Consider the following 55,991-nt stretch of genomic DNA (forward strand, 5'->3'; position numbering starts at 1 on the left):
ATCTCCCCCTGTGAGAGTAGGACGTCGCCAAGCTTACATATGGAGGATTAGCTCAGCTGGGAGAGCATCTGCCTTACAAGCAGAGGGTCGGCGGTTCGATCCCGTCATCCTCCACCATATTTATTGGCCGGTGTAGCTCAATTGGTAGAGCAACTGACTTGTAATCAGTAGGTTGGGGGTTCAAGTCCTCTTGCCGGCACCATTTACTTACCGATGTTGTACGAGCTAACTTGCTCGATCGACTATATGAAGTTGAGCCATTAGCTCAGTTGGTAGAGCATCTGACTTTTAATCAGAGGGTCGAAGGTTCGAGTCCTTCATGGCTCACCATTTCTAGAAGTGAGAAATCGGAAGTCAGATTGAAAGCTTGATTTTTTTGAAGGAATTGCTTAAATCTCTGACATCTATACTTGCGGGTGTGGCGGAATTGGCAGACGCACCAGACTTAGGATCTGGCGCCGCAAGGCGTGGGGGTTCAAGTCCCTTCACCCGCACCATTAAATGCGGAAGTAGTTCAGTGGTAGAATACAACCTTGCCAAGGTTGGGGTCGCGGGTTCGAATCCCGTCTTCCGCTCTATTTCCTACTTTTGCCGGGGTGGCGGAACTGGCAGACGCACAGGACTTAAAATCCTGCGGTAGGTGACTACCGTACCGGTTCGATTCCGGTCCTCGGCACCATTTATATTGCGCCCGTAGCTCAATTGGATAGAGCATCTGACTACGAATCAGAAGGTTGTAGGTTCGACTCCCGCCGGGCGCACCATATTTTACGGGAAGTAGCTCAGCTTGGTAGAGCACTTGGTTTGGGACCAAGGGGTCGCAGGTTCGAATCCTGTCTTCCCGACCATTTCCGATAGTGGGGCCTTAGCTCAGCTGGGAGAGCGCCTGCCTTGCACGCAGGAGGTCAGCGGTTCGATCCCGCTAGGCTCCACCAATATCACATCATAACCATATATTTTATTTTGGCGGCGTAGCTCAGCTGGCTAGAGCGTACGGTTCATACCCGTGAGGTCGTGGGTTCGATCCCCTCCGCCGCTACCATAATATAAAATATTGGGACCTTTAGCTCAGCTGGTTAGAGCAGACGGCTCATAACCGTCCGGTCGTAGGTTCGAGTCCTACAAGGTCCACCATTTTTTCAATATACGGAGGAATACCCAAGTCCGGCTGAAGGGATCGGTCTTGAAAACCGACAGGGGTGTTAAAACCCGCGGGGGTTCGAATCCCTCTTCCTCCTCCATATTTTCTAAATATCGTATAATTGTATAATTTTTATTATCGCGGGGTGGAGCAACGAGCAATACTTCACCGAATAAACGGCGAGTTGTAACGATCGAAATGCTTCTTGATTAACTTCCTGAGATCGGGACAGTCAAAGAAAGACATAGTGCATAAGCAAAATTATATCATTATTACCGTCGCGGGGTGGAGCAGTCCGGTAGCTCGTCGGGCTCATAACCCGAAGGTCGCAGGTTCAAATCCTGTCCCCGCAATCATTGGTCCGGTAGTTCAGTTGGTTAGAATGCCTGCCTGTCACGCAGGAGGTCGCGGGTTCGAGTCCCGTCCGGACCGCCATTTTTATGTTCATTAAATTATTTTCAGATTGTCATATATGGCTCGGTAGCTCAGTCGGTAGAGCAAAGGACTGAAAATCCTTGTGTCGGCGGTTCGATTCCGTCCCGAGCCACCTTTTTTAAAAAAATTCTTTGGCGGTTGTGGCGAAGTGGTTAACGCATCGGATTGTGGTTCCGACATTCGTGGGTTCGATTCCCATCAGTCGCCCCTTTCTAAATGCGGGTGTAGTTTAATGGTAAAACTTCAGCCTTCCAAGCTGATATCGTGGGTTCGATTCCCATCACCCGCTCCAATAATTTTGAATGGGCCTATAGCTCAGCTGGTTAGAGCGCACGCCTGATAAGCGTGAGGTCGATGGTTCGAGTCCATTTAGGCCCACCATTCCGCAGTAGCTCAGTGGTAGAGCATTCGGCTGTTAACCGAACGGTCGTAGGTTCGAGTCCTACCTGCGGAGCCAATCGGGGAAGTACTCAAGAGGCTGAAGAGGCGCCCCTGCTAAGGGTGTAGGTCGCGTAAGCGGCGCGAGGGTTCAAATCCCTCCTTCTCCGCCAGCCGGCCCCTTGGTCAAGCGGTTAAGACACCGCCCTTTCACGGCGGTAACACGGGTTCGAATCCCGTAGGGGTCATATGAAAAAGGATGTATACTCAGTATACATCCTTTTTTCGTATGTTTTGCGATCCTTCCATTAAAAGGAATCAGCGATTTTTCCTGATATTGACCACTTCTTACTACTTGCCTTTCTCTCTTTTTTCATCATTCACATAACCATCTGTACGTTTATACGGCACATTTCCCAATGGGGACTCGATGTGTTCATTATCCAGTGCTTCTTCATATTCCTTTTCCTGTTTGGAAGGATATGCTTTTTTGTTCTTACCGTCAATATCATTGCCCAGAAAGCTTTCGTATTCCTCGGTAAAACCATCGTTTTCATCCTCGTTCTTATATAGTGTATCGTAGGATTCATGGTCGCCTGTATAGTCAGATGGAGTCTCAGAGGTACCAAAACGGGCCACTTCCCCGAAGCTGTCTTCTTTGTCGTTGATTTCATTCCCTTTCCTGCGATTCTCAAAATGATCTCCATGTGAAGGTTCTAAAACCTCCTCTTCCACAGGACGGTCTTTTCCAGGTCTTTGCTCTGGTGCATGGTCTACACAATATAGGCTGGTTGGGACCGCTTCTAATCGTTCAAAACGTATTTCTTTGCCGCATGTTCTGCATGTACCGTAAGAACCATTCTCGATTGCCTCCAGGGCAGAATCAATTTTCTTAATTTCCGCCTCGGCATGGTCATCAATCGCCATGTTTTTTTCACGTTCGAATAATTCTGTTCCCATATCGGCAGGATGGTTATCATATGCAGAGAGTTCGCCGACAGAATCGCTCTGGCTTGTATCCATCAAGGTATCTTCGTCTTGCTTGATCCTATGCTGTAATTGTTCTTTATTATTTAACAATTCTTTTTTTAGAATAGTGATTTGTTCTTTAGTGGCCATAGTTGACACTCCTTATGATTATTTATTATTAGTATTATATATTTATACCCGAATCATTAGAGATGGAAACAAAGCAGATTATTCAACAAAAAGATACCCTTGCCAGCAGGCAAGGGTATGGAAGGAAGCTTATATGAAATAGCTAATAAATAAACCGATGGATAAAAGAAAACCAAAGATTGTATTAGTTTGCGCAGTTGCTTTCATGGCAGGCATCATTTGAGTCGGAATTGTTTTCCCGATAAATCCTTTTGTTGCTTTAATAGCTTTTGGGACACTTAAAAATACCAACAATACCCAGGGTGATACAATTCCCATGGCGGTCAATCCAATTATCCACATATAGGAAACTGTAAACATTCCTCCAAGAAGAGATACAGCCTTTTCCCTGCCTATTAAAATGGCTAACGTTTTTCTGCCATTTTTCTTGTCGCCATCTAAATCCCGGATGTTATTGGAAAGGTTGATTAATCCTACTAGGATACCGATAGGAATAGCAACTAAAATCGATACAGTTGACACATTTCCTGTTTGGATAAAAAAAGAAAGCAAAATGATGAGAAAGCCCATAAAAAGTCCTGCAAAAATTTCTCCAAAAGGTGTTGATGAAATCGGCCAGGGTCCGCCGGTATATAAATAGCCTGTTGCCATACAGATCAAGCCGATAAGAGCCAGCCACCATGAAGATTCCATACATATATATACACCTATCAATGTAGCAATGCCGTATAGAGAGAGGGCAAGTCTTAAAACAATGCTCGGAGACATACCATCTCTCACGATGGCACCTCCAATTCCGATTGATTCTGCATTATCGAGTCCTCGCTTGAAGTCATAATATTCGTTAAACATATTGGTAGCCGCCTGTATAAGCAAGCAGGCAATAAGCATGGCGATGAACAATGGGATATTGATATCACTTGTCTGAATAGCGAGTGCCGTACCAATCAATACCGGGACAAATCCCGCGGTTAATGTATGTGGACGAGTCAGCTGCCATAAAACTCTCCAGTTAGGTTTGTTATCCTGGAGGAGTGGAGCTGAATCTGTATGAATTCGAGTTTGCATTTTTTCTCTCCCCTGAAAATATATTTATATTTCAAAACTATATCGAGAAACTAAATGTGTACGAAACGTTACAGAATAAGTTTAGAAAAACAAAAGGGCGGTGTCAATGCCTTTTTTGGCATAAATAATGGAATTGGCCTATTTCCTGTCGAGTTTTCATTACGAATTAAATATTAGGGAGAAAAGATGGTTGAAATTGTATGCAAGGGGGCCTGAATGATTGACATGAAGTTAAATCGGGGTGTATCTTTAAATAGGTTTGTATAGCTTTTTAAATGGAAAGGATAGGGGGATTTTTCTTGGCAATCTCACATGAAACTGAGCTGATTGAAGGGCTTAAAGCAGCACTGGATGAAGCGAAAAGAAAAAAGCATAAAATCCTGTTCAGTGAAGTTGTAGAAGTTGATAATATCAGCCCCCTTTCATTTTATCAAGTAGGAAGAGAACAATATATAGGTGAACGCTTTTTTTGGCAAGATCCTAACAAAGATATTATCATTGCGGGTTTAGGTAAGGTTGAGAAAATCCAGGTGTCCGCGGCTGATTCACGGTTTATGGAAGTGGAAGCCAGTTGGACTGCTCTTATCGAAAATGCGGTAAAAACGGGCATTCTTGAAAAAGAGGGGACAGGGCCGTTATTGTTTGGAGGCTTTTCTTTTGATCACAATAAAAGCAATTCCCTTCTTTGGGATCAATTTGGGGATAATTTATTCTATATTCCTGCATTCATGTTATCTATTGTGAAGGGACAAGCATATCTAACAACCAACCTTATTTGTTCACCAGAAGACCATGTACAGCTCTTCATAAAAATGATAAATGAACGGGATACATTATTAAGCGGTTCAGTCAATTTTGGAAATGGGCATCATGAAATTATTGAACAAAGAGAAATCGCACCTGAACACTGGAAATATACCGTTGCAAACACGATAGAGGAAATCAAGGGTACGGATTTGAAAAAACTGGTGCTGGCCAGAGAAATGCGGCTTATTTTTAATCATTCAGTCCTTTCAGAGCAAGTGCTGCAGAAACTAGCTGTCGAACAACAAACAAGTTTTGTATTCAGCCTCGAGACTGGCAGTGATTGCTTTATCGGTGCTTCCCCTGAAAGATTAATTAAGAAGACAGGCAATGAAATGTTTTCAACATGCCTGGCAGGATCTATTGCCAGGGGTAAAACCAAGCAAGAGGACGACAGGCTTGGATATGAATTACTGCATGATCAGAAAAACCTTGTCGAACACCAATACGTGGTTTCCATGATTGGAGAGGCAATGAAGTCAGTGTGCAGCTCGGTGAATATTCCCAAAGCACCTGCGCTTATGAAAAACCGGCACATTCAGCATTTATATACACCTGTAAAAGGGATGTGCAATAGGTTTGTATCTATTTTTGAAATGATTGAAAAGCTCCATCCTACGCCAGCACTTGGCGGTTTACCGAAAGAAAAAGCAGTAAGACGGATTCGTGAAGTTGAGCAGCTTGAACGCGGGTTTTATTCAGGACCTATAGGATGGACAGATTCCTACGGGAACGGTGAATTTGCGGTAGCAATCCGTTCGGCATTGTTGCAGGGTAAGGAAGCCTCCCTTTTTGCTGGCTGCGGCATTGTCGAAGATTCAACGCCTGAAGGGGAGTATAACGAAACTTCGATTAAGTTTAAACCGATGTTAAGCGCTCTGGGAGGAAATCTGCATGAATGACAGAGAAGCAATAACCGCATATATCGCATCTTTTGTTGATGAGCTTGCCCGAAACAATATAAAACATGTTGTCGTGAGTCCGGGGTCAAGGTCGACTCCCCTTGCATTGGTGCTTGCTGAACATCCTGATATTACAATTCATTTGAATATTGATGAACGGTCGGCTGCTTTTTTTGCCCTCGGGTTGGCAAAGGCGCTTCATGAACCGGTAGCGATGGTCTGTACATCAGGAACGGCAACAGCCAATTATTATCCCGCAATAATTGAAGCGTATTACTCGAGAGTGCCGCTCCTCGTCTTGACTGCTGACCGGCCTCATGAACTTCGGGATGTGGGTGCACCTCAGGCAATCGACCAAATTCATTTGTACGGTAAGCATGTTAAATGGTTTGTCGAAATGGCGATCCCTGAGCACACGGAGGAAATGATTAGGTATGCGAGAACAATTGGAGCACGGGCATTGGCGACGGCTGCAAAAGAGCCGGCAGGGCCGGTGCATTTGAATTTCCCGCTTCGTGAACCGCTTGTTCCGCTTATGGAGACTGTAAAGAATTATCGAATCAACGAGAAAGCACAATCATCTGCAGCAGCCGTAGAGGGTGGGGAATTAATACTAGCTTCCATGCAGCTGCAAGCGATGGCAGAGACATTATCAGAATCTAAACGGGGCATCATTATTTGCGGAGAATTGAGAAATGATGAAATGAAGACAGCTATTATTTCTTTGGCAGAAAAGCTTTCCTTTCCCATTTTAGCTGATCCTTTATCGCAACTAAGAAGTGGAAGCCCGGGCGGTGAAAATATTATCGACTGTTATGACACATTTCTGCGTGGTGAAAATGCATCCAGGCTGTTCAATCCGGATTTAGTGCTTCGCTTTGGGGCCGTGCCTGTTTCAAAAGCGCTGTTGTTATATTTAAAAAAGCATCGGAATACCAGACATCTTGTAGTGGATGGCGGTGCAGGGTGGAGAGAGCCGGCCGGACTTGTTACAGATATGATTTACAGCAACGAAATCTTTTTTTGCAACAGCATTGGGGAACATATCGAACAAAGAGAAAAAAGTTCGTGGCTGGGCAGATGGCGGCAAGTAAATGACGCCACAAAGAACGCACTTGAATCCATTCGTGATGAAGAAGAGTTAAGTGAAGGCAAATTGTTTATCCTGCTTCAAGACTTAATGCCGAATAAGTCTCATTTATTTGTCGGAAACAGTATGCCAATCAGGGATTTGGATACATTCTTTTTTTCCAACAACAAAGAAATCAGAACGTTCGCCAATCGTGGTGCAAACGGAATTGATGGCGTGGTTTCTACTGCTCTTGGTGTTAGTACTGTTTTAGACAACACGGTGTTAGTCATCGGCGACTTAAGTTTCTTTCATGATATGAATGGGCTGATGGCTGCTAAGCTGCAGCAGACAAACATCACGATTTTGCTAATTAATAACGATGGCGGCGGGATTTTTTCCTTTTTGCCGCAAGCTTCAGAAAAAGATTACTTTGAGACCTTGTTCGGGACTCCGCATGGTCTTGATTTTTCACATGCCGTTGCCCTTTACGGTGGCAAATACACCAAGGTTTGCTCCTGGGATGAATTTAAGGAAGCATTCACGAATTCCTTTGAAATTCAGGGATTAAAGGTCATTGAAGTTCCAACCGCCAGAGAGACAAATGTCTTAAAACATCGAGAATTGTGGAGTTATGTTTCCCAGGAAATAAAGGAAGCATTAAATGAGGAAATAAAATGAAAATTGTCAGCAAGGATGTCGCGTATCATGTTGAAATAAGGGGTGAAGGTGAGCCGTTGCTGCTTTTGCATGGCTTTACCGGAAGCCTCGAAACATGGCATTTTCTTGTTCCTATATTAGGTTCAAGATACAAGCTTATTTTGGTTGATATCATCGGACACGGAAATACCGACTCCCCCATTGACTATAGACGGTATGAGATGGAAAAAGCAGCGGGAGATCTGCAACACATTCTCCACACCCTAGAGATGGAGAAAGTACATATCCTTGGCTATTCCATGGGCGGCAGGCTCGCCTTAAGCTTTGCCTGTTTGTACCCGCAATATGTAAATAAATTAATTCTTGAAAGCGCTTCTCCCGGCCTTTTAACAGAGGAAGAAAGACAAATAAGGCAGAAGATAGATAAAGAGCTCGCTGAGCGAATTATATGTGATGGATTGGCGGAATTCATTGATTACTGGGAAAACATCCCCCTATTTGCTACCCAAAAAAATTTGCCTGGCGAAAAGAAAATGAATATTAAAAGACAACGCCTTTGGAACTCGGAAACAGGCTTAGCTAACAGCCTGATTGGTATGGGTACCGGTTCTCAGCCTTCCTGGTGGGAGAGTCTGCAAAACATTGACTTACCTGTCCTGCTTGTAACCGGTGAATTTGATGAAAAATTTTGCCGGATTGCAGAAAATATGCAAAAATTAATGAAACATGGCGATTGGAAAATAATAAAAGGTACCGGACATGCAATACACGTGGAAGTTGATGAAAAGTTTGGTAAAATAATAAGTGAGTTTTTGTCCCACTAATAAGTTTTACCTTATCGAAAGCATAAAGGAGGAGAAATAATGACAATTGAATGGGCAACTGTTCGTGAGTATGACGAAATTCTTTATCAATCGTACAATGGAATTGCAAGAATTTCTATTAATCGACCTGAGGTACATAATGCATTCACTCCTAAGACGGTTATGGAATTGATCGATGCATTCTCAAGAGCAAGAGATGATTCCACTGTTGGTGTGATTATCTTGACTGGTGAAGGTGAAAGAGCATTCTGTTCTGGCGGTGACCAAAGCGTGCGGGGGCATGGCGGATATGTTGGCGACGACGAGATCCCGCGTTTGAATGTCTTGGATCTGCAACGTTTAATCCGGGTCATTCCTAAACCTGTTGTAGCCATGGTTGCTGGTTACGCCATTGGCGGCGGCCATGTGCTTCATGTTGTCTGCGACTTGACGATTGCAGCTGACAATGCTGTTTTTGGCCAAACCGGACCAAAGGTAGGAAGCTTTGACGCAGGCTACGGTTCAGGCTACCTTGCCCGTATCGTTGGTCATAAGAAAGCCCGTGAAATCTGGTACCTATGCCGTCAATACAGCGCCCAGGAGGCACTTGACATGGGTCTGGTAAATACAGTCGTTCCTTTAGAGCAATTGGAAGAAGAAACGGTTAAATGGTGTGAAGAGATGCTTGAGAAGAGCCCGACCGCTCTCCGATTCTTGAAAGCAGCCATGAATGCTGATACCGATGGACTTGCTGGCATTCAGCAGTTCGCAGGTGATGCAACGCTGCTTTACTATACAACAGAAGAAGCAAAAGAAGGCCGTGACGCATTCAAAGAAAAACGCAAACCCGACTTTGGACAATTCCCGCGCTTTCCTTAAGAAAAGCAGAAGCGCCTTGTAAAAGGAACGTCGACTAAGAGCCGCCATGTCCTGTGGCGAACATCGACGTCAGCGCGTCCTGCGCAAGTCCGACAAGCATAAGAAGAGCAGCTGTATGGGGGCGATTTCCTCCCCATCAGATGCTTGGCTTATGACCTCGAGGCCGACTAAGATCGCCACCTCCTTATGTCTTCGTCGGCACTAGCACGTCCTGTGCATCGAGGCTAGGAGCTGGAGCTGGACATTTAATAAAAGCAGAAGCGCACTTGAGGATATCATTTTATAAACAGCTTGACGGAAAACCCGTCGAGCTGTTTTCTTATCATGACGGAATTGGAATTCTTGCAGAAGGAGAAAGATGAATAATGATGACAGCAGAAAGATTGCCAAATTGGCTGCGAAAAAGAGCGGAGCTATCACCCGACAGAGTTGCTGTGGAATTCGATAACCGCTCATATACATTTGACGAGCTTAACAAAATGGCTGAGGAGACTGCTAGAAAACTTGCCTCAAAAGGAATTCGATATGGAGATATATGTGCAGTTTTAATGCGGAATCATATCGACAGCGTAGTGATGCTTCACGCTCTTTTCTATTTAGGAGTTAAGATTGTCATGCTTAACAACAGGTTGACACCTAATGAATTAACCTGGCAGATCATAGATAGCCAGTCCGAATGGTTCATTTCCGAAGAACATTTTTCTAAGAAGCTCAAGCAGATTGACAAAGGACTTTCAGGAGTAAAAATTCTAAAAAAAGAGGAAATCCGGCTGTTCACTGGAATGGATGAAGCAAGGATACAAGAGGAATTTATTTTGCAGGAGACGGCCACCATCATGTATACATCAGGTACCAGCGGAAACCCAAAGGGTGTGATTCAGACGTTTGGTAACCATTGGTGGAGTGCGATGGGGTCTGTTTTGAATCTTGGACTGACGGAAGAAGATTGCTGGTTTTGCGGAGTGCCAATTTTTCATATAAGCGGGCTATCGATCTTTATGAGAAACGTAATTTATGGAATGAAGGTAATACTTGTCGAGAAGTTCGATGAAACAGAAGTAAATGCAATGATCCAGCAAAAGGGAGTCACCATCATTTCGGTAGTGACGGCGATGTTAAACAGGGTGCTCCTGGATTTAGGGAACAACAGCTACCCCGACAGTTTTCGCTGCATGCTGCTTGGCGGGGGTCCTGCACCAAGACATTTACTTGACGAATGTAAAAGCAAAGGAATCCCTGTATATCAAACCTATGGCATGACAGAGACATCCTCACAGATTGTGACACTTGCCCCTGAGTACAGCATGACGAAAATTGGCTCTGCCGGAAAGCCACTTTTTCCTTCGCAGTTAAAAATTGAAGTAGAGGGCCGCAAAGCAATGCCGGATGAGCCGGGGGAAATCGTGGTATCGGGACCTAATGTTACAATGGGTTATTTAAACAGGGAAGAAGAAACAGAAAAAGCAATAAAGAATGGCTGGCTTTATACTGGTGACATCGGTTATTTGGATAGTGAAGGTTTCTTATATGTTATGGACCGTCGCTCCGACTTGTTCATTTCAGGGGGGGAGAATGTGTATCCTGCCGAAATTGAATCCATTATCAGTCAGCACCCTGCCGTATTTGAAGCGGGGGTTACTTCAACAGATGATGAAAAATGGGGGCAGGTTCCCGTTGCCTTTGTCGTAGTACACGAAGATACAGAGACTGACGAAAAAGAGCTGATTTCGTACTGTAAACAGCATCTGGCTGCTTATAAGGTGCCAGGGCAGATTATATTCTGCAGCTCATTGCCGCGCAACTCATCCAATAAACTGCTAAGACGGGAGCTAAAAAAATCGCTGGGGGCGAGAAAATGAATCTTGTCGCTCTGTTGGAGTTCCTGATAAACCGGTAAATAGGGTTTGAGGTTAATAAACGGCAAGCAATGATAACATATCAGGAGACTTTTCAACGCTAAAAGAGTAAACATTTTATTTGTCAAAACCGACAGGGTTCACCATCTCCAAAAGCGGATTTTCATCTAAAGAAAAGATGCTTTTCACAGCCCGTTTTTAATGAAAATGGGCGATTGCCGATTTTTTTTGCCGAAGACTTTTAGATATAATGATGATATCAGCGACAGAAAGAATTAAAGGCAGGGAGTTGACTTTTACTTGATGAAAAAAGCTTACCTTATTGCAGAAATTCTTTTGGAAAGAGGGATGCCAGTATCTGTTGTGAAAGAGATTACTGATCTGGGCGAGTACGAGATTCAAGTATTACAAAGAAAATGGACGGCAGGCAGCCAGCCTACCGGGTTATAACAGCTATAAGTTTAAGATGAATATTAAAAGAGACCGGAATTAACCCAATGAAGCCATAATATTCATACTCCCCAAGTAAATCATTCCGGTCCATTCCTTATTTTAGCCGCAGATCGTCTCATTGAACCCATTAGAATAGGCTGAATTTCGAAGTTTCTTCAGGAACCAAATTCAATTTACATATGCTTTTTTAAAATATATTTATTAATCGGCCGGCCGATGCTGCCGTACTGAGTGTCCAAATGAAGCACTCCCTGGCCTTTGAGATAATCGAGATATCTCCTCGCGGTAACGCGGGCAATGCCTATTCCATCAGCCACTTCTTCCGCGGACAAGGAGCTGGCCTGGAGGTTCAAAAATTCGATGATTTGGTTAAGCGTCGCTTCATTCAATCCTTTCGGGAGTGCTTCTTTCGTTCGTTGGTCAGCGGAATGGCCCTGATCCTTTTGGAAGATCATCTTATCCAGTTGTGACTGAGAAAGAGGATTATCTTTTTGGACCTGTGTCCTGAAACGATAATACTTTTCCAGTGTTTGCTTGAGCCGTTCGAATTTGAATGGCTTAATTAGATAATCAAATGCACCGTTTTGGATCATCTTTCTTATCGTTTTTTGATCGTTTGCGGCAGAGATAACGATTACATCGACATCAGCTTGCTGTTTTCTGATTTCATAGAGAGTGTCAATTCCATCCTGTACGGGCATGAATATATCGAGAATCACGAGATCAGGGGGACTGTGCATGATCTTCCTTAGTCCTTCCTGGCCATTGGAAGCAACATCCGTCACTTTAAAACCATTGACTCGCTCGATAAACTGTTTGTTCACTTCTTGCACCATTGGATCGTCTTCAATCAGCAGTACGGATATTGATTCCTTAATCACGGGACCCCTCCTTAGATTTTTTCATAGGGAATGCTACATAAAAAGCGGTTCCTTCGCCCGGTTCGGAAGTGACTGAAATTTCCCCGCTGCCTTTTTCAACAATTTGTGAGATCAGGTATAAGCCGATACCTGAACCTTCCGTTCCTTTTGTGGTAAAGCCATATTCGAATATTTGCCGTTCGATGTCATCAGGAACACCGCTTCCATTATCCTCGAGAACAATTTCACACGTTTTTTCATTCTGGTTTATATACAAATAGACTTGCTTTTTATCCCGTTTTATATCTTTTAAAGCAGCAAAAGCGTTTTCAATCAAATTGCCAAGAATGAGAACGAAATCATGGTGGTCCAATGCCTCTGGAAAACGGTCAAGGCTAGTATTTCTGTCAATCAGCAATTCAATCCCCAGCTCCTTTCCGCGTGATACTTTGCTGATAAGCAATCCGGCAATGCTTTCATGATGGATATTCTTGCTTAGAAACCTTGTCAGTTCTTCCTGCTCTTCGGTTATTTGAAAAACATAGGCAAGAGCTTCATCAAGCGTTCCGAGCTGTATCAAGCCTGCAATCGTATGCAATTTGTTCATATGCTCATGATTTTGCACCCTGAGGGCTTCCACGAACATCTTGACTCCGGTAAGCTCTTCAGCAAGCTTGGTAGCATCGGTCCGTTCTTGGAAAATCGCAACCGCCCCTATTGTATTATTTCCAACCTTGATTGGGACCCGGTTGGATACAATGTTGCGGTACTGAACCGAGATCTCCTGATTATAAATCGGCGAAGAACGCTCCAATATCTCTGGAAGCCGGGTATCAGCAATGACCTCACGAATCTTTTTTCCAATTACATCCCCACTGATGTCAAACATCTTCATGGCCTTAGCGTTAAAAACGGTAATGTTTTCGTAATTATCAATCGCAATCACACCCTCATGCATCGCGTTAAATGCTTCAGTCCTCTCCACAAGCATCCGCGATATTTGGTGGGGCTCCAGCTGAAAGGTTTGCTGCTTAATATGCCTGGCCAGAATCCATGAACCGGCAGCTCCAAACAGCAGCGTCAGGAATAATAGCATAAAAATATCTGTTTTTAATTCTGATAGCATTTCCGCAAAAGTGGGCAGGATGCTCCCTACCAAGGCAACGCCTACCTGTTGATTATCATTATTCAATATGGGAACAAAAGCACGTACGGAAATACCGAGATCTCCTTTTGCCTTTGATAAATATTCATGCTCAGCAAAAGCGGCGCTTTCATCCTTGCCGTGTGAAACAGTCCCTAATTTGCTGTACATTGGATGCGAATAGCGGATGCGTTCCTGATTCATGACGACTATATAATCAGCTCCATGAATGATCCGGAGATTTTCTATGATTGGATGTAATGTATGCCACCCTTCCGGTTCTTGCACTAGCTCCTGAGCCTGGGGCAGCTCGGCGATTGTATGGGCAGTGATCATCAAACGCCTGCCCAATTCATCTTCTTTAAGGGAAACGGCCTTGCCGAGCAGAATAATGCCACCGATAAAGATAGAGAAAGCCACGATGCCTAAAGAAAGTAAGGTAATCTTTAATTGGATCGGCATGTGAAAGGATTTGTCCATAATGCTCGCCTCCGTCATTTCTACAATAATTCTACCATGAAAAAAACTCTATGATACAATAGTTTTACGGTTATCCGATTTATGATAAAGGAGAGGGAAGAATGCGTTCCTTTTGGGGATTTTTCATATTGATTTTACTTGGTTTAGGGATAGCATCGGTCATTGTTTTTCATTCATTTTCATCCGAGGAGCAGCTGGTGGAAGATGATGAACAACAAGGGATAAACGATCAAATCATTATTAAGTTCAGCCACGTTGTCGCCGAAAATACCCCAAAAGGATTGGCAGCCCAGCGGTTTGCAAGGCTTGTGGAGGAATATACAGAACACAGAGTGAAGGTAGAGGTATATCCGAACCAGTCCCTTTACAGCGATGGGGAAGAAATCAAGGCACTGCAACGAAATGAAGTGCAATTGATTGCGCCTGCTACCTCGAAAATTACTGAATTGTCGCATAAATGGCAGCTGCTCGACCTCCCATTTATATTCCCAAATGCCGCTGCCTTAAAGGAAGCTCTCACTGGAGAAGTTGGGGTTGAGCTTTTAAAGGCATTGGAGGAACAACAGATTAAGGGCCTTTCCTTTTGGTCCAATAATTTCAAGCAGATTACCAGCAATTCACCAATCCGCCATCCTTCCGATCTTAGTGGGAAAAGCTTCCGCATTATGTCGAGTAAAGTGTTGGAAGAGCAATTCGAACATTTTGGAGCGACAACCTCGATTACGGGTTTTAATGACACGTTCAAAAATCTTGAGAAAAACAGGCAGGACAGCCAGGAAAATACGATTACAAATATCAATTCAAAAAAGCTTTACCAGGTGCAAAAATATATGACAATCAGTGATCATGGCTATTTAGGATATGCGGTCATGGTAAATAAACCATTTTGGGACGATCTACCGGGAGATATCCAAACAGACATACAAAAAGCGATGGATGAAACATCCAATTGGCTCTGGCTGAAATCAGAAGAGATGAATAAGCAGCAAATGCAGGAGATTAAAGCAAAATCCAATATAAAGATATACACCTTATCCGAAAGCGAAAAACGTGAGTGGATGGAGGAAATGACTGTAGTATATGAACAATTCGAGCCGTCGATAGGGAAAGATCTTATGGACAGGATGCAAAAGATCCGGCAAAAATATATTCGGTAAACAATAAAAGGGTAACCAAATGCTGGTTACCCTAAAAAAATTAAATTTCAGGTACAAATGTTTTACAATCTGTTTCTTCACTGTTGGATGCTTCTTTTCCTTTATGGCTGACCACATAAATAGCATCCGCCTGACATTTGTTTCCCGATCCCCAATATTTGCAATTATTGACTTCACAAAGAACATCTTGAGCCATGTGATCCACTCCTTGCGTTGTTTTATGATGGTACAATTATAGGGTGAATCAAAAAGCTGTTGTTCATACTGCGATTCGGTTGTTGAAAAACTGGGAAGGGAACCAAAAAGAGTTGATTGCAGGATACGCATCATTTCTCCTTTTCTAATGCAAGGCAGTTTTTAGTGTCTCTGCGTTCCGGTTCATCAGGCTGAAATAATCCTCACCACTCTTGATATCCTTTTCCGTTAAAACCGATAAATTATGCAGGGTTAACGATTTTGCGCCAATTTGCTTCTGGATGGTTTCTGTTAGCTTGGAGCTTACATTTTGTTCAAAGATCACGTAGCGGATATCATTAGCCTTCGCCGTTTTTATGATTTCTTCGAGCTGCCGTTGGGAAGGTTCGCTTGACGCGGAAAGCCCAGTCAAGCTAATTTGTTCAATGCCGTAGCGTTCTTCCCAGTAGTCATATGCACCATGGGAGACGACGATCTTATTCGTTCTCGGATTTTCTGTAGATTTTTTGAACTTATCATCAAGGTCATTTAGCTGGTTCTCTAATGTATGGTAATTAGTTTCGAAGTATTTTTTTTGTTCTGGCATTTGCTGGATTAATTTATCTGTAATGATTTCGGCGATTTCCTTGGAATAGCCAGGGTCAAGCCATAAATGGGGGTTTACATCACCATGGTGATGCCCGTCATCTTCATGTGTGTCATCATGGCCATCCTCATGCCGAAGTTTGATTTTTTCCCCAACGGCAGTTAAATGGACTCCTTCCTGCTTCAATATTGGTTTAGCTTTCGTAACAAAGCCTTCAAGATTGTGCCCGACATAGAAAAATAGGTCTGAATCAGCCATGTTTACAATATCCTTTTGTGATGGCTCAAAGGAATGCTCATCTGTTCCGGGAGGGTATACCGTTTCTACTTCTACGTATTTGCCGCCGATTTTATCGGTAAAGTCCTTTAGTGGATAAACGGTAGTGAAAACCTGTAATTTATCTTTGTTTTTCTTGCCGTTACTATCTTGAGTATTGCAGCCGGACAGAACAAGAATAAAGCTTAGTGAAAATAAAAGGAGTGCCTGTTTTTTCATAGGTATCCTATACCTCCTGTTGAATTCGGATTGATTCCGATTTGATCCGCATTAATTGGCGGTCATTCTCTTCATGTGAGCCGCGTGACTAACACTAGGAAGAAGCGAAGAGTAACTTCGCAACGAGGTGTCGCAACGTCTCACGGGAACAAAAATAATAAACGTAATGATTACGATTTGATCTTTGTATAATACATGATTGTAGGATTGAAGGCAAGATAAATTTAAAAGTCCGATTAGTTTTTGAATTTTTGCTTTTGCTCCGGTACCGGATCAATGCCGCCGGGATGAAAGGGGTGGCACTTCAAAATCCGCTTAATTGTCAGCCAGCTTCCTTTGACGGGGCCAAATCGTTTGATTGCTTCTAGGCCATAGTGAGAACAAGTGGGATAGAATCGACATGTTGGCGGTGTGAGAGGAGAGATCGCAACCTGATAAAACCGAATGATTCCGATAAGAAGTTTTTTTAGCATGAAGGTTTTCTTCCTTTTCATTTAGAGATTGATGTAGATAATATAGCACATTTTATACAAAAAAGGCATGAAAATGCTGCTGGTATTCGGAACGGAAAGAGGTATATTTAATGAATATCAGCCCAAATAGATGAAGAAAATCGGAATTAGAGGTAGAATAGAAATACTTAATGTTAAGGAGTGAATGTGAATGCCTTCAGTAGAAAGCTTTGAATTAGACCATAACGCTGTTAAAGCACCCTATGTAAGACATTGCGGTGTGCATAAGGTAGGAACAGACGGTGTTGTCAATAAATTCGATATTCGTTTTTGCCAGCCTAATAAACAAGCGATGAAGCCGGATTCAATCCATACGCTAGAACATTTGCTTGCTTTTAATATCCGCAAGCATTCCGAGAAATACGACCATTTTGATATTATCGATATTTCGCCAATGGGCTGCCAGACAGGTTTTTACCTTGTTGTCAGTGGGGAGCCTACGGTTTCGGAAATCATAGATGTCCTCGAAGATACAATGAAGGATGCAATTGAAATTACTGATATTCCAGCTGCTAACGAGAAGCAATGTGGGCAGGCAAAGCTCCATGATCTCGAAGGTGCAAAGAAATTAATGCGCTATTGGCTGGAGCAAAGTAAAGAGGATCTTCACCAGGTATTTGCTTAACCTGTTATAACCAAAAGTTCCTGCCGCCTGCGGCAGGAACTTTTTTAGTTAAAGAAAAAACTTTATCGTTCCTTTTTCGGTTCCTTATCTTCTTCAGGAAGGGGATCGATTGGATCGATCGTGTGTTTATAGCCATAGCCTTTATTTATCGTTAATACTGATAACAGCAGGATTACCAAAACAATCAGGATGCCTATGATGATAATGATCTTCATGGAGTGCCCTCCCTTTTTACTTAATAGTTTATCATTTAATTGTGAACCTCTCTACTTAAATCAATGGGATTTGAAGAGCAGTATGGAGCAAAATTCTGTTCAAAAGCAGGAAATATGTTTTAACTTAGAGGAAAAGGGAAATATATAAACTGAATAGGAGGAAGATACTATGTCAAAAAATTTAGTAGACGTTGTTAATAAGGAAATTGCCAACTTTAGCTTGCTTTACACGAAGCTACATAATTATCATTGGTTCGTGAATGGACCGCACTTCTTTGAACTTCATGTAAAATTGGAAGAGCTGTATAATGAAGCTTCCACAAATATCGATGAGTTGGCTGAAAGGCTTTTGGCAATTGGGGAAAAGCCGGTTGCGACCATTCAGGAATTCATGAAATTGACTACACTTGAAGAAGCTACTGGCAACGAATCCACAGAGGATATGGTGCAAAGCGTCATTAACGATTTCGAGAAAATTTCCAAAGAGATGGAAGAAAGCATTGAACTGGCTGAAAAGGCTGAAGATCAGGTAACAAGCGATATGGTTACCGGAATGAAAAAAAGCCTGAACAAACACGCATGGATGCTCCGTGCCTATCTTGGAAAATAACTTAATCCGTCAAAAGCCCCTGCTGTAAAACAGCAGGGGCTTTTGGCGGATTAAAAAGGAAAGCCCTAAAGAAATGGATACCTTAGGGCTGCTATGTAAAAAGTGAACGAGTTTAATGAATATTACGATGATGAAAAGGGGAAGGTTTTGTTTCTTCCAGACTTTCCTGTGCAAACTTTCCTTTTAAAGATTCGATGATATAAATTCCCATAAGATTATTCAGTTCCTGGTCATCCATTTCATGAAGCAGATCTAAAATTTCCTTGCGATTGAGCTGCTCCAAAACAGCAAAAGCAAGCATATCAATATCTTCTTCGTCACCGGTAAGCTTATTCCTGTACAAATTATAAAGATCTTCAATTAATTTCATACGTCTCACCTCACAATTCCTTACTCATTTTAAATAGGATATGTAAAAACTTAGGTTTGTGTACCGGGTTAGATGACGGTTTGTCGTGTTTTATTTTCCTCGTCATAATATATTATATGTTTTACCCTTTGAAGGATACTTTAATCTGTTATTTTACATTTATACAGAAAAGATTGCCAGTAAAAAGAACTTTTTTGTAAGAAGATTATTCCCCTTTTTTTGGATGCTTTTGGAGTCAACGTATGAAGAAGAGCGGAATGAGGAAAACTATTTTTACCAAACGTTTGAAAAGGGGTTGGACTTTTTGTCTGAAATGAAAAACACCTATTATATATACCTGGCCAACGGACAAATATCCCAGGATCGTGAAAGTTCCGAATGGAATTTTAAAATTGAAGCAACCGATGAAGAAATTACCCAGCTCAGAGAATACTTTGACCAAAATTATTCAACGGAGATTGAAAACTTTTATCGTGCCCATGTCCCATATGTGCAGTATCATTATGACCGCGAAAACGATGCCTATGATGAGACCATTCAAAGAATTTATGGAATGATTTATGAGCTGGGTGACGAGGAAGCGAAAAATCATATCGAGAGCATGGGAATATTACATTCGAAACCTACAACAGATGGCTTCTCGCAATGAGAGGCCATCTGTTGTATTAAAAGATAAGGCGCTTACGTTTTTCTTATTTCGTAATATCCATTTCTTGTGCCGATTGTAGAACTTGTTCGGGAACCTCGATGGATTTGATTGCATTAAAATTGCTGAAAGTGCTGTTTGCTTTCTGGTTAATCGCTATGTCTTCATTTGCTTGCTTTGTGACGATTTCCATTTCATTAATCATCTTAGTCGGATTGTAGGTTTCTTTATCAATATAGTATACATAACTAAGGCTTTTAATGTTCATGCCATCACTGAGTTGCAGGTTTTCTGCAAGCTCAGGGCTTAGATTATTCTGTAATTCCTCCTGTAAAAAGGCTTGGAATTTATCTCCTGAAGCGTGTAGAGTTAAAATATAATGAGAATCATCCATTTCGAATGTAATATCCTTGATAAATTCCTGCATCTTCTTTAATTCCGCTAAAGGATCTGCCTGTTTATTTTGTATTTTTAATAGTTCTGTTGTCATATTTTCCGGAAGTTTGATCCACTTTTTCGAGACAGGATCGAATTGAAAGAAACCATCGTCCGTTAGATAACTCTCTGTTTCCTGGGGCGGCTGCCCCTCGACTGTCATCTTCATTTTTTGATAAAGGCTAAGCGGTTTTTTTACGACATCCATCTGAATATCAGACTTAATAGCAAGCGGCTCGGGCTGATCTTTCAAAGTGATCGATTGGTTTAATTCAGAGGCGAGTGACAGGCTTTCAAGCTTATTGGAAGCTTCAATCGTTTTTTCGTATACTTGTTCCAGAGTAAGTGACTTTTCCTTATCTCCACTTTCGGCAGCAGCTTTCTTATCCGGTGAACTTTTGGCAACAGGCTCTGCTTTCTGATTACAGGCACTTAACAGCAGGATCAAAACAGGAATACATAGAAAGAACTTTTTCATTATCTTGCCCCTCTCACTTTGGAATATATATACAGAATAAATGGTTTTTTTGTTTTATGGTATTAATTTGTACAAAATGGTACTTTTTCTCTATGGATTGGAGCGGGTTATTTTGAAACAATTTGTCGATGCCAATGGAAACAAAGTGGAATTTTCGGCTAATGAGAATGCGTTTGGAGAAGCAAGGCATGTGTTAGTTCTATGCCAGTTGGATAATCAATGGGTGCTGACAAACCATACAAAGCGGGGGCTTGAATTTCCCGGTGGCAAGCAGGAGAAAGGCGAGTCGATCGAAGAGGCAGCGAAGAGAGAGGTTTTTGAGGAAACAGGGGGAGTGACAGGTGAATTAGTATATCTTGGGCAATACCGGGTCGATTCTCCTGAGGAGAGCATCATCAAATCAATCTATTTTGCCAAGCTTGAAGAACTAAAGCCTCAAGATCATTATTTGGAAACAAAGGGTCCTGTTTTGTTGCAGCAGTTACCGGATAATCTGAAAGAGGATAACAGATTTAGTTTTATCATGAAAGATGAGATCCTGCCGCTCAGCTTAAAGGCGCTTACGGCCGTAAAAAAAGGAACATAGGGAGATTCCCCCTTTGTTCAAAGGTAAGAAAGTATAACTTTTTGAACTTAGACTGGTGTCTAACCTTACACCTGCCACCCTCGGGTCATAAGCCAATCAGCTGATGGGGAGAAAACCGCTCCCCATGCATCTGCTTGTCTTATGCCTGTCGGGTGTCTCCTTGGCTAATCAATGCTTTAACTGGAGAACAATTGCTTTGTAAGCCAAGGACCGGTGACGGTTTTTCTTTACTTGTCACTCATTTTTAATCAGTTTCCGTTCAAGTAGCTCCACAAGCTGATACATAATCGTGGCAAACACGGCAATGATCATCAGTGAGAGCATAACGAGGTTGAAATTGAATACCTGGAAACCATAAATAATCATGTACCCCAGTCCTTTTTCTGATACAAGGAATTCTCCGACAATGACCCCTACCCACGAAAGCCCGACATTTACCTTCAAGGTTGATATGATTGTTGGAAACGAAGCTGGCAGGATCGCTTCCTTAAACATTTGCGAGCGGCTTGCGCCAAAGGTCTGCAGTACTTTTAAGTAATTTGGATCGACTTCCCTGAACGAGGTATAGACAACAATTGTGGTAATGATGACTGAGATGATGGCGCCCATTGCGATGATCGAAGTGAGGGTAGGCCCGAGTGCCACGATTAAAATAGGGCCAAGCGCCACTTTTGGCATAGCATTTAAGATGACGAGATAAGGATCCAGAATTTTTGATAAAAGCGGCGACCACCAGAGGGTCGCTGCAAGCATGGTCCCAAGCACGGTCCCAAGGATAAAACCGAGCACGGTTTCAAATACGGTAACACTTAAATGGGAAAATAATGTCCCGTCAGTGATTTTAGTGAGAAATAAATTCCACACTTTTGATGGGGAACTAAAGATGAGCGGGTCAATCCATTCTAATCTAGATGATGTTTCCCATGCTCCAAAAAAAACGATGAAAATCAACAGCTGGCAAAATCGGACCCAGCGTTTTTCTCTTAGTAAGGAGGCCTTGTATTGAGCATGGAGGTTTTTAATGTTCACCGATGGTTTCAAGACTTTCAAGCTCCTTCCATATCGTTTGAAATAAGTCTGAATACAGTGGATGGCTCCTTGCTTCGAACGGGGAAAGTGAACGAAGCTCACCGGGAACTGGAAACGCCTTGTGGATCCTTCCCGGTTTCGCTGCAAACAAATAAATCCTGTCACTCATCGCAATCGACTCGCCAATATCATGTGTGACGAGTACGGCTGTTTTCCCGAATACCTTCAGCGTCTCGGAAACCAGGTCTTCAAGTTTCAGCTTGGTCTGGTAGTCAAGCGCCGAAAAAGGTTCATCCAATAATAATATTTTCGGATTGACAGCGAGAGTCCTTGCTAATGCGGCCCGTTGCCTCATTCCACCCGAAAGCTGTTTCGGAAACTGTTTTTCGATATCTTCCAGGCCGAAATCCTTCAGCAGCTTCAGTGCCTTGCTTTTGGATTCAGGATCATCCTGTTTTAACAGTTTTAATCCAAGCGTGATATTTTCTTCGATTGTCTTCCATGGAAATAGATAATCCTGCTGCAGCATATAGCCGATGAAGAAATCTTTATCTCCATGAATCGGTTTATTATCCAACTGGATGTTCCCTGAGGTGGGCGGGAAAAGCCCGGCGATAATCGAAAGCAGGGTCGTTTTCCCGCAGCCGCTCGGACCGAGGAAGGAAACAAATTCCCCTTCCTCAATATCGAGGCTGATATTATCCAAAGCTTCAGTTGCCGACTTTTCTGAAAAATAGGTATGGTGAATATTCTTTATCGATAAAAAACTCATGATAAAGCCTCCCTTATTTAGAGACCTTTTCGGCAAATTCGGTATTTACCAATTTGTTGTAGTCGATGCGCCCTGGCAGCTCCCCGGCTTCGTCCATGATGTCCTGGAGGTTATCCCATTCTTTTTGATCAAGGATTGGGTCTGTTGCAAAGGAGCCCTGGCTTTTATATCGGTCGATTACCGTCTCGATTGTTTCAAGGTCCGTATCTTCGAAAAATGGTTGGATTACTTTGGCTGTTTCTTCTGCACTTTGTTTTTGAACCCAATCCTGGGCTTTTTTCACTGCTCGTGTAAACTTTTCTACCGTTTCCTTGTTCTTTTCCATATAGCTTTGTTTTGTCATAAAGGTGGTGTAAGGAACGTGCCCTGATTCAGTCCCAAATGAAGCTACAATATGCCCTTTGCCTTCTTTTTCAAACACACTTGCTGTTGGTTCAAACAGCTGGACAAAGTCGCCGGTACCGGAAGCAAAAGCAGTAGAGACATTAGCATAGTCAATATTCTGGATAAGCTTCAAATCACCATGCGGATCGATTCCATGCTTTTTCAAAACAAATTCACCGACCATTTGCGGCATACCGCCTTTGCGCTGTCCAAGGAAAGTAGTGCCCTTCAACATATTCCAATCAAAGTTTTCAATCTTTTTTCTGGAAACAAGGAAGGTCCCATCAGTCTGGGTCAGTTGAGCGAAGTTGATGACGGGGTCTTTAGAACCTTGCGCGGCGACATAAATCGAAGTTTCTGAACCTACAAGCGCTACGTCGGCCCCATTTGATAGCAGTGCCGTCATCGTCTTGTCACCGCCTGCTGTTGTCTTAAGGTCAACATCCAACCCCTCTTCCTTAAAGAATCCTTTCTCAAGCGCCACATATTGCGGTGCATAGAAAATCGAACGTGTTACCTCAGCAACCCGCACCTTTTGCATCTCTTCCTTGCCGCATGCTGCGAGGGGAATGATCAGAAGGCAGGTTAGTAAAAAAAAGGCACCGGTTTTTACCCATTTTTTCATGGAAATCCTCCTCAGTATTCATTTTTGATGTATGTGTTGCAGGCCTAACATATCGTATTCGCTATTTAAAAATGTGTGAATGCCCATGGAACATTTTTCAAGTTGAAGTACACAGACTTACCTAAGATAAAAAACATCCGGGCATTTTGAACCGTTCATCCGGGATAAATAGATATATTTGTTTTACAATAAAAGAAAATGCGGTGAAAGGAGAGTTTGGCATGAAGGACGGCACCATCATCGAGAAGCGACGTTTTCCGTCACCTCACCCGGGGATCCACCTATATTCGATCACATATCTTTCACAAGGACTGAAGGTAAAGGGACTGCTTGCAGAGCCTGTTGAAGGCGATGTCCTTGACGGGTTTCTATATTTACGGGGAGGCATAAAAAATGTCGGCAAGGTTCGCCCTGCGAGGATCGTTCAATTTGCGGCCCAGGGATTTATCGTATTCGCGCCTTTTTACCGGGGAAACCAGGGTGGTGAAGGGGATGAGGACTTTGCAGGCGAAGACAGGCACGATGCGATTGCTGCCTATACCTTGCTGGAAAACCACCAAAGGGTCAAATCTGATTCCATCCATGTCTTCGGGTTTTCACGGGGTGGAGTCATGGCTCTGTGGACCGCGATAAACTGTAAAAATGCTGCATCTGTTGTCACCTGGGGAGGAGTCTCTGACATGTTCCTGACATACGTGGAAAGAGAAGACCTAAGAAGGATGATGAAGCGCGTAATCGGAGGAACCCCTAAAAAGTATCCAGAAGAATATGAATATCGCACCCCGTTATTCGAGGCCGACGAATTAGAGGCGCCAATCCTGATCATCCATGGAGTAAAGGACGATAATGTCTCGGTTGAACATGCCTATAGGCTGGAAAAGATACTGAAATCTAAGGATAAGCCGGTAGAGAGCTGGTATTTTGCTGACTTTACCCACTACTTTCCTCCCGCAATAAATCGAAAAGTGGTGGAAGATTTAACACAGTGGATGAAACAGCAAGGGGAAAGATGATACTATAAAGATATCTTATTAAGGAGGCAAGGATTATGGGGATGCCTTTAGAATTAAATACGATGATTGTAACCAAGGGCCGCGAAAAGAGGAAAGAAGAGAATGTTTTTACCTTGACCAAGGATGGCTACCGACTGTACCCGCTGGATATTCCACTGGATGTACGCAAAACGATCCAAAGTGAAACCAACGGGACGGCAACGATTCAAAAGGTGGAGTGGTCGGGCGGCCAGACAGTCATTACATACAAGCTTGTATCGTTGAATTCGACGAACTAAGTAATTACCAGCGGCAGGAATAAGGAAGAAATTGAAAAGTTTCTTCCCTCTTAACACATATCTTGGTCATCTCTCTTTTGATGAAGAAGGCGAATATACTATTCAAATTGACGATGAAAAAGTGGATGTGGATGTTAAGACGAAATAAAAAAAGCCCAAAATCCGAACTTCGGATTTTGGGCTTTCAGAGTTCAAGATTATGCGTTCGGTCCGCCAAGCTCTTCAATTTCGCTTGGAATGTTAGAGAATTTCTTGAAGTTGGCAAGGAACTTGGCTGCAAGATCGTTAGCTTTCGCTTTGTATGCAGCTGTATCTTCCCATGTCTTGCTTGGCTGCAGCACCACATCCGGTACACCTGGCACATGAAGAGGAATTTCCAGGCCAAAGATATCGTCCGTGATCGTTTCCACATTTGATAATTCGCCTTCCAGTGCTGCTTGAATCATTGCCCGTGTATAGGCGAGTTTCATACGGCTTCCAACTCCGTATTCTCCGCCAGTCCAGCCTGTATTGACAAGGTACACCTTCGCACCATGCTGGTCGATTTTTTCCCCGAGCATCTCTGCATAGCGATTTGCAGGGAGCGGCAGGAATGGAGAACCAAAGCATGTAGAGAAAGTAGCTTCGGGAGACGTAACCCCGCGCTCTGTGCCAGCGAGCTTACTGGTGTAACCGCTCAGGAAATGGTACATCGCCTGCTCTTTTGAAAGCTTGCTGATTGGAGGCAGTACGCCAAAAGCATCGGCCGTCAAAAAGATAATTGTATTTGGATGTCCTGCAATGCTTGGATCGACGATGTTATCGATTGCCTGGATTTGATAGGCAGCACGAGTATTCTCGGTTAACGAATTATCATCATAATTAGCGATTCTTGTGTCTTCATCTATCATTACATTTTCAAGCACAGCTCCAAAGCGGATTGCATCGAAAATCTGCGGTTCTTTTTCACGGGATAAGTTGATGCATTTTGCATAGCAGCCGCCTTCGATATTGAATACACCGTAAGAAGACCAGCCGTGTTCATCGTCACCGATTAATTTACGGTTAGGGTCTGCAGATAAAGTGGTTTTGCCAGTTCCAGATAAACCGAAGAATAAGGCAACATCACCTTCCCTGCCTACATTTGCAGAGCAGTGCATCGGCAAGATTCCTTGCTCGGGAAGAAGGTAATTGATGATCGAAAAGATCGATTTTTTCATTTCCCCGGCATATTCAGTACCGCCTATTAAAACAGTGCGGCGTTCGAAAGAAACAATGATGAATGTTTCCGATTTTGTACCGTCAATCGTCGGATCAGCTTTGAAATCCGGGGCTGAAATCACTGTGAATTCAGCCTTATGGCCTCTAAGTTCTTCTTCGTTCGGTCTAATGAATAATTGGTGGGCAAACAAATTGTGCCATGCATATTCGTTAATGATTTGAATTGGCAGGCGGTATTTCTCATCAGCACCGGCAAATCCGTTAAATACAAAGATATCTTCTTTTGCTTTTAAATGATTGATAACCTTATCATATAGGTTTGTGAAAACTTCTTCAGAAATAGGCTGGTTCACCGCGCCCCAATCAATTTTGTCCTTTACGGAAGATTCCTCAACTATATATTTATCTTTGGGGGATCGGCCAGTGTACTTGCCAGTTTCTGCTTTGACTGCCCCTGTTGATGTTAGTACGCCTTCTTTTCGCTTCAATATATTCTCCACTAATTGTGGAACAGAGAGTTGTACATTTACGTTGCTTCCAGCCAATAATCCGTGCAGCTCATTTGAAATGTCAACAGAATTCATATATGTGATACCTTCCTTTATTAAATTTAATTGAATACGATTAGTATAACACATTGATTCAATTAGTCTATACTATTAAAAATAAAATTGTGAATGTTTATCTAACAGTAAAGTGATTTATCCTTTCTAAAAGGGACATGAGATACTGGGGAGAAAAGATAAAACAGTTGGAAGAGGTTGTTAAATGATTGGGAGCAGGAAAAACTAATTGACTTTTTTCGTTATTTTGTTATGATTTTACCTTGTACGGATTCTCTTATCCCGAGTTGGCGGAGGGGACAGGCCCTATGAAACCCGGCAACCTGCCAAAAGAAACCCGTCCGTAAGAAATCGATTGCGGACAAAAGGGATTTTTTCCTTTTAAGGATATGTTTTTGGCGCTGGTGCTAACCTGATGCAAGGCTTTCAAACCCTTGAACGATAAGAGTGAAAGGATAGATGTCAGACAACAAACCTTTCCTCTTTGATTTGGAAAGGTTTTTTGTATACAGTATGTAAAGGAATGGTACATTGGATAGTGTCGTAACTGACTATTCTTTGCTGCATCTATGATCGAAACTTGTAAGGGAATGGGCTCCGTCAAAAATCTTGGTAAAGGAAATGAATCGTCCATCATGCATGGGAAGGTTGGAAACGGCCTGCTGACGTTCATTTATTTCTGTAGCCTAAATCATACTATTTCTAAGGAGGAAATAAGATGTCAAAGAAACGTCGTCTATTTACTTCTGAGTCTGTAACTGAAGGTCATCCGGATAAAATTTGTGACCAGATTTCAGATTCAATTTTAGATGCAATTCTTGCGAAAGATGCAAATGCACGTGTTGCATGCGAAACTTCAGTAACAACAGGCCTTGTGCTTGTAGCGGGAGAAATCACTACTTCTACGTATGTAGACATTCCGAAGATTGTCCGTGAAACAATTGCCGATATCGGCTACACACGTGCAAAATACGGATTTGATGCACAAACCTGCGCTGTATTGACCTCTATCGATGAGCAATCAGCAGATATTGCAATGGGTGTCGACCAGGCGCTCGAAGCACGTGAAGGCCAAATGACCGATGAAGAAATCGAAGCAATCGGAGCGGGGGACCAGGGGTTAATGTTTGGTTTTGCCTGCAACGAAACCAAAGAGCTTATGCCGCTTCCGATTTCATTGGCCCATAAGATTTCACGTCGTCTAGCAGAAGTACGCAAAGAGGAAATCCTTCCTTATCTGCGTCCTGACGGAAAAACACAGGTAACTGTTGAGTATGATGAGAATGATAAGCCAATTCGCATCGATACCATCGTCATTTCCACACAGCACCACGCGGAAATCAGCCTGGAGCAGATCCAGCGCAATTTAAAAGAGCATGTCATCAACCCTGTAGTTCCTGCTGAATTAATTGATGAAAACACAAAGTATTTCATCAACCCGACTGGACGCTTTGTTATCGGCGGTCCGCAAGGTGATGCAGGATTGACAGGCCGTAAGATTATCGTTGACACGTATGGCGGCTATGCACGCCACGGCGGAGGTGCGTTCTCCGGTAAGGATCCGACAAAAGTAGACCGTTCTGCAGCATATGCAGCACGCTATGTGGCTAAAAACATTGTGGCAGCCGGCCTTGCAGATAAAGTGGAAGTCCAGCTTGCTTATGCAATCGGGGTTGCCCAGCCTGTGTCCATTTCCGTTGATACTTTTGGAACGGGAACAGTAAGTGAGGATGTTCTTGTTGAACTGGTTCGCAGTAATTTTGACCTTCGCCCTGCCGGTATCATTAACATGCTGAATCTTCGCCGTCCAATCTACAAGCAAACAGCTGCATACGGACATTTTGGCCGCAGTGACATCGAATTACCATGGGAACGGACAGATAAGGTTGATGCATTGAAAGCACAAGCAGTAAAATAAAGAAGGGCATAGCTATTAAGCTATTTCCAAAAAGTTTATCTGTCGATAATATGAATATAAAATCAAGAAAGAGGACTTACAGCTCATGTAAATCCTCTTTCTTTTATCTTCCATTTTAATAAAGAGCGAAAACGATTATTTTCATTGATGTTACTCATAATAACTATGTTACGGCAAATTGAAAAACATTTATTTGATTTGCTCAGCTTGCTTATAGAATTGCCCTTTCTCGGCATATTCTCGGCAAATTCGTTCCATGTCTTTCTTGTCTTCATCGGTTAACTCACGAACGACTTTTGCGGGCCGGCCAAAGGCAAGGGTGTTGGGAGGAATCACTTTCCCCTGGGAGACAAGGCTGCCTGCACCAATAAATGCCCCTTCACCGATTTCAGCATTATCAAGAATGATCGAGCCCATGCCGATTAATGCCCCTTTTCTGATTTTACAGCTATGCAGGATGACCTGATGGCCGACACTGACTTCGTCTTCAAGAATCAGCGGGTTGTTCGGGCTTTGATGCAATACACTATTGTCCTGGATATTCACTTTATTTCCAATGATGGCTGGGGCGACATCGCCGCGGATGATCGAATTGAACCACAGGCTTGAATATTCGCCGATCTTCACATCACCTGTAACAACGGCATTGTCTGCGATATACGCACTTTCAGCAATCTGAGGTGACTTGTCTTTATAAGGATACATAATCATTTTGAAATCAAATCCTTTCCGAAGTATGTGACTTTCCGGTATTATTTCTAGTATAGCGGTTCGTTGAAATACTTTTTGGCTAGTAAACACTACTCTTATTTTATCGGGAATATAAAACGGTGTAAAATACCTTGCTGCAATGTTAATCCACCACCAGCAAGTTTGGCATCTGAAGAAAGTAAAGGAGGAGTTCCTATGTGGAAATGGGAGGCAGAGGGCAATGCAAAAGCCGTCATTATCATGATTCATGGTGCGATGGAGCACCACGGCCGTTACAAGTGGCTATCCCAGATGTGGCGGTCGGCCGGATACCATGTAATTATGGGAGACCTTCCGGGACAGGGAATGACTACCCGAGCTTTCAGGGGGCATATTGAATCCTTTGATGATTATTTACATGAAGTCAGGCGCTGGATTGACGAAGCCTATCATTTATCGCTGCCGGTATTTTTATTTGGGCATAGCATGGGTGGTCTTATCGCAATCCGGCTTCTGCAAGAAGAAGATTTGGATATAGCGGGAGTCATTCTTTCTTCTCCTTGCTTAGGGCTTGTCACACAGCCGTCGAAGTTGTTGAATGCCCTGTCCCACGGCTTTAATATCGCCTTTCCAAAGTTTAAAATCGATGCGGGACTCATCCCCGAAATCGCAACAAGAAACCTCGACGTGCGTGAAGAAGATTTGAATGATAGCCTGTATGTGACGAAGGTATCGGTCAGATGGTATCGCGAGCTTGTCCATGCGATGAAACAGGCCTTTGAGGATATTCCCCAATTTCAGGATGTACCGCTGCTGGTAATGCAGGGCGGCGATGACCGGATTGTGAGCAAAAAGCCTGTGAGGGAATGGTTCAATTATAATTTGTGCAGTGAAAAGCAGTATAAAGAATGGCCGCATCTATATCATGAAATCTTTAATGAGCCTGAAAGAGACGATGTATTTCAGTATGCATTAGGGTTTGTTGAAAATCGATTGAAGGCGCTAGGATATATCATTTAAGTGAGGTGTAATGAATGTCAGTTCCGACAAACCCTTTGGCATTGATGAAAAATGTCTATCGGGATATATTTCCGATTGTGCATGAAGAACTTATGTTATGGACGAAAAGAGCGGAAACTATACCTGATCAGGAGTTAAGGAAACAGGCGATGGACAGTATTTCTTCCAAAACGTTCCATTGTGAGGGAGGTTCAATCCTGGCATTGGTCGCTGAGGAAAAGAGAGCGGATGCGATTCGTTTTATTGTTGCCTATCAAACAATCAGTGATTACCTAGATAATTTATGCGACAGAAGTACTTCACTCGATCCGGAAGATTTTAAAGCACTGCATGAATCAATGCATCATTCACTCGATATTGATGCTGTGCAAACTAATTATTACCGTTACCGTGCTGAACAGGATGATGGAGGATATTTGCGTGATTTAGTGGGCACCTGCCAGTCCGTCTTACAGAAGATATCCAATTATCCAGTCATCTTACCCTATCTAAAAGAACTGTGTTCCTATTATTGTGATTTGCAAGTTCATAAACATGTAACGGTAGATGAAAGAATTCCGCGGCTTCAATCGTGGTTTGACACCTACAAAGAAAAACTGCCGACAATGTCATGGTATGAATTCTCGGCATGTTCAGGTTCTACGCTCGGAATTTTCTGTCTCGTTTCCTACAGCTTAAGGGAGGATTTCGAGGCTAATTATGCGGACATAATACGAGAAGGATATTTTCCCTACATACAAGGCCTCCATATTTTACTGGATTATCTGATTGACCAGGAGGAAGATAAGGACGGCGGGGATTTGAACTTCTGCTTTTATTACAAAAATGATGAAGAGCTATTTGAACGTTTTTCTCATTTTGTTAAAAAATCTGACCAGTATGCAAGGAAGCTGCCGCATAAGCGTTTCCATCAATTAATCCACAGGGGGCTGTTAGGGCTGTATTTGTCGGATGATAAAGTGAAAACGCAGAAAGGCGTGAAATTATTGGCGAAAAGGTTGATCCGTTTCGGCGGTTTCGAATCGATCTTTTTCTATTTTAACGGTAGGGCTTACCGGAATCTGAAGAAGAGGAAGCCTGGTGGATTATCTTTATCAGGAGTTAAGTAATGGGATTTTGCATGCGTATTGTCACTGGTTTATTTGTAACGTCGCTACTTTTTAATATTGTTACCAAATCTTCATCTTGGCGCAGCTAAGTTTCGTAAAGGCCGCATTTCATTTTTTCCGGATGGACATTGAATATAATGAATAAAAAAGGAGTCTGCTTTCACGTTTGGAAAGCAGACTCTTTTTGAATTATCGTTTTTTCGATAGCAATAATAAAAGGGGGATGATTTACCTGGTTCATTTAAACTTCCATTGCCTGCTTGCTGTAATGTTTTCCCTGCCAGCTATTTCGTCTTTTTAATTCGGCATCAATCGCATTGAGAACTTCCCATTTATTAACGCTCCACATTGGTCCAACCATAAGCTCGATAGGGCCATCTCCGGTAATTCTATGGATGATCATTTCAGGCGGAATGATTTCAAGCTGGTCGCATACAAGGGATATATAATCTTCAAAGGACAAGAATGAAAGCAGCCCTTTTTCGTATTGTTTCACCATTGGAGTCCCTTTTAGAAGATGCAGGAGATGTATTTTAATCCCCTGGACATCAAGCTTGGCGACCTGACTTGCCGTTTCCATCATCATTTCATAAGATTCGAGCGGCAGCCCGTTAATGATATGGGAGCAGACGCGGATGCCTTTGCTTCGGAGTTTATTTACCCCTTCCACATAACACTCGAAATCATGGGCCCGATTAATCAGCATCGCCGTTCTTTCGTGAACAGTCTGCAAGCCAAGCTCGACCCATAAATACGTACGCTGATTCAGTTCTGCAAGATACTCGACAACATCATCAGGAAGGCAGTCGGGACGGGTTGCAATCGATAGTCCGATAACTCCTTCCTGTTTTAAGACCGTTTCATATTTCTCCTTGAGTTCTGCAAGCGGAGCATGTGTATTGGTGAAAGCCTGAAAATAGGCCATATACTTGCCGTCTTTCCACTTCTGGTGCATTTTGCCGCTGATTTTTTTAAATTGTGTCTCCAAGTCTTCAGCCCTGTTGCCGGCAAAGTCCCCAGAACCGGCCGCGCTGCAAAACGTACAGCCACCGTGGGCAACCGTACCGTCACGGTTAGGGCAGTCAAAACCGCCGTCAAGGGCAACTTTAAAAACTTTATGTCCAAACTCGTGGCGCAGATGATAATTCCAGGTATGATATCGTTTATCATCGTTGGCATATATAAACGGGTTTGTCTGATTCAAATCAGAAACCTCCTTTTAGAGCTATTGGCAGTAAATCTTCAGCCTGCAATTACACAAGATAAACCGTATTTTATCATGAAAGCAGGGCTTCCTCCAAATGTATTTATTACTGGAGAGATTTGGTCTGGTGTGTATCTGATATTCTACACGTAATTAGACAAAACTAAATAAGATGATGGATATCATCTATACTTGGCTACGGAAGGAGAGGATTCTATTGGCAACAAGACAGTCGGTTGAGAATTGCATCCAGCAGTGCGAAGATGCTCTCCGTACCGCACTTGATCAGTACAGGGAAGCATCGACCCAGGAGCATGTGAATGACATGGAATTTACAAACTCACAACAAGAGATAGAAAACGCGATTAATACGGTTGAAACGATATCCAACAGCGCCAACCCCCAGCAAAGAGAGCAGCTAATTAGAATGTTGCTTCAGCTCCAACAAATGCAGAATAACTTGACTTTCCTAAACCGCTGAGAACAAAATCAACAGTTACTGATCCGGATATCGCATACAGAATCGATATTTGGATCGGTTTTTTAATAATTAGAATCCACCTAATCTTATCAAAAGTTTAGTATTATAAGGATGAAAGAAAAAGTATTTCAGGCAAATATGCTTAAAGAAAAAAATTGTTTTGATGCTAAATAACATAAAAAAGGGCACTTTTCTTTCCGAGACTGCATATATAAATGAAAACCTGACGATAATCTTAACGAACCGCTATTGCTTTTATGAATAAAATTTACTAGAATACCTATATATAATTAAATATTTGCAAAAATGATGATGACAAGGAGCAGTAACGATTAGAGCCTGTATAGAGAGTTGGCGGGGGTGCAAGCCAACCGGGATTGATCGTGAACTCGCCTTTGAGTTTCAGGCATGAAGCAAAGTAATGCTTGACGCAGTGTCCACGTTACGGATAATGAGCAGGGCGATATAACAGTCGCCAATTTGGGTGGTACCGCGGGAAGGAATACATAATCCTCTCGTCCCTTTTTTGGGATGAGGGGTTTTTTATTGTTGAAAGCTTTGTCGATATGAACTAGTGTCTAGCTACAGCGCCCAGCTGCTTGTGGCCATAAGCCATCCCGCTCTGGAAATCAGGATTTCCCCCAGCGGCGTGTCTTATGCCTGTCGCGGTTGAACAGGCTGCTTTTGCTTTTCTAGGAATTAGGAGGAAAAGGTTATGAGTTTCAATCATTGGAAAATTGAGAAAAAGTGGCAAAAATATTGGGAAGATCATAAGTTGTTCAAAACGAATGAGGATAGCGATAAAAGCAAATTTTATGCGCTTGATATGTTTCCGTACCCATCAGGTGCAGGCCTGCATGTTGGGCATCCGGAAGGCTATACGGCAAGCGATATTTTGTCCCGCATGAAGCGGATGCAAGGCTATAAAGTGCTTCATCCGATGGGCTGGGATGCGTTCGGTCTGCCGGCAGAGCAATATGCTCTGGACACAGGAAATGACCCGGCTGAATTCACAGAGAAGAATATCAATACGTTCAGGCGCCAGATTAAATCCCTCGGTTTCTCTTATGATTGGGACCGTGAAGTCAATACGACCGATCCGGACTACTATAAGTGGACGCAATGGATTTTCTTGAAACTTTATGAAAAGGGACTCGCTTATATCGATGAAGTACCTGTAAATTGGTGCCCCGCGCTTGGAACCGTGTTAGCAAACGAAGAAGTCATTGACGGAAAAAGTGAGCGCGGCGGCCACCCTGTTGAACGCCGTCCGATGAAGCAATGGATGCTTAAGATCACGGCGTATGCAGATCGTTTAATCGATGACCTGGAAGAGGTTGATTGGCCAGAAAATATTAAAGACATGCAAAGAAACTGGATCGGGCGTTCTGCAGGCGCTGAAGTAACGTTTGCAATCGATGGGCATGATGACACATTTACTGTCTTCACTACCCGCCCGGACACATTATTCGGCGCGACATATGCCGTCCTTTCACCTGAACATCCTTTTGTCGATAAAATTACAACTTCCGCTCAAAAAGAAGCGGTTGAGGCTTATATCGATGAAGTAAAAAATAAAAGCGATCTTGAAAGAACGGACTTAGCGAAGGATAAAACCGGCGCATTTACTGGAGCATACGCGGTCAATCCGGTAAACGGCGAAAAAATGCCAATCTGGATTGCGGATTACGTGCTAATGAGTTATGGAACAGGTGCAATCATGGCAGTTCCAGCCCACGATGAGCGTGACTATGAATTTGCACAAAAATTCGGCCTTAAGATCAGAGAAGTTGTTGCGGGCGGTAACATTGAAGAGGAAGCTTACGCGGGCGACGGCAAGCACGTTAATTCTGATTTCCTTGATGGAATGGGTAAAGAAGAAGCAATTAAAACAATGATTGAGTGGGTAGCTGAAAAAGGCATCGGCCAAAAGAAAATCACGTATCGCCTGCGCGATTGGCTCTTCAGCCGCCAGCGTTACTGGGGTGAGCCAATTCCAATCGTTCACTGGGAAGATGGCAGTGTCGAAACCGTAAGTGAAGCAGAACTTCCCGTGCTTCTGCCAAAGACGACGGAAATCAAACCGTCCGGCACAGGGGAATCTCCACTTGCAAACATCACTGACTGGGTGAACGTAACAGACGAAAACGGCCGCAAAGGGCGCCGTGAGACAAATACAATGCCGCAATGGGCAGGCAGCAGCTGGTACTTCCTGCGTTACATTGATCCGAAAAACGAGGAGACAATTGCCGATTTTGAAAAGTTAAAAGAATGGCTCCCAGCCGACATCTATATCGGCGGAGCGGAGCATGCAGTGCTTCATTTATTGTATGCACGCTTCTGGCATAAATTTTTATTCGATATGGGTGTGGTACCTACGAAAGAGCCGTTCCAAAAGCTCTTTAACCAGGGGATGATCCTTGGGGAAAATAACGAAAAAATGAGCAAGTCAAAAGGCAATGTTGTAAACCCCGATCAAGTGGTCACCAGTCATGGAGCCGATACTCTTCGCATGTATGAAATGTTCATGGGGCCTTTAGATGCTTCCATCGCTTGGTCCGAAAACGGTCTGGATGGCTCCCGCCGCTTCCTTGACCGCGTATGGCGCCTGCTTGTGGACGATGATGGTTCGCTTTCTTCGAGGATTGTCGACCATGATGACAGCGGCAAGCTGGAAAAAGTGTATCACCAGACCGTTAAAAAGGTTACAGAGAACTATGAAGACCTGAAGTTTAATACAGCCATTTCACAGCTAATGGTATTCATTAATGATGCGTATAAAGCGGATACGCTTCCTAAGGCGTACATCGAAGGCTTCACGAAGATGCTGTCTCCGGTAGCGCCTCATATAACCGAAGAGATCTGGGAAAAGCTTGGACACACGGAGAGCATTACGTACGAAACATGGCCGGCTTATGATGAAGCAAAGCTTATCGATAATGAAGTGGAAATCGTTCTTCAAGTCAATGGCAAGGTCAAGACGAAATTAATGGTGCCGACTGATATTACAAAAGAAAAGCTGGAAGAAATTGCGATGGGTGATGACACGATCAAAGAACAAATTGACGGTAAAACCGTCCGAAAGGTCATTGCAGTACCCGGCAAGCTAGTCAACATCGTTGCTAACTAACATAGACATACTTCTTGATACACCACTAATATGAGTGGTGTATTTTTTGTGCGACGGGCAGCCGCACTTTATGCAGTCCTCTACACTGAATGAATCGTTAATGGTTGGAGTACGATACCAAAGGAAGGAATGGGAGGAAGATTGATGATAGAACAAAATAAAAACAAAGAACTGAATATAAGGCTATCGGTAATTCTGCAGTTCGCTTTAAATACAGCCTTGGTTTTACTTGCGGCTACCTTATGTGTATTACTTGGAAAAGAAATCATCTATTTCATTCGATTTTCTATTTTTGAACCAGGGGTTGAGGTTCATTACAAGCTGCTTGAAAGGATTTTGATTTTCTTTTTGTATTTCGAATTCATCGCTATGATCGTAAAATATTTTCAGGAGAATTATCACTTCCCGATGCGCTACTTTCTGTATATTGGCATAACGGCAATGATCCGTCTTATTATTGTATATCATGATAATCCAGTCCATACCCTTTTGTATACCTGCGCCGTTCTCGTGTTAGTTATCAGTTTCTATATTATGAATTCTGCAACAGCACGAAAGGGAAAATTATAGTTACACACACCGGTAAAAAGTAAAAGAGTTTGGTTGGAGCGGCTCTTATTGGTATAATGAAAGGACTATAATGTAAAATATGAGGTGCCAATATGGAAGAGTTAAAAACCATTACTACGGATGAATTAGAGGAAAAGCTTGAGGCAGGGGAAGAGCTAGAATTAGTGGATGTTCGCGAAGATGATGAAGTCCAACATGGAATGATTGAAGGGGCAAAGCACATCCGCATGAGCGAAATTCCCGAAAATCTTGAATACTTTGATAAAGACAAGGAATACATTTTCATCTGCCGATCCGGAGGGAGAAGCCAGAACGTCTGTTATTACCTTCAGGATCAAGGTTATAAAGTGCGCAATATGGCCGGCGGCATGATGAACTGGAACGGTGAAGTGATTGTAAAGTAACTGTATAAAATTTATAAAAACAGGCAACCCTGTTCCTAAAAAGGGCAGGGGAAAGCCATGATACAAGTAAAGCTGTTTGATTATGAGCATGAAAAAGACTTAGAGGAAGAAATGAATTTGTTTCTTGAAGATATCCGTGATAATCAGATTGTCGATATCAAATATAATATTGCGGCAACCGCTGAGGAAGAAGAGGAGCAAATTTACTGTTTCAGTGCGATGGTTGTTTATAAAAAGTAAGCCCTTTATCGGGTTCCATCAAGGGAACATTTCAATACTTGCGATTGAAATGTTTTTCTTTTATTTAATAATGGAGGTTGGCTTTTAAATGAAGGTTGTCAATAATATCACAGATCTAATCGGGGAAACACCAGTCGTCCGGCTCAACAAGTTGGTCCCTGAACATGCAGCAGAGGTTTATGTAAAACTTGAAATGTTTAATCCTTCAGGAAGTGTAAAGGATCGTGCTGCCAATCATATGATCCGGGTTGCCGAGGTAGAGGGATTACTTAAACCGGGAGATACGATCATTGAGCCGACCAGCGGCAATACGGGAATTGGTTTAGCCATGACTGCCGCGGCAAAGGGCTATCGTGCGATTTTGGTTATGCCCGACAATATGACAAAAGAGAGAATCAATATTTTAAAAGCATATGGTGCGGAGGTTGTATTGACGCCAAGCGAAAATAAGATGCCTGGATCCATCGAAAAAGCATTGGAGTTGCAACGTGAAATTCCCGGAAGTTTCATCCCGCAGCAATTTGAAAACGAGGCAAATTCTGATATTCACCGGAGTACAACAGCACTTGAGATCTTCGACCAAATGGACGGCCGGCTTGATGCTTTTGTAGCCACTGCCGGTACAGGAGGAACCATTACCGGCACTGGGGAGACTTTAAAAGACAAGATTCCTGGTTTATATATTGCAGTTGTTGAACCTGCGGGATCTCCCGTATTATCGGGAGGTAAACCAGGTGCCCATAAACTGGTTGGTACAAGCCCCGGATTTGTCCCGAATATATTAAATACAGAAATATACGATGAAATCATTCAAATAGCCGATGAAGAAGCAGTCGATACATTTAAAAGATTGGCAAGCGAGGAAGGAATATTTGTCGGACCTTCTGCGGGTGCTGCGGTATTCGCGGCCATCCAGGTTGCAAAACGGTTAGGTAAAGGCAAAAGAGTCCTTTGTATTGCACCAGACACAGGGGAGCGTTATTTGAGTATGAATTTATAAGTAATTCCGTTCAGTGATGGTGCATATTCAAGGGATGAATTAATAGATTTAGCATTGCGAGTAATAAACGGTGTTTTAGAAGGGAAACCTGAGGATTTAGTCGTGACGACACACCTATGCCGTGGAAACTATCAATCAACTTGGGCGTTTGAAGGAAGTTATTCACTTATCGCGCCAACATTACTAGCAAAAGAAAAAGCAGATGGATTCTTCTTAGAATATGATGATGAACGTTCAGGAGATTTTAAACCGTTAGAATATATTCCGAGTGGCGGTGCGCAAGTCGTCCTAGGTATCGTAACATCGAAAAGTGGTGAAATAGAAGACAAAGAAACAATCAAAGCACGCATTAAAGAAGCGTCACAATATGTGCCGCTAGAACAATTGTGTTTAAGCGCACAATGTGGATTCGCTTCAACTCACCATGGTAATATGGTAATAAGCTAACGGAAGAACAACAATGGGGCAAACTGAAATTTATCGTCGATGTAGCAAAAGAAGTTTGGGGATAACCAACCTATTAAGTTAATAAAAAAGAGCAAAGCTTATCCAAAGCTTTGCTCTTTTTTGCGCTTGGCAGCGCCTCGTTTGATAAGTGACAAAATATACGCTAATTTTTTATTTCTTACTGGTATAAGTAGCAGCATTTAAGCCGGCCAGCCGGCCAGTTACAAGAGCAGACGTAATATTATAACCTCCTGTATAGCCGTGGATATCGAGGATTTCGCCGCAAAAATATAAACCGTTCATGAATTTGGAGCCCATTTCCCTTGGATGGATTTCCTTGATCGAAACGCCTCCTCCGGTTACGAACGCTTTCTCAAGCGGTTGGGTTCCATTGACGGTGAATTGGAAGTCCTTGCAAAGCTCTGCAAATCTGCGGAATTTATCGTGGGAGACAGCGCCCCCTTGTTCCTGGAGATCAATGCCGCTTTTTTCAAGAAGAAAATGAAGAAAACGTTCGGGTAGCAGTCCTTTGAAAATATTTTTTACCGCTTTCTTTGGTTCAGCTTTAACTTCTCTTATAACTTGCTGAAAAAGTTCTTCCTTATTTTGATCAGGCAGGGCATCGAGTTTCATTGACACATGGGAAAGTCCCCACTTTTTCATCGCTTTCACAACGAATTGGCTGCATCGTAACACTGCAGGCCCTGAAATCCCAAAATGGGTGAAAATCATGTCCATTTTGTGAGTGATTAACGGCTTTCCTTTTGGACTCAGTACACTTAAGGAAGCATCCCTAAGTGAAAGCCCCTGTAATGTTTTTTGCTTGATGAATGGTTCATCGCTTAATAACGGGACTTCGGTAGGGAACAGGTCAGTAATAGTGTGACCCGCTTTTTTTGCCCAAGCATAGCCGTCACCGGTGGACCCCGTATGCGGCACAGATTTGCCGCCGACTGCCACTACAACCGCTTTGGTCTCGAAATATTGGCCATCCTTCAGCCGTACTGCTGCCGTTTCTCCGTTTTCGTATATCACTTCTGCAACAGGGGAGTTTGTAAAAACGGTAACTTTTAGATCCTTCATACGGTCAATCAACGCATCAACCACGCTTTGCGCTTTATTGTTTACAGGAAACATCCGGCCATGATCTTCTTCTTTCAAAGCAACGCCAAGTTTTTCAAAAAATGAAATGATATCCTCATTATTGAATTCCGAAAAGGCACTGTATAAAAAACGCCCATTTCCGGGAATGTGTGTAATGATTTCATCAATGGAGAGCCGGTTCGTTACATTACACCGCCCGCCTCCTGATATGGCGAGCTTTCTGCCGAGCTTTTCACCTTTATCTATTAGAAGTACCCTTGCTCCTTTTTCTCCTGCAGCGATCGCTGCCATCAATCCCGATGGACCGCCGCCGACTACAATTACATCATACTTCACCTACATCACCGCTTTTATGTCTTATTTTCAGTATCCTCATTATATAGCAATTGCCCATAAAGAAAAAATGCAGACCTAAAACATTATAATCGTAAAGTAAAAATCTCCCCTGAATCTATACTAAAGTTCTATAATAGCTTACCGATATTAATAGTAATAAAAAAAAGTTTGGGAGATTCTGATATGATGCTTACTTTTTTCAAATCCTCGATAAGAACCAAGTTAATCATTTCCTTTACCGTAATTTTGCTTATTCCGAGTCTGACAATTGGTTGGACCTCTTACACCACTTCAAAAGAAAAAGTTGCGGAACAAATGACGTTGTCTGCCAGTGAGACGGTAAAGCTTTTAAGTTCAAATCTTGATCGATTCATTGAACCTGAGATGCAAAATATTGATTATCTTGCAGAGAAAATTACAGGAAGTACATATAACAAACAAGATATTCTGCGTACTGATACTTTAAATCCTTTCGTCTCGAAGCATCCCGAGATTTCGACCATGTTCGTCGGGTCAACCGGTGGAGTGTTTATCAATTCTCCCCAATCAAAAATGCCTAATGGCTATGATCCAAGAGAAAGGCCCTGGTATACGGCAGCCATGAGGGACAAAGGTAAGGTGATTATTACAAGCCCATATGTATCAAAAACTACCGGGGATTTTGTTGTAGGAATTGCAAAGGTCATAAAAGATGGTTCAGGAGTATTGGGGTGCGAAGTTAAACTAGAAACATTATCTGAGATTACCAAACAAGTCAGTATCGGAAAAGAAGGATACCCATTTATCTTGGATAAAGAAAGCAAAGCAATTGTTCATCCTACCATAAAACCTTCCGAAGAAGTAAAGACGGACTGGTCAGGGAAAATGTTCGAGGCTGGATCAGGAAAATTTGATTACAATGACGGCGATGAACCTAAAAAGTTGGTATTTCAGACTAACGAGATAACAGGGTGGAAACTGGGCGGAACCATGTTCGCCAATGAAGTGGAAAAAGAAGCAGAGCCCATTTTTAATAAAACAATTCTCGTACTTGGGATTGCTCTGTTCCTTGGTGGATTATTAGTCTACTTCATTACGATCTCTATCACCCGCCCTCTCAAACGGTTAGTCTATATTTCTGAAAAAACAGGACAAGGTGATTTAACTGAAAAAGTTGACATTCATTCAAAGGATGAATTAGGCCAACTGGGAGCCAGTTTCAGTAAAATGTCTGAATCGTTGCGTTCCCTATTGTTAGAGGTAAGGCAATCGGCCGACCAACTGTCCGATTCCTCAGCGGAACTTAGAGAAAGTGCAGACCAGACTGGACAAGCATCAGAGCAAATTGCCTCCACGATTCTAAATATGGCGGAAGGTACGGATAAGCAGGTGGAAAACGCGAATAAAGGGTCAGAATTAGTTAATGAGCTTTCTGACGGAATTCAACAGGTAGCTGTTAGTGCGCAGAATGTTTCCGTTTCAGCTCAACATACATTAACAAGGGCTTCCGGGGGAGAGCGGACGATCCAGGAATCTGTCAAGCAAATGAACTCTATTAGTCACTCTGTAAACGCTTCAGCAACTTCAGTAAAAGAGTTAGGGAAATATTCGGGCGAAATTGGTAAGATTGTAGAAGTGATTACTGCAATTGCAGCACAGACCAATTTACTGGCTTTAAACGCGGCGATTGAGGCAGCGAGAGCTGGGGAGAATGGTAAGGGGTTCGCAATCGTAGCTGATGAAGTCCGCAAACTGGCAGAACAATCAGCTGATTCAGCAAAGCAAATTGGTGTTTTGGTTGCTTCTATTCAGAAAGAGACAGGCAATGCTATCCAGTCAATGGAAATAACCACAAAAGAAGTAACAGAAGGCATCGGTGTTGTTCATACAGCCGGGGAATCTTTTCATGAGATTCAGCATTCCATTAGTGGAGTGGCAGAGCAAGTTGAGCAGGTTTCCGCTGCGGTTCAACAAATGGCGGCCGGAACAGAACAGGTCGTGGGCTCTATTGAAACGATAGCGAATATCGCTAAAGAGGCAGCCTTCGGAACTCAGAACGTGTCTGCGGCGACAGAGGAACAATTAGCATCCATGGAGGAAATTGGTGCTTCGGCATCCTCCTTATCTCATATGGCTGAAGAACTGCAGGCTCTAATCAGCCGATTTAAAATATAAAAAAATATTGCCACATCCTCAGAAGATGTGGCAATGCTAATATTAGCTACACTATAAAGGTATGGTTAAATCGTTTGCTGCGCCTGCCATCACTTTTTGATTTTTTAAACCATAAAGCATATTAAGAAGGCGATCAAGCTGCTGGCTTGCATCAATAACTTGGGAAGAAGACCTTCCGTGGCTTCTTTCCAAAAGCAGCATTTCTTCTCGTTTTTGTTCAATTTGGCAACATAATATTTCGTATAAGTCCCACATGGTATTTTCTCCTTGTCTATATAATGTTCGTCTTCATCGTTAGATCAAATTTCCTATATCTTCTATATCGGTCAAATTTCCCATTTGTTGCATCGATTCCTCGTTTTTTATGTGAAAATTTTACTGTTTACTCAGCTTGCCTAATTGTCAGCTGCAAAAATCCAGTAATATTTTCTTGTTTGGATGAGGGAGTTTTGCTACACTTCTTGAGGATACCATACGGAATTATGGTAAGATAAAAAGCGTGTAAACGTAACTGAATATAGGCAGGAAGGGATTGTATGTCATCTAAGCTTCTCAGAGGGACCTTTATCTTGACCCTTGGAATGGTCTTGTCTAAAGTTCTCGGTTTATTATATGTAATACCTTTTGATGAAATGGTAGGACCAAAAGGGGCCTATCTTTATCAATTTGCTTATGTTCCATATACATTGTTTATCAGCCTTGCAACTGGAGGCTTGCCATTAGCTGTTTCCAAATTTGTATCGAAATATAATGCTTTGGGTGAATATGCAGTTGGGCAAAAACTGTTTAAATCTGGTTTAAAGATTATGCTTGCAAGCGGCTTTCTTGCTTTCTTATTATTATATATTAGTGCTCCTGCAATTGCCGGCGTTGTTCCGGTAACCAAAGAGCAGAGTGTTTCAACTGATGATATTACCACTGTGATCAGGGCAGTCAGCTTTGCCTTGATCCTTGTACCTTTTATGAGCCTGATCCGCGGCTACTTCCAGGGCCATCAGTCCATGGGGCCAACCGCTGTGTCGCAGGTAGTGGAACAATTAGTGCGGATTATCGTTTTGTTAGGCGGGATCTTTGTCGTATTGAAAGTCATGGATGGAAGCTTAGTGACCGCGATCAGTGTGGCGACATTCGCAGCAACAGTCGGGGCTGTCGGCGGTCTGGCAGTGCTGTTACTCTACTGGAAAAGGCGGAAGCCTTATTTAGACCAATTGCTGCTCGAGGATAGAGGTACGCTTGATTATTCATTAAAGGATATTTACAAAGAAATCCTAATCTCCTCGATCCCCTTCATTTTTGTCGGAATAGCGATGCCGTTATTTCAGGTTGTTGATACGTTAACCTTTACTCGGGCAATGGTATCGATAGGATTGGATGCTGTTTCAGAAAATGCACTGGGACTTTTAAATGTACAAGTCCAAAAGCTTGTCATTATCCCAATGACACTCGCAACAGCGTTTTCCATGAGCATTGTCCCGTCAATAACAAAAGCATTTGTGGAAGATAAAATGGAAAACTTTAGCGCTCAGTTAAACCAGGCTTTTCAGATCCTCTTGTTTTTAACGATTCCTGCTGTTGCAGGCATGTCATTGCTGGCGAAACCGGTTTATTCTGCTTTTTATGGTTATGATCCATCAGGAGTAGATTCATTAGGGATAAGCATTCTGCAAACCTATGCACCCACAGCGATCTTTTTTACATTATTCTCGGTGACGGCAGCAGTCCTGCAGGGGATCAACCAGCAAAAATTCACAGTACTCAGTCTTTTGGTAGGGATTTTAATTAAGCTGAGCTTAAATATCCCGCTGATTAAAATGTTTGAAACAGAAGGTTCAATCTATGCCACTACGCTTGGTTATTTAGCTGCCTGTTTGATCAACATGTATGTCATTACTTACTTTACCGGGTACCGGTACAAGCTTGTGATCAGAAGGACGCTGTTAATGTTTGTGTTTACGGTCATCATGATGATTGTCGTTTTTGGAGTCGAATCCGTGCTCACTCTTGGGTTGAATCCAGAAGCAAGGTTCCAGGCGGTTCTGATTACCGCTGTATGCGCGATTGCAGGCGCAGCCGTGTACTTTATCCTTTCACTCAAATCCCAACTTGCTCAAAAGTTATTTGGGAATCGGATTGAAAGACTTCAAAAAAAATTGAAATTAAAAGCGTAAAGGATATACTAGGGAAAGCGATAAAAAAGACCTTGCCTGTTTTTTAAGCAGCAAGGTTTTTTCTTCAGGAGGATGCTATGAGAATCGATAAGTTATTGGCCAATACAGGCTATGGAAGCAGAAAGGAAGTAAAAAAGCTGCTGAAGTCAGGCGCCGTAATCGTAAACGAAACGGTAATCAAGGATGCGAAGGAGCATGTTGATCCAGAACGGGATATGGTGACCGTAAATGGAACCCCGGTCGAATACCGGGAATTTATTTATTTGATGATGAACAAACCTCAGAGTGTCCTCTCGGCGACGGAAGATAGCCATCAGGAAACGGTGATTGATATCCTCGAGCCTGAGGACGCCGTTTTCGAACCGTTTCCTGTAGGGCGTCTGGATAAGGATACCGTAGGATTATTGCTGCTGACTAATGATGGACAGCTGTCCCATCAATTGCTGTCACCGAAAAAACACGTGCCAAAAACGTATTTCGCCGTGATTGATGGCGAAGTGGGTGATGAGGACATTATTGCTTTTGAAAATGGTGTAACACTGGATGACGGCTACGAGACAAAACCGGGTGTGCTAAAGATCCTTAAATCAGGAATTCGCTCTGACATTGAGCTTACGATTACAGAGGGGAAGTTTCATCAGGTAAAGCGGATGTTTGAAGCTGTAGGAAAGCGAGTCGTTTACTTAAAGCGGATCTCGATGGGAAGCCTTGAGCTTGATGAAGAATTGGAGCTTGGCCAGTACCGTGAATTAACGGATGAAGAAGTTAATGACCTGAAGTCAGGATATACGAAAGAAAAAAAATGAGGCAGGCCCTTTGGTCTGCCTCATTTCATTTAAAAAACAACGTATAAGGTGGTAGTATATTCATGTTTATCAGTTTTACGATGACATCTTTACTCTTTTGCTCGTGGTTGTCCAAATACCTCGGCTCGGGCTTTTTACTAATTCGTTATAAGCTAACACATTTAAATCGCGCTGTATCGTCCGAGGAGTGATGCCAAATTCTTCTACAAGCTCTTGAGTAGAAACCGTACCGTTATTGCTAATGAACATATAAACGGATTTAATACGGGTTAACATGCGATTTGTTGAAGGTTTCAAAAAATCACTCCTATTCATTTTTACATGATTTTAAAAACGAATTGAAAACAACCGATAAATAGGAAGCATCTCAGCAACCTATATGTACTTGCTATACCACCTCAGGACTCCTTTGAAACAAGTTGTAAAAAGTAAGCTGTCATCTGCTATTATTGTACTCCTTTAGCGCATAAAATTCTAGGATAAACAACCGAATTAACAAAACATTGAAATATTTACATGCTTGTTATATTTCCGGGAATTAAGCAGGAGGAAAAAGTTTATATAGTAAAGAAATGTCGGCTTCTTTATACTTTTCTTGTTCTTACTCTTATGTAAAAAACGAGAAATTATGCAGGGGGACGAAAAATTTCGTTCCAAGAAATCAAAATTAAACAGCAGCTCCCTAGCCGTCCAGGCAGCCAAGTTAATGGAAAGTTCATAATTAGATCCTTCCGATTACTTGGAATTTTGAAGATATCGAATCAATCAATATTTCACTTTTCAGATTTATGATCGATTATTGAAATTTAAGAGCTATCAGCCAAATTTATGATCGATGGCCAGTTTTCCTATAGATAAATGATGTGTGTGTAGGGAGAAGTTCATGCGTGGCTACCAAGATACTTTGCTGGATTTCCCCTTTTTAAGTTATATGAGCGATTAGAGAAATTTAAGAGCGATTATCAGAATTTAAGAGCCATTATCGAAATTTATGAGCGATGGCAGGCATTTAAGAGCTATCATTGGGAATTATATGCCAAACATCGTTTTAAACGGAGAAAGTTTTCTTCAAAATAGTCCCCTAAATAGAGCCTATTTCTGTATAAAGCAGGAATAGGTTTTTTTATAGAGAATTTTCTAATTGGAACTTTTTTTGGCTAGCGCGTCGTATATAAGATGGAGGTGTTTTATGGTGCTATTGGATGTTTCTATAAAACTAGCAGGTTATGAAGCCGAAAAGTCTGTGATTAGCGATATTGCATTTGAATTAAATCCAGGGGAGTTAATTGGTGTAATCGGACCGAATGGGGCCGGTAAAAGCACAACCATTAAAACGTTGCTGGGTTTAATTGAACATTGGAAGGGAAAGGTTTTCTTCCAGGATGGAGCAAGTTATACCTACATACCAGAACGACCGATTTTTTATGATGAACTAACGCTCCAGGAGCACATTGATTTCATTGCGGCAGTTGAAGAAGTGGATTCAGAGATTTTACAGGAAAGGTCATCCTATTATTTGAAAAACTTCCGGATGGATCAGCATATTCACGAATTGCCGGCTACCTATTCAAAGGGAATGCAGCAAAAGGCAATGCTTATATTGGCGTTAATCACAAGTCCTGATATCTATATCATTGATGAGCCTTTTATCGGGCTTGATCCTGACGCGATGAAACTGCTGTTAACGACAATTGAACGGGAGAAAGAACGGGGAGCGGGCATTTTGATGTCCACACATGTACTTGATACAGCCGAAAGAGTATGTGACCGCTTTTTGCTAATTATCGGAGGAGAGCTTAAAGCTGGTGGAACATTAGAAGAAATCAGAGTTTCTAGCGGAAGGCCGGAAGGGACACTCTATGACTGCTATCATGCAATCAATGGTTACATAAATGAATAGCTTTCACTTCAGCAGTCTGTTTTCGATTATGGAACTTCAGCCCAACCATACTGATTGTTGTTGCTGCATTTCTGATTGTAACATCAATATTTCTATATTTTCCGAGAACAATTAGAATGTCTCATATCGATGATGAATTAGAAATTGAGGGCCAGGAACGGGTCAAATATATCAATCTGATCTTTATGTTGTCCAAGGAAGTTGAAAAACCTAAAATTATCACAAGAAAGAAACCGCTGCTCTTCCGGAACTCGATGAAGATTTTCAAGAGGCGTACACCGGGAAATGGGTTTCTGGAATTGTTTATCAAGGTTTTCTTCCGTAATGGAAGCTTTATTTTCAGTTATTATCAACTGCTTTCTGTAACCCTATTGGCCGTTTTTCTGCTACCGTCGCTATGGTTGAAAGTTCCCGTATTTGCAGGGTTTATCATAATGATGTCGATCTGGCTGTCCAATATTTACGACAAAGTGCTGCTCACCCATCCTTTTACAAAAAAATATGAGGGTAGAGAAGCATATTTGAAAGCAAAACATCATGCTGTTATGATTTTCTTGATTCCTGCTGTGTTAACTGCAGGGGTAGCTTTGTTAATAGTATTATTTTTGTTTTAATTTTATTAATGTTTAGGAGAGTTGATCATGTTAACATTATTCCAATACAACTGGGATGTAAGAGAAGATTGGTTCGATTGGTGCAAAAGGATCCCGGCTGAAGAACTGCTGTGTAAAGGATGATGAGGAAGGCCTATGCAACAAATTTCCCCGCCTATGGAAGCTATACGGTGAGAACCCATTAGAATAGTAAAACCTTGCCTCGAGGTGTTTACATCAAAAAAAATATAGCTGATTCCCCTTAGCGTAGGAGGATTCAGCTTTTGTTTTCCTTTTATCTCCTTAAAATGGTTTTTATGTTAAATGGACATCTGGATTTTCTGGACAGTGGGATAAGGTAAAAAACATATCATCCTTAAAAACCAAACAGCATAGATAACAGTTTTTTCTTTTTTGTTTTTGGCATTGCTTTGGATTGGTCAAAAACCAATAAGTCTGCAGGACGGCTTTTCTTCTTTTCCTCCTGATTCTTTTCTAAAGCTTCTAAACGTGCATTCAACAATTTTACTTCCTGTTGCAATTCCTCAATTTCCCGCCGATGCTGCAAAATTTGATAAGAAGCGACGTCATCCGCTTTGGTATCCAATCTTTTTTCCAACTCGCTAACCTGTACTTCCAGCTTTTCGAGACCGGATTCGTTGATATGGTCCTTCACTGTTCCTTTGCGGACTTTTTCATTAGTAATTACGATATCCTGCAGGACCATTCCGCTGCATAGCTTCTCCTGTATTTGTTTTAATAGCTCAATATCTTCTTCTGAAAACAAATAGTGGCCAAGATCATTGCGCTCCATATCCAGCTGAAGTTCTTTTATCCAGCGTTTTATGGTGCTTGGCGAAACGTCCAATAATTTCGAAACAGTACTTGTATTCATTTTCCTCACCTCTTAAATTCACACATTCTCTTTTTCCTTTTTATTTCCTTTATAAATGACAAAACAAGTGGCCATTCGGCAAAGAAAGTGAATTTTACTGTTTTTTTCAGAAGAAATCGACTTTTTTTGAACTTGATGCAGAGGACAATGGGCCGGAAACCAAGCAAAGAACCGGAGCATTTTATGCGTCGGCATCACTTATGCTTCTCATGTGAGTGAGCGAAGAAGCAACCTTCGACATACAAGATGGCCGCTAAACACAGGTGGCAGATTTACTTTTCTGATGATAAAGCCTTTTTAGTCAGGCTTACATCATGCTGAAGGAGCTGATTCAAGTTGTATGCAGGATATAATCCCTCTTGATACATATAATTAAAGATCCGTTCATGGGTTTTAATGGCCGAGATAAATTTCTTCTAAGCATGAAATAAAGGGAAGTAGTGATAAAATAGAAATAGCTTATCTAAAGAATAGGAGTTGTCGTTCGTGACCGAAATCAATTGGCAAGAAGAAATAGAAAATCGGAAGGAATCTTTATTAAAGGATACACAGGCCCTTCTCCGGATTAAAAGTGTGCTTGATGAGGAGAACACAGCTGATAATGCTCCGCTAGGCATAGGGGTCAAGGCAGCGCTTGATTTCATGCTTCAATTGGGTGAAAAAGACGGCTTTACAGTGAAGAATGTCGATAACCTTGCCGGACATCTGGAAATGGGGCAGGGGGACGAGCTGTTGGGCATCCTTTGCCATGTCGATGTTGTTCCGGAGGGAGACGGCTGGAGTTCGGACCCTTATGCTGCCGAAATCAGGGATGGTAAGATATTTGCCCGCGGCGCGATTGATGATAAGGGGCCGACCATGGCAGCGTATTATGCGATGAAAACCGTCAAGGAGCTGGGGCTTCCATTACATAAGCGCATCCGTATGATCATCGGTACTGACGAGGAATCAGATTGGCGATGTGTGGAGCGTTACTTCGAAACAGAAGAAATGCCGGCTCTTGGATTTGCACCTGATGCGGATTTCCCGATCATCTATGCGGAAAAAGGAATCTGGGATTTTACGATCAAACAAATCGATGAAGCGGCCCACGCATCCGAGGCTGAGCTGGATGTAGTCGAGTTTTCATCAGGCAGAAGACCGAACATGGTACCGGATTATGCAATTGCCCGTGTCCATGCAAAGGCGAGACAGGTAGAAATCGCAGAGCAGTTCAAGCTGTTCAAGCAAAAGCATTCCCTGAATGGAAAAGCAACTCTGGAACAGGATCAAGTCATTCTTGAGCTTGAAGGAGCTTCGGCCCACGGGTCTCTGCCAGACAGCGGAATAAACGCGGGTTTATATTTGTCTGCGTTTTTATCTGGGCTCGATGTTTCGGAACAAGCAAAACATTACTTTACTTTCGTACATGATTCCTTATTCGGTGATTCCCGCGGCAGCAAGCTAGGCATTGCTTATGCGGATGATATTAGCAGCGATTTGACGCTCAATGCAGGAATTTTCAATTACTCTAACGAAAAAGGCGGAAGTGTCAGCTTCTCTATGCGGTACCCGGTTACATACAAATGGGAGGAAGGCAAGAAAGCTTTTGAGCATACGTTGAAAAAGCTAGGCTTCAATGTGTTGTCACACTCCAATTCTGAACCCCACCATGTGAAGAGGGATAGCTTTCTGATTCAAACACTTCAAAAGGTTTATGAAGAGGAAACAGGAACAAAGGCTGACTTGCTGGCGATTGGGGGCGGTACTTATGCAAGATCGCTCAAAGAAGGGGTGGCATTCGGGCCCTTATTCCCTGGCAACGAGGATATCGCTCACCAAAAAGATGAATATATTGTGATAGATGACATGTTGAAGACAGCTGCAATCTATGCCCGTGCCATCTATGAATTGGCAAAATAAATAAACCAGGGAGAGGGATTTGCTATGGAAAAAGTGATTTTAAACGGTAAGATTACTTTGAAAACAGACATAAAAGTTGATTTTGAAGACCGCGGCTATCAATTTGGCGATGGAATTTACGAAGTAATCCGGGTCTATAACGGGCAGCTGTTTACAAGTAAGGAACATTTAAACCGCCTAATGGCCAGTGCAAAAAGCATTTCGTTGGCCATCCCTTTCACGGCCGGAGAGATCGAAGGACATCTGCAACAGCTGATTCAGGAAAATCAACTGGAAAACGGGATGATCTATATGCAATTTACAAGAGGGGTGTCGCCACGGAATCATGCCTTCCCGGCACCTGCAATCGATTCTGTGTATGTAGCCTATACGAAACCAATCCTTCATTCTTCGGAAAATGCCACTGCAGGTGTTAAAACCATTTTAACAGAAGATATCCGCTGGCTTCGCTGTGACATAAAAAGCTTGAACCTGCTTGGGAATATCCTTGCGAAACAAAAGGCGGCAGATGCAGGCTGCTTCGAAGCTTTGCAGCACCGTGACGGGATAGTGACTGAAGGCAGCTCATCCAATGTTTCAATCGTCATCAATGGAAAAGTGAAAACACACCCGGCTACGAACCTGATTCTTAATGGAATTTCAAGACAGGTAATGCTCGGGCTTTGTAAGGATAATGGAATTCCTTTTTCGGAGCAAACCTATACCACGGAAGAACTCCTGCAAGCAGATGAAGTCTTCTTGTCCAGCACAACTGCGGAAATCCTTCCGGTTATTGAAATTGATGGCAAAGCTGTCGGGAACGGCACTCCCGGTCCATTTACAAGGAAGCTTCAGAAATTATTTCAGGATGAAGTAGCAAAACAATGCGGCTCGAAGCAACAGTTACATTTATAAATGAGATTAATGTCCCTGCAGAATCCATCAGCAGGGTTTTTTTCTGAAAAGAATAAAGATGGAAAGATATGTTTATGATAAAATGAATAAAGGAAAAAAAGGAAGGTATAAATATGAATTCGAATACTCACTTTTTCTTTGCCTTGACATTGCCCGATGAAACGAAAGAATATATTTATGAGATTACGGAGCAAATCAGGACGGAGTTCCCGTTCAAAAAATGGCTTCATAAAGAGGATTATCATATCACCCTTGCTTTTCTTGGAAACGCACCTGACGATCTGAAAAAGAAATCGATACAGCTTGTTGAGGAAGCCTTGTCAGAGGAAGGTTCTTTCCCGCTTACGCTTTTTCAGATTGGTACGTTTGGCAGCAAGGATTTCCCAAAAATCCTTTGGAGTGGTACAGCGGTTCAGGAACGGCTGTTTGAAATACAGAGAAATGTGTACAATGCTTGCCTGGAAGCTGGTTTCTCGTTGGATAAAAAACTGTTTAAGCCGCATATTACCATAGCGAGAAAATACATAGGCGAACGGCCTTTTTCGATTGAAGAACTTCAGGAGAAGGCAGGCCTCGCATCAAGAGGCCATTCCTTCACTGCATCAGCGGTGACGCTTTATCAAACGCATATCGGATCTTCTCCGTCATATGAAGCGATCTTTACAACACCGTTAAAGTAAATGGGTTATCGTCTTTTAGTAACGAAATCTGAATTTCAGCAACGGAAATTCAAATTTAACAACAAATCAAAAAGCCGGCTGAGTATCGACCGGGAGATAACTGTGCTGAATCTAGATAAAAGAGACGGGTAGTGATCACGATGGGACAGCTAATTAAATTGCAGGATTATATTTCGAGGTATGAACAGGATATATATCGTTATCCGATGCAGTTTGTTCGCCTGAAGAATCAGCAATGGGAGAAGTTGAAGGCGGCCTACCTTGCGGGGGAAATGGAACAGGAGTTTTCCCATAAGAAAGCCAAAAGTCCGGAAAAAGAATGGTTGACGGATGCCAACTCCGGCTTTGTCGAAAAGGTAAAAGGGGTTTTTAAACGCGGTGAAAAAAAGGATGAAAACTTTGCAGAAGAAAAACCTGTTTCTACAGAAGAGAAAAATCTGTTTTCCCTTCAAAATGGGTCGCTTGTAAATAGCGTTGATGAACTAAAACAAACCTTTTTGAATCAGTTGCTCCGCTTTCAGATGAAGTGGGCAAGCTCGACGATTCACGAGAAATCATACATTGATCAGTCATTCTTCCTGGATGAGAAGCTTCGATTCTTTCTGCAGCGTTTTCCCGATACCTTTCTATTATTATATAAACCTGTTTTTTTGTTAAAAAATGCTCCGGTCGAGGTTGATATCCTTTTGATCAGCCCAACAGATGCCTGGTGTATTACCTTTCTCGAAGCCGAAGAGGACGCGGCTTTTATCGGCTCCAATGAAAGATTCTGGCTGAAAAGACATCATTCGCGTGAAGATAAGAAGCTATTAAACCCCATGCTTGCCGTAGACAGGATGGAAAAAATAGCAGCACAGCTTTTCTCAATATATGACGTGAGCTTGCCGATAAAAAAGGTAATCCTTTCGAGGAACGGATATATCGATTACCCTCTCGCCCCTTATGGTGTGATGCTTCTCGACAAGCGCACGTTCCCCGAATGGTTCCAAAAAATGCGAAATCTGTCTGCACCTATAAAGCATCAGCAGTTAAAAGCGGCCCAGGCAATGCTTGATTATTGCCAAACGACTTCGAGCAGACGATTGGAGTGGGATGTGGATGAGGATGTTACAGAAGAAGGAAACAGGTTTTGATGCTGCCTTATTAAAGCGGGCAGGTATTGCGAAAGATTTATACTTTATTATCAATCCTGCTGCCCAGAATAATCGCAGCCTCAAGATTTGGAAGAAAGTCGAAACAAGGCTTCTCGCTGAAAACATTGCTTATCAAGCATTTCATACGCAAGATAAAGGCCATGCAAAACAAATTACAATTGATATTCTCTCGAAAACAGACAGGGAAACAACAATTATAGCAGTGGGAGGTGACGGGACACTGCATGAAGTCATTAATGGGGCAGCAGGCTATCCTCACGGCATTATTGCATGCATCCCGGCTGGTTCGGGGAATGATTATGTACGCGGAATCCAGCAGACAAACAGCCAAAAGGATGCACTCTCGCTGATTTTAAGCCAGTCCGAAAAGAGAATCAGCAAAGTCGATATTGGCTATTTGGAGACGCAAGAAACGAAGGGTTTTTTTATCAACAGTTTTGGAATCGGGATCGATGCCGAAATTACATACGATGTGAATCATTCCGCCTCGAAGAAATGGTTTAACTTTTTTAAGATAGGAAAACTGGTGTACATTTATTCTTTCCTGAAGAAGCTGTTTACCTACAGACGGACAGATATGACTGTGACGATTGATGGAAGAAAGCATATATTCAGGAAGGTTTGGTTCATCGTCGTCTCCAATCAATCCTATTTCGGCGGCGGGATCAAGATTTCCCCGCGTTCCGAGTATGAAGACGGCCGGTTCAATTTGATAGCTGTCCATGATATCCCGCATATCAAACTCTTATTTGTCTTTTTGACTGTCTTATGGGGCGGCCATCTGCGTCTCAAAAATGTGTCATCCTTTTTAGGAAGAGAAATGGAGATTACTTCTGACAAGCCGGTGAGGATCCAGGCTGACGGAGAGATTGTCGGTAATTCGAAAGTGTACGCTGCAATTGCACCTTATAAGATGAGGATCCTTTCGAAGGAGCCCTAGCAGATGAATCCGGAAATCAAGCACACCGGTGAGTTGAAATCGCATTTGGCGAGTAAAAGTGATAGGATGGGTTATGTGGGTTTTTCCTATTAGAAAATCGTGATATTACTTGACTAAGAAACGGCTATTCAACTAAAATTTAATAAGATAGCTGTTGTAAAATCGTCAATGGCTGTCTTTTTTATTTGATGCGAAGAAATTGAAGGTGACACTTTTGGAACATTTATTAGGTCAGGAGTGGGAAATAGTTCCCGCTGGAGGAGCTACCGGAGAAGCCTTCATTGCCCTTAAAGATAAAGAGCAGAAACTTTTTCTGAAACGGAATACATCCCCCTTTTTGGCGGTTTTGTCAGCCGAAGGAATCGTCCCTAAGCTTGTATGGACAAAGCGCCTTGAAAATGGGGATGTAATCACTGCACAGCATTGGTTAAATGGAAGAGAGCTTTCCCATCAGGAGATGAATGAAGAGCAGGTTGCAAAGCTGCTCCAGAAAATTCATAAATCCGAGCCATTGCTGTCTATGCTGAAAAGATTGGGAAAGTCTCCTTTAAGGCCCGAAAGTATATTGACACAAATAGAAACAAGCCTTGACCAGGATGTTGTTAAGATCCCGGCAGTAAATCAGGCCGTCGCCTTTTTACAAAATCATATACTGCTGGTTGAATGTGATGAACTGGTTGTCTGCCATGGCGATGTGAATCACAATAACTGGCTGATATCAGACGAAGAAGCATTGTTCCTGATCGACTGGGATGGTGCTATCATCGCCGATCCAGCCATCGATCTTGGCGTTTTGCTGCATTCCTATATACCAAAAAAGGATTGGCGCGCATGGCTGGGCCGGTATGGCCGGACCCTTGATGCCGGGCTGGAAATGCGGATGAAATGGCATGTGATTGCCCAGGCGCTGTCTTCGATCCAATGGCATAAAGACAAAAATCGTTTAGAGGAAATGGACCGCCTTGTTCAACATATTCATTCAATCCTTCAAGACGATCAGGAAAGCTGATCGATATCATCGACCCATCCGGACAGCTGGTTTTTATGAGCCGTGATATGTGCATCCAAACTAGATGCATTGATTCCATCCTGGCTATATCGATAGATTTCTTCCAAAACTGTTTTTACATTATGATTAATTTCAGTATTAACCATTAACGATTTTACCAGCCGTTCCACCTGCTCGCATTCTGAAATAGATCCGTAAGCGTCACTTTGTTGATTGCTTAATATATCTTTTAATAAAGAAACTTGATCCTGGTGAGAAAGCGGCATTTGCGCACACCCTTTCTTAAGAATGATTACTGTCTTTTTTATAGTGTGATTAGTGGACACATTTATACTCCCAATTGTAATAAAAACCGTCAGCACTTATCATGCGGCGGTTTTTTTGATGGAACCATTGCCTGTAAGAAAGTCCGGATTCA

The 55,991-nt window shown here is 42.5% G+C and carries 54 protein-coding genes, 21 tRNA genes, 1 pseudogene, 1 riboswitch and 1 other annotated feature; of the genes and pseudogenes, 55 read left to right on the top strand and 21 right to left on the bottom strand.

Annotation, left to right across the window (positions count from 1 at the left end):
* The first annotated feature begins 41 nt into the window (after positions 1-41).
* From ELQ35_RS02680 to ELQ35_RS02780, 21 genes are all read left to right on the top strand, one after another.
* Positions 42-117 (top strand) — tRNA-Val (locus tag ELQ35_RS02680).
* 9 nt (positions 118-126) lie between these two features.
* Positions 127-202, top strand: a tRNA-Thr gene (locus ELQ35_RS02685).
* A 52-nt stretch (positions 203-254) separates the two neighbouring features.
* Positions 255-330 (top strand) — tRNA-Lys (locus ELQ35_RS02690).
* 82 nt (positions 331-412) lie between these two features.
* A tRNA-Leu gene (locus tag ELQ35_RS02695) sits at positions 413-497 on the top strand.
* A gap of 6 nt (positions 498-503) precedes the next feature.
* Positions 504-575, top strand: a tRNA-Gly gene (locus ELQ35_RS02700).
* Positions 576-590: 15 nt separating this feature from the next.
* A tRNA-Leu gene (locus ELQ35_RS02705) sits at positions 591-679 on the top strand.
* A gap of 8 nt (positions 680-687) precedes the next feature.
* A tRNA-Arg gene (locus ELQ35_RS02710) sits at positions 688-764 on the top strand.
* A gap of 7 nt (positions 765-771) precedes the next feature.
* Positions 772-848, top strand: a tRNA-Pro gene (locus tag ELQ35_RS02715).
* Positions 849-859: 11 nt separating this feature from the next.
* Positions 860-935, top strand: a tRNA-Ala gene (locus ELQ35_RS02720).
* Between the two features lie 30 nt (positions 936-965).
* A tRNA-Met gene (locus ELQ35_RS02725) sits at positions 966-1,042 on the top strand.
* 15 nt (positions 1,043-1,057) lie between these two features.
* Positions 1,058-1,134 (top strand) — tRNA-Ile (locus ELQ35_RS02730).
* Positions 1,135-1,148: 14 nt separating this feature from the next.
* Positions 1,149-1,241, top strand: a tRNA-Ser gene (locus ELQ35_RS02735).
* A 179-nt stretch (positions 1,242-1,420) separates the two neighbouring features.
* Positions 1,421-1,494: transfer RNA gene (locus ELQ35_RS02740), tRNA-Met, on the top strand.
* A gap of 5 nt (positions 1,495-1,499) precedes the next feature.
* A tRNA-Asp gene (locus ELQ35_RS02745) sits at positions 1,500-1,576 on the top strand.
* Positions 1,577-1,615: 39 nt separating this feature from the next.
* Positions 1,616-1,688: transfer RNA gene (locus ELQ35_RS02750), tRNA-Phe, on the top strand.
* Between the two features lie 22 nt (positions 1,689-1,710).
* Positions 1,711-1,783: transfer RNA gene (locus ELQ35_RS02755), tRNA-His, on the top strand.
* 11 nt (positions 1,784-1,794) lie between these two features.
* Positions 1,795-1,868, top strand: a tRNA-Gly gene (locus ELQ35_RS02760).
* A 12-nt stretch (positions 1,869-1,880) separates the two neighbouring features.
* Positions 1,881-1,957, top strand: a tRNA-Ile gene (locus ELQ35_RS02765).
* A 1-nt stretch (position 1,958) separates the two neighbouring features.
* A tRNA-Asn gene (locus ELQ35_RS02770) sits at positions 1,959-2,033 on the top strand.
* Between the two features lie 3 nt (positions 2,034-2,036).
* Positions 2,037-2,127 (top strand) — tRNA-Ser (locus ELQ35_RS02775).
* A 3-nt stretch (positions 2,128-2,130) separates the two neighbouring features.
* A tRNA-Glu gene (locus ELQ35_RS02780) sits at positions 2,131-2,202 on the top strand.
* Between the two features lie 103 nt (positions 2,203-2,305).
* On the opposite strand, the gene ELQ35_RS02785 is transcribed toward ELQ35_RS02780, so the two are convergent.
* The gene (locus ELQ35_RS02785) at positions 2,306-3,073 is read right to left on the bottom strand and encodes a TraR/DksA C4-type zinc finger protein (protein WP_126863318.1); all 768 of its coding nucleotides are present in this window, start codon (positions 3,071-3,073) and stop codon (positions 2,306-2,308) included.
* A gap of 129 nt (positions 3,074-3,202) precedes the next feature.
* Complete coding sequence (locus ELQ35_RS02790; protein WP_126863319.1) at positions 3,203-4,141, bottom strand: 1,4-dihydroxy-2-naphthoate polyprenyltransferase; 939 nt, start codon at positions 4,139-4,141, stop codon at positions 3,203-3,205.
* A 299-nt stretch (positions 4,142-4,440) separates the two neighbouring features.
* On the opposite strand from ELQ35_RS02790, the gene ELQ35_RS02795 reads away from it, so the two are divergent.
* From ELQ35_RS02795 to ELQ35_RS22495, 6 genes are all read left to right on the top strand, one after another.
* Positions 4,441-5,847, top strand: a complete 1,407-nt coding sequence (locus tag ELQ35_RS02795) for an isochorismate synthase (RefSeq protein WP_246025948.1) — start codon at positions 4,441-4,443, stop codon at positions 5,845-5,847.
* Positions 5,840-7,597: a 2-succinyl-5-enolpyruvyl-6-hydroxy-3-cyclohexene-1-carboxylic-acid synthase gene (gene menD / locus ELQ35_RS02800; RefSeq protein ID WP_126863321.1), complete on the top strand. Its 1,758-nt coding sequence runs from the start codon at positions 5,840-5,842 to the stop codon at positions 7,595-7,597. The genes ELQ35_RS02795 and menD overlap by 8 nt, the downstream gene beginning before the upstream one ends.
* Positions 7,594-8,400 (top strand): 2-succinyl-6-hydroxy-2,4-cyclohexadiene-1-carboxylate synthase, encoded by an 807-nt coding sequence (menH, locus tag ELQ35_RS02805; RefSeq protein WP_126863322.1) that lies wholly within the window; start codon positions 7,594-7,596, stop codon positions 8,398-8,400. The genes menD and menH overlap by 4 nt, the downstream gene beginning before the upstream one ends.
* Positions 8,401-8,439: 39 nt before the next feature.
* Entirely contained in the window at positions 8,440-9,258 is an 819-nt protein-coding gene (menB, locus tag ELQ35_RS02810; RefSeq protein ID WP_126863323.1) for a 1,4-dihydroxy-2-naphthoyl-CoA synthase, read from the top strand.
* Between the two features lie 368 nt (positions 9,259-9,626).
* Positions 9,627-11,117, top strand: coding sequence for an o-succinylbenzoate--CoA ligase (locus ELQ35_RS02815; RefSeq protein ID WP_126863394.1), 1,491 nt, complete (start codon positions 9,627-9,629; stop codon positions 11,115-11,117).
* 300 nt (positions 11,118-11,417) lie between these two features.
* Positions 11,418-11,564, top strand: coding sequence for a hypothetical protein (locus ELQ35_RS22495; protein WP_185861639.1), 147 nt, complete (start codon positions 11,418-11,420; stop codon positions 11,562-11,564).
* A gap of 176 nt (positions 11,565-11,740) precedes the next feature.
* Here the strand turns inward: ELQ35_RS22495 and ELQ35_RS02820 are convergent, their stop codons facing one another.
* Together ELQ35_RS02820 and ELQ35_RS02825 are read right to left on the bottom strand one after the other, a co-directional pair.
* Positions 11,741-12,448, bottom strand: a complete 708-nt coding sequence (locus ELQ35_RS02820; protein WP_126863324.1) for a response regulator — start codon at positions 12,446-12,448, stop codon at positions 11,741-11,743.
* Positions 12,441-14,051 carry an ATP-binding protein gene (locus ELQ35_RS02825; protein WP_126863325.1) on the bottom strand — a complete coding sequence of 537 codons (1,611 nt, stop codon included), beginning with the start codon at positions 14,049-14,051 and terminating at the stop codon, positions 12,441-12,443. Before ELQ35_RS02825 ends, ELQ35_RS02820 begins: the two co-directional genes overlap by 8 nt.
* 101 nt (positions 14,052-14,152) lie before the next feature.
* On the opposite strand from ELQ35_RS02825, the gene ELQ35_RS02830 reads away from it, so the two are divergent.
* The gene (locus ELQ35_RS02830; protein WP_185861640.1) at positions 14,153-15,208 is read left to right on the top strand and encodes a DctP family TRAP transporter solute-binding subunit; all 1,056 of its coding nucleotides are present in this window, start codon (positions 14,153-14,155) and stop codon (positions 15,206-15,208) included.
* A 40-nt stretch (positions 15,209-15,248) separates the two neighbouring features.
* Here ELQ35_RS02830 and ELQ35_RS02835 read toward each other — a convergent pair whose 3' ends face one another.
* From ELQ35_RS02835 to yidD, 3 genes are all read right to left on the bottom strand, one after another.
* Positions 15,249-15,404 (bottom strand): DUF1540 domain-containing protein, encoded by a 156-nt coding sequence (locus ELQ35_RS02835; protein ID WP_126863326.1) that lies wholly within the window; start codon positions 15,402-15,404, stop codon positions 15,249-15,251.
* Positions 15,405-15,548: 144 nt separating this feature from the next.
* Positions 15,549-16,484 (bottom strand): metal ABC transporter solute-binding protein, Zn/Mn family, encoded by a 936-nt coding sequence (locus ELQ35_RS02840; protein ID WP_126863327.1) that lies wholly within the window; start codon positions 16,482-16,484, stop codon positions 15,549-15,551.
* A gap of 236 nt (positions 16,485-16,720) precedes the next feature.
* Complete coding sequence (yidD, locus tag ELQ35_RS02845) at positions 16,721-16,957, bottom strand: membrane protein insertion efficiency factor YidD (RefSeq protein WP_126863328.1); 237 nt, start codon at positions 16,955-16,957, stop codon at positions 16,721-16,723.
* A gap of 190 nt (positions 16,958-17,147) precedes the next feature.
* Between yidD and ELQ35_RS02850 the strand changes: the two genes are divergently transcribed.
* On the top strand, positions 17,148-17,621 hold the full coding sequence (locus tag ELQ35_RS02850) for an S-ribosylhomocysteine lyase (RefSeq protein WP_126863329.1): 474 nt from the start codon (positions 17,148-17,150) through the stop codon (positions 17,619-17,621).
* Positions 17,622-17,683: 62 nt separating this feature from the next.
* Here the strand turns inward: ELQ35_RS02850 and ytzI are convergent, their stop codons facing one another.
* Positions 17,684-17,836, bottom strand: coding sequence for a YtzI protein (gene ytzI / locus ELQ35_RS02855; RefSeq protein WP_126863330.1), 153 nt, complete (start codon positions 17,834-17,836; stop codon positions 17,684-17,686).
* Positions 17,837-18,005: 169 nt separating this feature from the next.
* Here ytzI and ELQ35_RS02860 point away from each other — a divergent pair, with 169 nt between their 5' ends.
* A complete protein-coding gene (locus ELQ35_RS02860) occupies positions 18,006-18,446 on the top strand; it encodes a Dps family protein (protein WP_126863331.1) in 441 nt (146 codons plus the stop codon).
* A 112-nt stretch (positions 18,447-18,558) separates the two neighbouring features.
* Here the strand turns inward: ELQ35_RS02860 and ELQ35_RS02865 are convergent, their stop codons facing one another.
* Positions 18,559-18,816, bottom strand: coding sequence for a DUF6154 family protein (locus tag ELQ35_RS02865; protein ID WP_126863332.1), 258 nt, complete (start codon positions 18,814-18,816; stop codon positions 18,559-18,561).
* 313 nt (positions 18,817-19,129) lie between these two features.
* Here ELQ35_RS02865 and ELQ35_RS02870 point away from each other — a divergent pair, with 313 nt between their 5' ends.
* Positions 19,130-19,465, top strand: coding sequence for a hydrolase (locus ELQ35_RS02870; protein ID WP_185861642.1), 336 nt, complete (start codon positions 19,130-19,132; stop codon positions 19,463-19,465).
* Positions 19,466-19,508: 43 nt separating this feature from the next.
* Here ELQ35_RS02870 and ELQ35_RS02875 read toward each other — a convergent pair whose 3' ends face one another.
* Positions 19,509-20,375, bottom strand: coding sequence for a DUF6612 family protein (locus tag ELQ35_RS02875; RefSeq protein WP_126863334.1), 867 nt, complete (start codon positions 20,373-20,375; stop codon positions 19,509-19,511).
* A 112-nt stretch (positions 20,376-20,487) separates the two neighbouring features.
* Here ELQ35_RS02875 and ytkD point away from each other — a divergent pair, with 112 nt between their 5' ends.
* On the top strand, positions 20,488-20,961 hold the full coding sequence (gene ytkD / locus ELQ35_RS02880) for an RNA deprotection pyrophosphohydrolase (protein ID WP_126863335.1): 474 nt from the start codon (positions 20,488-20,490) through the stop codon (positions 20,959-20,961).
* 234 nt (positions 20,962-21,195) lie between these two features.
* Here the strand turns inward: ytkD and ELQ35_RS02885 are convergent, their stop codons facing one another.
* From ELQ35_RS02885 to ELQ35_RS02895, 3 genes are read right to left on the bottom strand one after another with little or no spacing between them, the layout of a single operon-like run.
* Positions 21,196-22,002, bottom strand: a complete 807-nt coding sequence (locus ELQ35_RS02885; protein WP_126863336.1) for an ABC transporter permease — start codon at positions 22,000-22,002, stop codon at positions 21,196-21,198.
* Entirely contained in the window at positions 21,980-22,762 is a 783-nt protein-coding gene (locus ELQ35_RS02890; protein WP_126863337.1) for an ABC transporter ATP-binding protein, read from the bottom strand. The genes ELQ35_RS02885 and ELQ35_RS02890 overlap by 23 nt, the downstream gene beginning before the upstream one ends.
* Positions 22,763-22,775: 13 nt before the next feature.
* Entirely contained in the window at positions 22,776-23,771 is a 996-nt protein-coding gene (locus ELQ35_RS02895; protein ID WP_126863338.1) for an ABC transporter substrate-binding protein, read from the bottom strand.
* 221 nt (positions 23,772-23,992) lie between these two features.
* Between ELQ35_RS02895 and ELQ35_RS02900 the strand changes: the two genes are divergently transcribed.
* Both ELQ35_RS02900 and ELQ35_RS02905 read left to right on the top strand, forming a co-directional pair.
* A complete protein-coding gene (locus ELQ35_RS02900; RefSeq protein WP_126863339.1) occupies positions 23,993-24,784 on the top strand; it encodes an alpha/beta hydrolase family protein in 792 nt (263 codons plus the stop codon).
* A gap of 35 nt (positions 24,785-24,819) precedes the next feature.
* Entirely contained in the window at positions 24,820-25,062 is a 243-nt protein-coding gene (locus ELQ35_RS02905; protein ID WP_126863340.1) for a DUF2584 domain-containing protein, read from the top strand.
* 197 nt (positions 25,063-25,259) lie between these two features.
* Here ELQ35_RS02905 and pckA read toward each other — a convergent pair whose 3' ends face one another.
* Complete coding sequence (gene pckA, locus ELQ35_RS02910) at positions 25,260-26,846, bottom strand: phosphoenolpyruvate carboxykinase (ATP) (protein ID WP_126863341.1); 1,587 nt, start codon at positions 26,844-26,846, stop codon at positions 25,260-25,262.
* A gap of 253 nt (positions 26,847-27,099) precedes the next feature.
* Positions 27,100-27,273: riboswitch (SAM riboswitch) on the top strand.
* Between the two features lie 270 nt (positions 27,274-27,543).
* Between pckA and metK the strand changes: the two genes are divergently transcribed.
* Positions 27,544-28,743 (top strand): methionine adenosyltransferase, encoded by a 1,200-nt coding sequence (gene metK, locus ELQ35_RS02915; protein ID WP_126863342.1) that lies wholly within the window; start codon positions 27,544-27,546, stop codon positions 28,741-28,743.
* Positions 28,744-28,932: 189 nt separating this feature from the next.
* Here metK and ELQ35_RS02920 read toward each other — a convergent pair whose 3' ends face one another.
* The gene (locus ELQ35_RS02920; protein ID WP_126863396.1) at positions 28,933-29,451 is read right to left on the bottom strand and encodes a gamma carbonic anhydrase; all 519 of its coding nucleotides are present in this window, start codon (positions 29,449-29,451) and stop codon (positions 28,933-28,935) included.
* Positions 29,452-29,649: 198 nt separating this feature from the next.
* Between ELQ35_RS02920 and ELQ35_RS02925 the strand changes: the two genes are divergently transcribed.
* Together ELQ35_RS02925 and ELQ35_RS02930 are read left to right on the top strand one after the other, a co-directional pair.
* Positions 29,650-30,453, top strand: a complete 804-nt coding sequence (locus ELQ35_RS02925) for an alpha/beta hydrolase (protein WP_126863343.1) — start codon at positions 29,650-29,652, stop codon at positions 30,451-30,453.
* 14 nt (positions 30,454-30,467) lie between these two features.
* Entirely contained in the window at positions 30,468-31,562 is a 1,095-nt protein-coding gene (locus ELQ35_RS02930) for a tetraprenyl-beta-curcumene synthase family protein (RefSeq protein ID WP_126863344.1), read from the top strand.
* A 241-nt stretch (positions 31,563-31,803) separates the two neighbouring features.
* On the opposite strand, the gene mnmL is transcribed toward ELQ35_RS02930, so the two are convergent.
* Positions 31,804-32,766 carry a tRNA modification radical SAM protein MnmL/YtqA gene (gene mnmL, locus ELQ35_RS02935; protein ID WP_126863345.1) on the bottom strand — a complete coding sequence of 321 codons (963 nt, stop codon included), beginning with the start codon at positions 32,764-32,766 and terminating at the stop codon, positions 31,804-31,806.
* 217 nt (positions 32,767-32,983) lie between these two features.
* Between mnmL and ELQ35_RS02940 the strand changes: the two genes are divergently transcribed.
* From ELQ35_RS02940 to ELQ35_RS02970, 7 genes and pseudogenes are all read left to right on the top strand, one after another.
* A complete protein-coding gene (locus ELQ35_RS02940) occupies positions 32,984-33,247 on the top strand; it encodes a YtzC family protein (RefSeq protein ID WP_126863346.1) in 264 nt (87 codons plus the stop codon).
* Between the two features lie 303 nt (positions 33,248-33,550).
* Positions 33,551-33,773: a binding site (T-box leader), on the top strand.
* Positions 33,774-33,962: 189 nt separating this feature from the next.
* Positions 33,963-36,377, top strand: a complete 2,415-nt coding sequence (gene leuS, locus ELQ35_RS02945) for a leucine--tRNA ligase (protein WP_126863347.1) — start codon at positions 33,963-33,965, stop codon at positions 36,375-36,377.
* Positions 36,378-36,521: 144 nt separating this feature from the next.
* The gene (gene psiE, locus ELQ35_RS02950) at positions 36,522-36,947 is read left to right on the top strand and encodes a phosphate-starvation-inducible protein PsiE (RefSeq protein ID WP_126863348.1); all 426 of its coding nucleotides are present in this window, start codon (positions 36,522-36,524) and stop codon (positions 36,945-36,947) included.
* 92 nt (positions 36,948-37,039) lie between these two features.
* On the top strand, positions 37,040-37,351 hold the full coding sequence (locus ELQ35_RS02955) for a rhodanese-like domain-containing protein (protein ID WP_126863349.1): 312 nt from the start codon (positions 37,040-37,042) through the stop codon (positions 37,349-37,351).
* A 57-nt stretch (positions 37,352-37,408) separates the two neighbouring features.
* Positions 37,409-37,591, top strand: coding sequence for a sporulation protein Cse60 (locus tag ELQ35_RS02960; protein WP_126863350.1), 183 nt, complete (start codon positions 37,409-37,411; stop codon positions 37,589-37,591).
* An 88-nt stretch (positions 37,592-37,679) separates the two neighbouring features.
* A complete protein-coding gene (cysK, locus tag ELQ35_RS02965; protein ID WP_126863351.1) occupies positions 37,680-38,591 on the top strand; it encodes a cysteine synthase A in 912 nt (303 codons plus the stop codon).
* Positions 38,592-38,594: 3 nt separating this feature from the next.
* Positions 38,595-39,103: pseudogene (locus tag ELQ35_RS02970) on the top strand (uroporphyrinogen decarboxylase/cobalamine-independent methonine synthase family protein); the annotation flags it as partial.
* A gap of 106 nt (positions 39,104-39,209) precedes the next feature.
* Here the strand turns inward: ELQ35_RS02970 and ELQ35_RS02975 are convergent.
* Positions 39,210-40,478, bottom strand: a complete 1,269-nt coding sequence (locus ELQ35_RS02975) for a BaiN/RdsA family NAD(P)/FAD-dependent oxidoreductase (RefSeq protein ID WP_126863352.1) — start codon at positions 40,476-40,478, stop codon at positions 39,210-39,212.
* 183 nt (positions 40,479-40,661) lie between these two features.
* On the opposite strand from ELQ35_RS02975, the gene ELQ35_RS02980 reads away from it, so the two are divergent.
* Positions 40,662-42,632: a methyl-accepting chemotaxis protein gene (locus tag ELQ35_RS02980; protein WP_126863353.1), complete on the top strand. Its 1,971-nt coding sequence runs from the start codon at positions 40,662-40,664 to the stop codon at positions 42,630-42,632.
* Positions 42,633-42,683: 51 nt separating this feature from the next.
* On the opposite strand, the gene ELQ35_RS02985 is transcribed toward ELQ35_RS02980, so the two are convergent.
* Positions 42,684-42,887, bottom strand: coding sequence for an aspartyl-phosphate phosphatase Spo0E family protein (locus tag ELQ35_RS02985; RefSeq protein WP_126863354.1), 204 nt, complete (start codon positions 42,885-42,887; stop codon positions 42,684-42,686).
* Between the two features lie 281 nt (positions 42,888-43,168).
* On the opposite strand from ELQ35_RS02985, the gene ELQ35_RS02990 reads away from it, so the two are divergent.
* Complete coding sequence (locus ELQ35_RS02990) at positions 43,169-44,800, top strand: putative polysaccharide biosynthesis protein (RefSeq protein WP_126863355.1); 1,632 nt, start codon at positions 43,169-43,171, stop codon at positions 44,798-44,800.
* Between the two features lie 77 nt (positions 44,801-44,877).
* A complete protein-coding gene (locus ELQ35_RS02995; RefSeq protein ID WP_126863356.1) occupies positions 44,878-45,606 on the top strand; it encodes a pseudouridine synthase in 729 nt (242 codons plus the stop codon).
* 75 nt (positions 45,607-45,681) lie between these two features.
* Here ELQ35_RS02995 and ELQ35_RS03000 read toward each other — a convergent pair whose 3' ends face one another.
* Positions 45,682-45,903 carry a DeoR family transcriptional regulator gene (locus ELQ35_RS03000; RefSeq protein ID WP_126863357.1) on the bottom strand — a complete coding sequence of 74 codons (222 nt, stop codon included), beginning with the start codon at positions 45,901-45,903 and terminating at the stop codon, positions 45,682-45,684.
* An 892-nt stretch (positions 45,904-46,795) separates the two neighbouring features.
* On the opposite strand from ELQ35_RS03000, the gene ELQ35_RS03005 reads away from it, so the two are divergent.
* Both ELQ35_RS03005 and ELQ35_RS03010 read left to right on the top strand, forming a co-directional pair.
* Positions 46,796-47,506 carry an ABC transporter ATP-binding protein gene (locus ELQ35_RS03005; protein ID WP_126863358.1) on the top strand — a complete coding sequence of 237 codons (711 nt, stop codon included), beginning with the start codon at positions 46,796-46,798 and terminating at the stop codon, positions 47,504-47,506.
* Positions 47,503-48,120 carry an ABC transporter permease gene (locus ELQ35_RS03010; protein ID WP_126863359.1) on the top strand — a complete coding sequence of 206 codons (618 nt, stop codon included), beginning with the start codon at positions 47,503-47,505 and terminating at the stop codon, positions 48,118-48,120. Before ELQ35_RS03005 ends, ELQ35_RS03010 begins: the two co-directional genes overlap by 4 nt.
* 355 nt (positions 48,121-48,475) lie before the next feature.
* Here the strand turns inward: ELQ35_RS03010 and ELQ35_RS03015 are convergent, their stop codons facing one another.
* Entirely contained in the window at positions 48,476-48,994 is a 519-nt protein-coding gene (locus ELQ35_RS03015) for a MerR family transcriptional regulator (RefSeq protein WP_126863360.1), read from the bottom strand.
* A 486-nt stretch (positions 48,995-49,480) separates the two neighbouring features.
* Between ELQ35_RS03015 and pepV the strand changes: the two genes are divergently transcribed.
* From pepV to ELQ35_RS03045, 6 genes are all read left to right on the top strand, one after another.
* Positions 49,481-50,896, top strand: coding sequence for a dipeptidase PepV (gene pepV / locus ELQ35_RS03020; protein WP_126863361.1), 1,416 nt, complete (start codon positions 49,481-49,483; stop codon positions 50,894-50,896).
* A gap of 24 nt (positions 50,897-50,920) precedes the next feature.
* Positions 50,921-51,790 carry a D-amino-acid transaminase gene (gene dat, locus ELQ35_RS03025; protein WP_126863362.1) on the top strand — a complete coding sequence of 290 codons (870 nt, stop codon included), beginning with the start codon at positions 50,921-50,923 and terminating at the stop codon, positions 51,788-51,790.
* A gap of 113 nt (positions 51,791-51,903) precedes the next feature.
* Positions 51,904-52,470, top strand: coding sequence for an RNA 2',3'-cyclic phosphodiesterase (thpR, locus tag ELQ35_RS03030; protein ID WP_126863363.1), 567 nt, complete (start codon positions 51,904-51,906; stop codon positions 52,468-52,470).
* 140 nt (positions 52,471-52,610) lie between these two features.
* Complete coding sequence (locus ELQ35_RS03035) at positions 52,611-53,603, top strand: NERD domain-containing protein (RefSeq protein ID WP_126863364.1); 993 nt, start codon at positions 52,611-52,613, stop codon at positions 53,601-53,603.
* Positions 53,569-54,564 carry a diacylglycerol/lipid kinase family protein gene (locus ELQ35_RS03040; RefSeq protein ID WP_185861641.1) on the top strand — a complete coding sequence of 332 codons (996 nt, stop codon included), beginning with the start codon at positions 53,569-53,571 and terminating at the stop codon, positions 54,562-54,564. The genes ELQ35_RS03035 and ELQ35_RS03040 overlap by 35 nt, the downstream gene beginning before the upstream one ends.
* A 214-nt stretch (positions 54,565-54,778) precedes the next feature.
* On the top strand, positions 54,779-55,573 hold the full coding sequence (locus ELQ35_RS03045) for a phosphotransferase family protein (RefSeq protein WP_126863366.1): 795 nt from the start codon (positions 54,779-54,781) through the stop codon (positions 55,571-55,573).
* Here the strand turns inward: ELQ35_RS03045 and ELQ35_RS03050 are convergent.
* Positions 55,561-55,839 carry a YtzH-like family protein gene (locus ELQ35_RS03050; RefSeq protein WP_126863397.1) on the bottom strand — a complete coding sequence of 93 codons (279 nt, stop codon included), beginning with the start codon at positions 55,837-55,839 and terminating at the stop codon, positions 55,561-55,563. The genes ELQ35_RS03045 and ELQ35_RS03050 overlap by 13 nt on opposite strands.
* Positions 55,840-55,991: the final 152 nt, after the last annotated feature.

The sequence above is a fragment of the Peribacillus cavernae genome, assembly GCF_003989135.1.
In the GTDB taxonomy this organism is placed as follows: domain Bacteria; phylum Bacillota; class Bacilli; order Bacillales; family DSM-1321; genus Peribacillus; species Peribacillus cavernae.

What these genes read in the sequence shown, in the direction of transcription:
- ELQ35_RS03015 (WP_126863360.1), bottom strand. Translation starts at nt 48,994, where the DNA reads ATGAATACAAGTACTGTTTCGAAATTATTGGACGTTTCGCCAAGCACC.
- ELQ35_RS02980 (WP_126863353.1), top strand. Translation starts at nt 40,662, where the DNA reads ATGATGCTTACTTTTTTCAAATCCTCGATAAGAACCAAGTTAATCATT.
- ELQ35_RS02850 (WP_126863329.1), top strand. Translation starts at nt 17,148, where the DNA reads ATGCCTTCAGTAGAAAGCTTTGAATTAGACCATAACGCTGTTAAAGCA.
- ELQ35_RS22495 (WP_185861639.1), top strand. Translation starts at nt 11,418, where the DNA reads ATGAAAAAAGCTTACCTTATTGCAGAAATTCTTTTGGAAAGAGGGATG.
- menB (WP_126863323.1), top strand. Translation starts at nt 8,440, where the DNA reads ATGACAATTGAATGGGCAACTGTTCGTGAGTATGACGAAATTCTTTAT.
- leuS (WP_126863347.1), top strand. Translation starts at nt 33,963, where the DNA reads ATGAGTTTCAATCATTGGAAAATTGAGAAAAAGTGGCAAAAATATTGG.
- ELQ35_RS02830 (WP_185861640.1), top strand. Translation starts at nt 14,153, where the DNA reads ATGCGTTCCTTTTGGGGATTTTTCATATTGATTTTACTTGGTTTAGGG.
- ELQ35_RS02865 (WP_126863332.1), bottom strand. Translation starts at nt 18,816, where the DNA reads ATGAAATTAATTGAAGATCTTTATAATTTGTACAGGAATAAGCTTACC.
- ELQ35_RS03050 (WP_126863397.1), bottom strand. Translation starts at nt 55,839, where the DNA reads ATGCCGCTTTCTCACCAGGATCAAGTTTCTTTATTAAAAGATATATTA.
- ELQ35_RS02960 (WP_126863350.1), top strand. Translation starts at nt 37,409, where the DNA reads ATGATACAAGTAAAGCTGTTTGATTATGAGCATGAAAAAGACTTAGAG.
- ytzI (WP_126863330.1), bottom strand. Translation starts at nt 17,836, where the DNA reads ATGAAGATCATTATCATCATAGGCATCCTGATTGTTTTGGTAATCCTG.
- cysK (WP_126863351.1), top strand. Translation starts at nt 37,680, where the DNA reads ATGAAGGTTGTCAATAATATCACAGATCTAATCGGGGAAACACCAGTC.
- psiE (WP_126863348.1), top strand. Translation starts at nt 36,522, where the DNA reads ATGATAGAACAAAATAAAAACAAAGAACTGAATATAAGGCTATCGGTA.
- menD (WP_126863321.1), top strand. Translation starts at nt 5,840, where the DNA reads ATGAATGACAGAGAAGCAATAACCGCATATATCGCATCTTTTGTTGAT.
- ELQ35_RS02785 (WP_126863318.1), bottom strand. Translation starts at nt 3,073, where the DNA reads ATGGCCACTAAAGAACAAATCACTATTCTAAAAAAAGAATTGTTAAAT.
- ELQ35_RS02895 (WP_126863338.1), bottom strand. Translation starts at nt 23,771, where the DNA reads ATGAAAAAATGGGTAAAAACCGGTGCCTTTTTTTTACTAACCTGCCTT.
- ELQ35_RS02925 (WP_126863343.1), top strand. Translation starts at nt 29,650, where the DNA reads ATGTGGAAATGGGAGGCAGAGGGCAATGCAAAAGCCGTCATTATCATG.
- metK (WP_126863342.1), top strand. Translation starts at nt 27,544, where the DNA reads ATGTCAAAGAAACGTCGTCTATTTACTTCTGAGTCTGTAACTGAAGGT.
- ELQ35_RS02900 (WP_126863339.1), top strand. Translation starts at nt 23,993, where the DNA reads ATGAAGGACGGCACCATCATCGAGAAGCGACGTTTTCCGTCACCTCAC.
- ELQ35_RS02990 (WP_126863355.1), top strand. Translation starts at nt 43,169, where the DNA reads ATGTCATCTAAGCTTCTCAGAGGGACCTTTATCTTGACCCTTGGAATG.
- ELQ35_RS02905 (WP_126863340.1), top strand. Translation starts at nt 24,820, where the DNA reads ATGGGGATGCCTTTAGAATTAAATACGATGATTGTAACCAAGGGCCGC.
- ELQ35_RS03040 (WP_185861641.1), top strand. Translation starts at nt 53,569, where the DNA reads ATGAGGATGTTACAGAAGAAGGAAACAGGTTTTGATGCTGCCTTATTA.
- ELQ35_RS02955 (WP_126863349.1), top strand. Translation starts at nt 37,040, where the DNA reads ATGGAAGAGTTAAAAACCATTACTACGGATGAATTAGAGGAAAAGCTT.
- menH (WP_126863322.1), top strand. Translation starts at nt 7,594, where the DNA reads ATGAAAATTGTCAGCAAGGATGTCGCGTATCATGTTGAAATAAGGGGT.
- thpR (WP_126863363.1), top strand. Translation starts at nt 51,904, where the DNA reads ATGAATTCGAATACTCACTTTTTCTTTGCCTTGACATTGCCCGATGAA.
- ELQ35_RS02825 (WP_126863325.1), bottom strand. Translation starts at nt 14,051, where the DNA reads ATGGACAAATCCTTTCACATGCCGATCCAATTAAAGATTACCTTACTT.
- dat (WP_126863362.1), top strand. Translation starts at nt 50,921, where the DNA reads ATGGAAAAAGTGATTTTAAACGGTAAGATTACTTTGAAAACAGACATA.
- ELQ35_RS02875 (WP_126863334.1), bottom strand. Translation starts at nt 20,375, where the DNA reads ATGAAAAAGTTCTTTCTATGTATTCCTGTTTTGATCCTGCTGTTAAGT.
- ELQ35_RS02840 (WP_126863327.1), bottom strand. Translation starts at nt 16,484, where the DNA reads ATGAAAAAACAGGCACTCCTTTTATTTTCACTAAGCTTTATTCTTGTT.
- ELQ35_RS02815 (WP_126863394.1), top strand. Translation starts at nt 9,627, where the DNA reads ATGACAGCAGAAAGATTGCCAAATTGGCTGCGAAAAAGAGCGGAGCTA.
- ELQ35_RS02790 (WP_126863319.1), bottom strand. Translation starts at nt 4,141, where the DNA reads ATGCAAACTCGAATTCATACAGATTCAGCTCCACTCCTCCAGGATAAC.
- ELQ35_RS03035 (WP_126863364.1), top strand. Translation starts at nt 52,611, where the DNA reads ATGGGACAGCTAATTAAATTGCAGGATTATATTTCGAGGTATGAACAG.
- ELQ35_RS02995 (WP_126863356.1), top strand. Translation starts at nt 44,878, where the DNA reads ATGAGAATCGATAAGTTATTGGCCAATACAGGCTATGGAAGCAGAAAG.
- ELQ35_RS02930 (WP_126863344.1), top strand. Translation starts at nt 30,468, where the DNA reads ATGTCAGTTCCGACAAACCCTTTGGCATTGATGAAAAATGTCTATCGG.
- yidD (WP_126863328.1), bottom strand. Translation starts at nt 16,957, where the DNA reads ATGCTAAAAAAACTTCTTATCGGAATCATTCGGTTTTATCAGGTTGCG.
- ELQ35_RS02890 (WP_126863337.1), bottom strand. Translation starts at nt 22,762, where the DNA reads ATGAGTTTTTTATCGATAAAGAATATTCACCATACCTATTTTTCAGAA.
- ELQ35_RS02870 (WP_185861642.1), top strand. Translation starts at nt 19,130, where the DNA reads ATGAAAAACACCTATTATATATACCTGGCCAACGGACAAATATCCCAG.
- ELQ35_RS03005 (WP_126863358.1), top strand. Translation starts at nt 46,796, where the DNA reads ATGGTGCTATTGGATGTTTCTATAAAACTAGCAGGTTATGAAGCCGAA.
- ELQ35_RS02985 (WP_126863354.1), bottom strand. Translation starts at nt 42,887, where the DNA reads ATGTGGGACTTATACGAAATATTATGTTGCCAAATTGAACAAAAACGA.
- ELQ35_RS02835 (WP_126863326.1), bottom strand. Translation starts at nt 15,404, where the DNA reads ATGGCTCAAGATGTTCTTTGTGAAGTCAATAATTGCAAATATTGGGGA.
- ELQ35_RS02860 (WP_126863331.1), top strand. Translation starts at nt 18,006, where the DNA reads ATGTCAAAAAATTTAGTAGACGTTGTTAATAAGGAAATTGCCAACTTT.
- pckA (WP_126863341.1), bottom strand. Translation starts at nt 26,846, where the DNA reads ATGAATTCTGTTGACATTTCAAATGAGCTGCACGGATTATTGGCTGGA.